The following is a 57,671-nucleotide window of genomic DNA, read 5'->3' as shown; positions in this document are numbered from 1 at the left end:
CAGCGGCAAGCAGTTCGGCGTCGGAAGCTGATTCGGGCACGTTCGGACAGCATAATGTGCAACGGCTCTGTCACGACCGGTGAGTGCGGCCGGGGCGAAACTCTGTGGCAGCTACTATCGCTTGGGTGTCGGACGGCGAACAGGCCAAACCTCGACGGCGCCGCGGGCGACGTCGGGGCCGTCGTGCTGCCGGCCCGCCGGACGCCGCATCCCCGGCCCCCGACGCTGCCCAGCTGCGCACCAACAACGCCGGCAACGGACAACGCAAGGCTCAGAAGTCGCGTCCGCGCCGGCCTCCGGACCGGCTGCGCACCGTGCACGAGACGTCCGCCGGTGGCCTGGTCATCGACGGTATCGACGGTCCGAAGGACCGGCAGGTCGCAGCGCTGATCGGGCGCATCGACCGGCGCGGCCGGATGCTGTGGTCGCTGCCCAAGGGCCACATCGAACTCGGCGAGACCGCCGAACAGACCGCGATCCGTGAGGTCGCCGAGGAGACCGGAATTCAGGGCAGCGTGCTGGCCGCGCTCGGCAGCATCGACTACTGGTTCGTCACCGAGGGCCGCCGGGTGCACAAGACCGTGCACCACTATTTGATGCGGTTCCTCGACGGCGAACTGTCCGACGAGGACGTCGAGGTCACCGAGGTGGCGTGGGTGCCGTTCAAGGAACTGCCGGCGCGGCTGGCCTACGCCGACGAACGCCGGCTGGCCGAGGTGGCCGGCGAGTTGATCGACCGGCTGCATACCGACGGCCCCGCCGCGTTGCCACCGCTGCCGCGGATGGCGCCGCGACGACGGCCGCAGACACATTCGCACACCCGCAACCGTCGTCCTGACGAGCGCGCGCAACCTCAGCCCGGCCGGCGGACGAACGGCTGCGGACAGGGTCCGTGACGCGCACCGCGGCGGTGCCACGTGAGCGCACCCCGGCGGTGCTCCGCCTGTGCAGTGCCGTCCTGCTGCTGGTGCTGGTGGCCGCCCCAGTCGCGTTGCCCCGCGCCGCCGCCGCCGAGCCCGGCTCGACGCAGTTCTTGTCGGTGCAGATCGACCGGGTCACCCCGGAGGTGGTGACCACCACCAGCGAACCCACGGTCACCGTCACCGGAACGGTGCGCAACGTCGGTGACCGCCCGGTGCGCGACGTGGTGGTGCGCCTCGAGGACGCCGCCGCGGTGACGTCGTCGCCCGGGTTGCGCACCAACCTCGCCGGCAACGTCGACCAGTTCGATCCCGTCGGGGATTTCGTCACGCTGACCCCGGAACTGCAACGCGGCGAACAGGTTCCGTTCGAGCTGTCCTATCCCCTGCGGTCGTCGCAGCAGCCGTCGCTGGGCATCGACGAGCCCGGGGTGTACCCGGTGATGGTCAACGTCAACGGCACCCCGGACTACGGTGCCCCGGCGCGGCTCGACGACTCGAGGTTCCTGCTGCCGGTGCTGGGGGTGCCGCCCGATACGACGGCCGACTCGGTGGCCGACACGTTGACCTCGGTGGTGGCGCCCGACACCTCCAACCCGGTGCGGCTGACTCTGCTGTGGCCGATCGCCGACGAACCACGGCTGGCCGCGGGAGCCCCGGGCGGCACCACCCCGGTCCGGTTGATCGACGACGACCTGGCCACGTCGTTGGCCCCGGGCGGACGGTTGGACACCATGCTGTCGGCGATCGAATTCGCCACCAGCCCCGAGGTCGACCCCGACGGGCAGATGCGCGCCACGGCCTGCCTGGCCGTTGACCCCGACTTGCTGGTCACCGTCAACGCGATGACGGGCGGCTACGTCGTCAACACCGGCCCCGACGCCGGCCCGGGCACCCCTACCCGGCCCGGCACCGGCCAGGAGGCGGCGGTGGCCTGGCTCAACCGGCTTAAGGCGCTGGCGCAGCGGCTGTGTGTCGCACCGACGACCTACGCCCAGGCGGATCTGGACGCGCTGCACCGCGTCGGCGATCCCGGGCTCACTGCGATCGCCACCCGCACCGCCGCCGACATCGTCGACCAGTTGCTCGGCATCACCTCGCTACGGGGTGTGGCCCTGTTCGCCGACGGACCGCTGACCGGCCCGGCGGTGCGACTGCTGTCGGCCCTGGGCCCACACCCGGAGGGTAGGGGAGGCCGCACGGTCGCCGTCGCGGCGGCCGACCGCGACGACGGGTCGGGCACCGGTACGGCGGCGCCGCCGGAACTGACGCCGCAGCGCTACACGCCGCAGCTGGTCTCCGCGCCGTTCGACCCGGCCGTCGGCGCCGCGCTGGCGGGCGCGGGTACCGACCCGGTGTCGCCGGCGTATCTCGATCCGTCGCTGGAGATCGCGGTGCAGGACGAGTCGGCGGTGGCGCGGCGGCTGTCCGCGCTGGGGGCGCTGTTGTGGCGGGGTTTGACCCCGGAGACCACGCCGCGCACCGAGATCTTGATGCCCCCGCTGAACTGGAGCCTGCAACCGGCCGACGCGCAGGCCATGCTCACCACGGTGGCCACCGCGATCAACGCCGGGCTGGCCGAACCGCGGCCGCTGCCCGCGGTGATCGGCGACGGCGACGCGATCCCGCCGCAACCGCACGCCGGCCTGCCCGACGACGACCTCGGCAACCCGCGCGCCCGCTTCGACGACGCGGTGGTGTCGGGCATCGCCGCGGTCACCGGACGGTTGTGGGGGCTGACGGCGGCGCTGACCGCCGATATGCGCACCGGTCTCACCGGGCTGGGCTACACCGCGCCGCTGCGCGAGGACATGCTGCGCGCGCTGAGCCAGTCGGTCCCGCCGGCCGCGCGCAACGGGTTGGCGCAGCAGCGGTTGACGACGGTTGGGCGCACGGTCGAGGACATGTTCCACGCCGTCACCATCGTCAACCCCGGCGGCTCCTACACCTTGGCGACCGAGCGCAGCCCGCTGCCGCTGGCCCTGCGCAACGATCTGCCGGTGCCGATCCGGGTGCGGCTCGACATCGACCCGCCGCCCGGGATGACGGTCACCGATATGGGGGTGATCGAGCTGCCGCCCGGCTACCTGCCGGTGCGGGTGCCGATCGAGGTGCACTTCACCCAGCGCGTGGCCGTCGACGTCGCGCTGCGCACCGCCGACGGGCTTCCGCTCGGTGAGCAGGTGCGGCTGTCGGTGCACTCCAACGCCTACGGTCAGGTGCTGTTCATCATCACGCTGTCGGCGGCCGCCGTGCTGGTGTTGTTGGCCGGGCGCCGGCTGTGGCACCGATTCCGCGGCCAGCCCGACCGTGCTGATTTGGATGCCGACCCCCACCGCCCGGATCCGCTCGACGTCGCGCTGCACTACGACGACGCCCGCAGCCGCGCAAGCGAGGAGAGGTGAACAACCCGGGGGCGCCGCCGTCGCGCAGAGCGGTGCGCCAACCCCCGCCCCGGCTGCCCCGCGGGCCCGCCCCCAGCCGAGGTGCGGGCCGACCTGAGCTCACCGACGCCGCGGTGGTGTCGCGGTCGTGGGGTATGGCGGTGGCGACGCTGGTCAGCCGGCTCACCGGGTTCGCCCGCATCGTGTTGCTGGCCACGATCCTGGGTGCCGCGCTGTCGAGTGCGTTCTCGGTGGCCTACCAGCTGCCCAACCTGATCGCCGCGCTGGTGCTGGAGGCGACGTTCACCGCGATCTTCGTGCCGGTGCTGGCGCGCGCCGAGCGCGACGACCCCGACGGCGGAACGGCTTTCGTGCGCCGCCTGGTCACGTTGGCGACCATCCTGTTGTTGATCACGACGGTCATCTCGGTGACGGCCGCACCGCTGCTGGTCGACCTGATGCTGGGCAGCCAACCCGAGGTGAACCGTGATCTGACAACGGCTTTCGCCTATCTCCTGCTGCCTCAGGTGCTGTTCTACGGGTTGTCTTCGGTGTTCATGGCGATCCTCAACACCCGCAACGTGTTCGGGCCGCCTGCCTGGGCGCCGGTCTGCAACAACCTGGTGGCGCTGGCCACGCTCGGCCTGTATGTAGCTGTGCCGGGCGAACTTTCGCTTGACCCGGTGCGGATGGGTAACCCGAAGCTGCTGGTGCTGGGCATCGGTATGACGTTGGGCACGGTCACCCAGGTGGTGGTCCTGCTGTTGGCGATCCGCCGCGAACGGATCAGCCTGCGCCCGCTGCTGGGCATCGACGACCGGATGAAGCAGTTCGGCGCGATGGCGGCGGCGATGCTGCTCTACGTGATGATCAGCCAGATCGGATTGATAGTCGGAAACCGGATCGCCGCCGGCGCAGCGGCTTCCGGGCCCGCCATCTACAACTACACATGGCTGGTGCTGCAGCTGCCGTTCGGCATCATCGGGGTGACGGTGCTGACCGTGGTGATGCCGCGGTTGAGCCGCAACGCCGCCGCCAACGACGGCCCCGCGGTGCTGGCCGACCTGTCGCTGGCCACCCGGTTGACGATGGTGACGCTGATCCCCATCGTCGCGATGACCACGGTCGGTGGCCCGGCGATCGGCAGCGCGTTGTTCGCGTACGGCAATTTCGGTGACGTCGACGCCGGCTACCTCGGGATGGCGCTGACCCTCTCGGCATTCACCCTGATCCCGTATGCCCTTGTGTTGCTGCAACTTCGGGTGTTCTACGCCCGTCAGCAGCCGTGGATACCGATCGTGTTGATCGTGGTCATCACCACGGTCAAGATCATCGGCTCCTTGCTTGCCCCGTACGTGACCGACGACCCCGACCTGGTCGCCGGCTATCTCGGCACGGCGAACGGGTTGGGTTTCCTGGCCGGCGCCACCGTCGGCTACTTCCTGTTGCGCGCCGCCCTGGACCCGCCCGGCGGGCGGCTGATCAGCCTGCAGGTCGTGCGCAGCATCCTGGTGACGATCGCGGCGTCCCTGCTGGCCGGGCTGATCGCACACGTCGCCGACCAACTGCTCGGCCTCGAAGACCTCACCCGCAACTGGGGTGGGGCGGGATCGTTGCTGCGGCTGCTGGCGCTGGGGCTGATCATGGTGCCGATCATCGTGGCCGTCCTGCTGGCCGCGCGGGTTCCCGACGCGCTGGCCGCGTTGGCGTTCGTCCGCCGCCGCCTCGGCGGGCGCACCCCGGCACCGCCGGTGCCCGACAAGCCACCGACACGTGGACCACTCACGTACCCTCAACAGAGGAATTCGTTCGCGTCGGGGGGCCGACCCAACCGGTCTGACGTCCGCCGCGAACCCCCGGATGCGTTTGCCGGGGACGGAATGCCGAAAGGACCAGCGGTGAGCGACGAACCCGCAGGCGGCACCACGCCCATTCCCGACACCTCCGCCACCACCAAGATTCCGCGGTCGCGGCCGGAGGATTTCCAGCCCGACGTGGCCGCCGACGACTTCCAGCCCGACGTCGCGGCCCAGGAGGAGACCACAGAGCTCGCCGCCGAGCGCACCGCGGGCCCGGCGCGCGCACCGGTGTCGGGTCGGCCCCCGGCCGACTACGGCGGCGACCCGACCCGTGAGCCGGTCGCCTTCGACCCGCCGCGGGAGCCCCCGATCGAGGCGGCCACCTCCGACGAGGACGTACATCTGGTTCCCGGCGCCCTGATCGCCGGCGGCCGTTACCGGCTGCTGGTGTTCCACGGCGGTCCGCCCAACCTGCAGTTCTGGCAGGCGCTGGACACCGCGCTGGACCGGCAGGTCGCGCTGACCTTCGTCGACCCCGACGCGACGCTGCCCGACGAGCAGTTGCGGGAGATCCTGTCGCGCACGCTCAAGCTCAGCCGGCTGGAGATGCCCGGGGTGGCCCGGGTGCTGGACGTGGCCAACACCGGCTCGGGCGGGTTGGTGGTCTCGGAGTGGATCCGCGGCGGCTCGCTGGCGGAGGTGGCCGACACGTCACCGTCGCCGATCGGCGGCGCTCGGGCCATCCAGTCGCTGGCGGCGGCCGCCGAGGCGGCGCACCGTTCCGGTGTGGCGCTGTCGATCGACCATCCCAACCGGGTGCGGGTGAGCATCGAGGGCGATGTGGCGCTGGCCTTCCCCGCGACGCTGCCCGACGCCAACCCCGAAGACGACATTCGCGGTATCGGCGCGGCGCTGTATGCGCTGCTGATCAACCGGTGGCCGCTGCCCGAGTCTGGGGTCCGCAGCGGCCTGGCGCCCGCCGACCTCGACCCCGCCGGCCAGCCCGTCGAACCGCGTGCGGTCGACCGCCAGATCCCGTTCCAGATTTCGGCGGCCGCGGCGCGGGCCGTGCAGGAAGGCGGCGGCATCCGCAGCGCCCCGACCCTGCTGAACCTGTTGCAGCAGGCCACCGCCATCGCCGACCGCACCGAGGTCATCTCCCCCGTCGAGGAAACCGCGCCGCCGTCGGCGTCGGCCACCGCGGCCGGGTCCACCGACGATCCGGAGATCGTGGCGCGCCGGCGTAAGGGGTTGATGGTCGGTCTGGCCGTCGGCGCCGTGATCATCGTAGTGGCGCTGGTGGTGCTGGGCTCGGTGCTGAGCAGCATCTTCGGTGACGTCGGAGGCGGCCTCGGCGGTGACCGGTTGGGGCTCAACGCGCCGACCACCGCCCAGGACGAAGAGAGCCCCGCGGCCAGCGGAGGGACGGTGAAACCCGTTTCGGCGACCGTCTTTTCACCCGAGGGCGAGGCCGACGCGCCGGCGCTGGCCGGTCTCGCCATCGACGGCGACCCCAGCACGGTGTGGCCCATCGACACCTACACCGACGCGGTGCCGTTCCCGAACTTCAAGAACGGTGTCGGGTTGATCCTGCGGTTGCCGCAGCCCACCACGGTCGGCGCGGTCACCGTCGACCTGAACAGCACCGGCACCGAGATCGAGATCCGCTCGGCGTCCACGTCGACACCGTCGTCGCTGGCCGACACCACGGTGCTGACCCCGGCGACCCCGGTCAAGCCGGGCGAGAACACCATCGAGGTGGACGACGCGTCACCGACGTCGAACCTGCTCATCTGGGTGTCCAAGCTGGGTCAGGTCAACGGGGAGAGCCGCTCGGACATCGCCGAGATCACCGTCAAGGCGGCCGAGTAGCGGCTATCCCCAGCCGGGCAAAGATGTGTCATCCGGTGCCCCCGGCGCCGTTTAGTGTTCGGCTGTGGGGAGCTTCGACGGGCCGGCCGGACACCATCGCAGCGACGCGGACCTGCTGGCCGCCCACGTCGCCGGTGACCGCTACGCCTTCGAGGAGTTGTTCTACCGCCACCACCGTCAGCTGTACCGGCTCGCCCACCTCACCAGCCGCAACCCCGACGACGCCGCCGACGCGTTGCAGGATGCGATGCTGTCCGCGCACCGCAGGGCACGCACGTTTCGTTACGACTGCGCGGTGAGCAGCTGGCTGTATCGCATCGTCGTCAACGCGTGTCTGGACCGGTTGCGCCGCAACAAGTCTCACGACACCACTGCGCTGCCCGACGACGAGTTCGCCATCGGCGATCCGACGTCGTTGGTGGACACCACCATCGTGGTGGAGCGCGCGCTGATGCGGCTGCCGGTCGAGCAGCGCGCCGCGGTGGTCGCCGTCGACATGCAGGGCTATTCGGTGGCCGAGACCGCCGGTCTCCTCGGTGTGCCCGAGGGCACGGTGAAGAGCCGCTGCGCCCGCGCGCGCACCAAGCTGGCCGAGGCGCTCGACTGCTTCGACAGCAGCGCGGGCGCACGCTGACCCCACGCTCGCGCCCGGTGGTACAGACTGACAGCGATGGACCACGACGACGAGCTCGACCCGGCGTCGGCGCGGGTGCGCGCGGAACTCGCCCGGCTGGGCGCGGACGACGCGTCGGCTCCCGAGGTGCCCGGCGCGGTCACCGCCCGCATCGGCGCCGCGCTGCGGGCCGCCAGCCCCGCCCAGTCCCAAAGCCCGGCGCACTCGGTGCGCCGACCGCGGTTCGGGCGGTGGCAACTACTCGGCCTGATCGCCGGGGTCGGCGCCGCGTTGGCAGGCGGCGTCATCGGCGTCGTGATGCTCTCGGCTGACGGTCCCCCGCCCCGGCCCGATACCGGGCCGACGGCGCGCAGCATTACGGTGACCCAGCACGTCGTACCGCTGCCCGACGCCGAGATCCTGGCGTTGCTCGACGGGGCGCCGGACTACGGCCCGCTGACCGATGCGCCGCGGCGCACCTGGTGTCTGGACCGGCTGGGCTATTCAGGGGTGACGCCGCTGGGCGCGCGGCCCGTCGACATCGCGGGCCGGTCCGGGGTGCTGCTGCTGGTGCCCGGCCACACCGACGACGCGCTGGTCGCGCTGGTGGCGCCACCCGACTGCACCGGCCTGTTGGCTCACACCGTGCTTCGGCGTCCGTAACCTGTGCGGCAGGCCTGGCGAGCCACGTTGGGAACACCTGGGCTTAGGCTGGTGTTTGTACTCGTGCCGTCCCTTTTCCGGCAGAAAGGCGCTCATGACCTCGACATCCCCGGTGCATGACGTAATCGTCATCGGATCCGGCCCGGCCGGCTACACCGCCGCCGTCTACGCGGCGCGTGCGCAGCTGTCCCCGCTGGTGTTCGAAGGCAGCCAGTTCGGCGGCGCCCTGATGACCACGACCGAGGTGGAGAACTATCCCGGCTTCCGTGACGGCATCACCGGCCCGGAACTGATGGACGAGATGCGGGAACAGGCCCTGCGCTTCGGCGCCGACCTGCGCATGGAGGACGTGGACGCGGTGTCGCTGGACGGTGCGATCAAGACGGTCACCGTCGGCGACGAAACCCACCGGGCGCGCGCGGTGATCCTCGCGATGGGCGCGGCAGCACGCCACCTCGGCGTTCCCGGTGAGGAGGCGCTGATCGGGATGGGGGTGAGCACCTGCGCGACCTGCGACGGCTTCTTCTTCCGCGACGAGGACATCGTGGTCGTCGGCGGCGGCGACTCGGCCATGGAGGAGGCCACCTTCCTCACCCGGTTCGCGCGCAGCGTGACCATCGTGCACCGCCGCGACGAGTTCCGCGCCTCGCGAATCATGCTCGAGCGGGCCAGGGCCAACGAGAAGATCACCTTTGTCACCAACACCGAGGTCCTCGAGGTCGAGGGCAACCCCAAGGTCAGCGGCGTGCGGCTACGCAACACCGGCACCGGCGAGGAGTCCAAGCTCGCGGTGACGGGTGTGTTCGTCGCGATCGGCCACGATCCGCGCTCGGAACTGGTGCGGGGCCAGGTGCACCTCGACGAGGACGGCTACGTGCTGACCCAGGGCCGCACCACCCATACCTCCGTTGACGGCGTGTTCGCCGCGGGCGACCTCGTCGACCGCGTCTACCGGCAAGCCATCACCGCGGCGGGCAGCGGCTGTTCGGCCGCCATCGACGCCGAGCGTTGGCTGGCCGAAATCGGTTCTGCCCCAGCCGATGAAGAGACATCCACCCCTGCTTGATTGGAGTACGTTGCGATGGCTGGAAGCACCGTCGAAGTGACCGACAACTCGTTTTCCACCGATGTGCTGTCCAGCAGCACCCCGGTGCTGGTCGACTTCTGGGCAACGTGGTGCGGCCCGTGCAAGATGGTCGCGCCGGTGCTCGAGGAGATCGCCGCCGAGAAGGCCGGTCAACTCACCGTCGCCAAGCTCGACGTCGACGCCAACCCGGCAACCGCCCGTGACTTTCAGGTGGTGTCGATCCCCACCTTGATCCTGTTCAAGGATGGCGCACCGGTGAAACGCATCGTCGGGGCAAAAGGCAAGGCAGCGCTGTTGCGCGAGCTCGCCGACGTGGTCTGACGCCGGATTGCCTGGCGGACACCCGCCTGGCGTTTTCTCGAATCCCGCCGGTGTCTGAGACAATGCTGGCTAAGTCCCTGATGCCTCGTCAGCGCGGGTGTCACCCCCTGACGACCGTGATCGAAAGGTCGCCCATGTCGAGTCTGCGTCGCGGTGACCGTGGAGGCCCGGTCACCGAGATCCGGGCTGCACTGGCAGCGCTGGGCATGCTCGACAACCCCGATGAAGAGATCACCACGGGCCGCCACGTCGTCGCCGACTTTTTCGACGACGAACTCGACCGCGCGGTGCGTGCCTTCCAACAGCACCGTGGTCTGCTGGTCGACGGCATCGTCGGTGAAGCGACGTACCGGGCGCTGAAAGAAGCTTCGTACCGGCTCGGCGCCCGGACGCTGAACCACCAGTTCGGCGCGCCGATGTACGGCGACGACGTGGCCACCCTACAAGCCCGACTACAGGACCTGGGGTTCTACACCGGCATGGTGGACGGCCACTTCGGTCTCGGTACGCACAACGCGCTGATGTCCTACCAGCGCGAGTACGGCCTGTACCCCGACGGCATCTGCGGTCCGGAAACGTTGCGGTCCTTGTATTTTCTGGGATCACGCGTCACGGGCGGTTCCCCGCACGCGATCCGCGAGGAAGAGCAGGTCCGCCGGTCGGGGCCGCGGCTCTCGGGCAAGCGGATCATCATCGACCCGGGCCGCGGCGGTGCCGAGCACGGGCTGATCATGCACAGTCCGGAAGGGCCGATCAGCGAGGCAGATATCCTGTGGGACTTGGCCAGTCGGCTCGAAGGCCGGATGACCGCAATCGGCATGGAGACGTTCTTGTCGCGACCGGCCAACGGCGCACCCTCCGACGCTGAACGGGCCGCGACCGCCAACACCGTGGGCGCCGACCTGATGATCAGCTTGCGCTGCGCCACCCAGCCCAGCCCGGCCGCCAACGGGGTCGCCTCCTTCCACTTCGGTAACTCACACGGCTCGGTGTCCACCATCGGGCGCAACCTGGCCGACTTCATTCAACGAGAAGTAGTGGCCCGCACCGGATTACGCGACTGCCGCACCCACGGGCGGACGTGGGATCTGCTGCGGTTGACGCGGATGCCCACCGTGCAGGTCGACGTCGGTTACGTCACCAACCCGCGCGACCGCGACATGCTGGTGTCGACCCAGAACCGCGATTCGATCGCCGAAGGCATCCTCGCCGCCGTCAAACGCCTCTACCTGCTCGGCAAGAACGACCGTCCGACAGGGACATTCACGTTCGCCGAACTGTTGGCGCACGAACTGTCCGTCGACAACGCCGGCCGGGTCAGCCGGTCCTGACCGGTTCACCCGGACGAGCGCGCACCCGCCCCGACCGGTTCCTTCAGCTCAACGGTTTCCAGCAGCCGTTCCAACGCGGCTTCCACGTCCGCCTTCCAGCCCAGACCCTGCTCGAGTTCCAGCCGCAGCCGCGGAAAGTACGGGTGCTGGGCGACGACGACGAACCCGGCATCGCGCAACATGTCGACGCCCAGCACGCACTGGTCCACCGCACAGTCCCCGAGTACTTCCACCACGCCGCGCAACGACGGCGACACCGTGTCCGGGTCGGCGAGTTCGCCGACGTCGGCGGTGTGCCCGAAGGCCTCCAATGCGCGCGCCCCGCGACGCACCAGATCCCCGACGACCGCGGCAATCAGGCTGCGCGGCAACGTGTCAGCGTCGTCGCACGGTTCCACCCCCAGCGAGGTGAGCAGCACGGCGTCGGCGCTGACTGGCCCGGTCGGAAAGTGACGCGCGCGGGGCACCGCGGTCGGCGGCGCGTAGAAGGCGTAGCCCAGGCATGGTTCGTCGCCGCGCAGCGGCACCGGGTCGTCGTCGGCCCCGTCGCGGCACTGCACCGCGATCTGCGCGCACGACCCCCACTCGAGCATGACCATCGACAGCCACGCTTCCTTCTCGAATTCGGGGTCCGACAGCGGAGCGTTTCGACCGGGCGCAGCGCCGGCACCGGTCTCCAGCGTCGACGGATCGACCTCCCAGTACACGCACCGGCGGGCGTGCTTGGGTAACTGCTCGAAGCCATCGAGCCGAAGAGGCGCGATTCGTGCTGACACTAAACTCTCCGGGTTCCACGCGGTACCGAGATGCTCGGGTGCCACTCCAGGATAGAAGGCTCCGGCGCCGACGGCCCGGTTTCTTCACTGCATCGCGCGACGCACCGCCGGTGAGCCGAAACCGATTGCACCCCAGCGGAATTCATCTGCACGAGCTGCCCGTGCGGTTCGCTACCGGATGCCAGTGTCACAGTGACGTAATTACCGCGGGTGGTAGTTCAGCGCTCGGCCGCGGTCATCAGGTCGACAATGCGTTGCAGATCGTCGACCGACCCGAACTCGACGACAATCTTGCCCTTGCGTTTGCCCAGGCTGACCGTGACGCGGGTGTCGAACGATGTGGAGAGCCGTTCAGCAACGTCCTGCAGGCCGGGCATCTGGATCGGCTTACGTCGTGGCGCGCTCGGGGCCGCATCGTCGGAGCGATTGGCCAGCGTGACCGCTTCCTCGGTGGCGCGCACGGACAACCCTTCGGCGACGATTCGCGCCGCCAACTCCTCCTGCTTTTCCGGGCCGCCCTCCAGTGACAGCAGCGCGCGGGCGTGGCCGGCCGACAGCACGCCGGCGGCGACTCGGCGCTGTACCGCGATCGGCAACCGCAGCAGCCGGATCATGTTGGTGATCAACGGCCGCGACCGGCCGATGCGGGCCGCCAGTTCATCGTGGGTGACACCGAACTCATCGAGCAGCTGCTGATAGGCGGCCGCCTCCTCGAGCGGGTTCAGCTGCACGCGGTGGATATTCTCCAACAACGCGTCGCGCAGCATGCTGTCGTCGGTGGTCTCCCGGACGATCGCGGGAATGGTGTCGAGGCCGGCCTGCTGCACGGCCCGCCACCGGCGCTCGCCCATGACGAGTTGATAGCGCGGACTTTCCCCCCGCTCGCCGGGCAGGCTGCGCACGACGATCGGCTGCATGAGACCGAACTCGCGGATGGAGTGGATGAGCTCGGAGAGCGATTCCTCGTCGAAGACCTGGCGGGGCTGGCGCGGGTTGGGTTCGATGGCGGCCGGGTCGATCTCGCAGTAGACCGCACCGACGTCGTTGGTGGTGGTGTTCGCGCCGTCGATCGAGCCGCCGATGACCACGTCGGCGGCCGCGTCGCCCATCCGCGGTCCGTACGACGACGTGTCATCGTCGGCCGGCCCGGTAGGGATCAGCGAAGCCAGCCCGCGACCAAGACCGCTGCGCCTGCGTGACGATTGGGTCATTGCACTTTCTCCCCTACTCCTCGAACCTGCGCCCGCTCATCGGCCGTGGCTCCGTTCGGCGATCTGGCCCCGTTCGGCGATCTCCCGGCTCGCGTCCAGATAGCTCATCGCGCCCCGCGAGCCCGGGTCGTAATCGAGGATCGTCATCCCGTAGCCGGGCGCCTCGGAAACCTTGACGCTGCGCGGGATGACGGTCCGCAATACCTTATCGCCGAAGTGTGACCGAACATCGGCAGCAACCTGGTCGGCGAGTTTGGTGCGCCCGTCGTACATCGTCAACACCACGGTGGTGACATCGAGTTGAGGGTTCAGGTGCGCCTTGACCATCTCGATGTTGCGCAACAACTGCCCCACCCCTTCAAGCGCGTAGTACTCGCACTGGATCGGGATGAGCACCTCGGGTGCGGCCACCAGGGCGTTGATCGTCAACAGCCCCAGCGACGGTGGGCAGTCGATGAAAACGTAGTCGAAGTCGTGGTCCTTGAGCCCGGCGAGCGCACTGCGCAGCCGGCCTTCCCGGGCCACCATGCTGACCAATTCGATCTCGGCACCGGCGAGGTCGATGGTCGCCGGCACGCAGTAGAGCCGTTCACTGTGCGGGCTGCGTTGCAGTGCGTCCTGCAGTGGTATCTCGCCGATCAACACCTCATAAGAGGACGGCGTGCCGGGTCGGTGCTCGATCCCCAACGCGGTGCTGGCATTGCCCTGGGGGTCGAGGTCGATGACCAACGTGTTGAGGCCCTGCAGTGCGAGCGCCGCCGCGACATTGACCGCGGTGGTCGTCTTGCCGACCCCGCCCTTCTGGTTGGCGATCGTGAAGACGCGTTGGCGGGGCGGGCGCGGCAGCCGGCCCTTCGCCGCGGCGTGCAAGAGGCGCACGGCCCGCTCGGCCTCCGCGCCGATCGGGGTGTCCGCCGCCGCCGGGTCCGACCAGTCCTCGGTCGGCGGCGCTGAGGTGTCCCATGTTTCACGTGAAACGTCCTCGCGCGGAGTCGATGTTTCACGTGAAACCTCGGGGCCCTGGGCCGCGGCGGCGTCTGCACCGGAGCCCTCGGGCCCACGCCCGCCGCGCTCAGGAACCGAACTCATCCTCTTCTCCTGCCCGTTGAGCGGTGTGCCCTCGGAGTGCGTAGCCGCGCCACCACGACGGTCGCGGGTGGATCCACGAAATCCGCGCCACATTTGATCACCCTCACATCAGCGGCACCCTGTGCCGTCATCGCACGCCGGTGGTCCCGGACCTCTTCCTCGGCCCGCTCCCCCTTGATCGCCAGCATTCGCCCGTCGACACGCAACAGCGGCATGCTCCACTTCGTCAGCTTGTCCAACGACGCCACCGCGCGCGACACCACAACATCCATTTCCGCCACTTGGCGCCGAACCGTCGCCTCCTCGGCCCGGCCTCGAACAACCCTCACGTCGAGTGCCAACTCCACGATCATCTCCGCCAGAAATTCGCTGCGGCGCAGGAGTGGTTCGACAAGCGTCACACGGAGGTCCGGGCGAGCCAACGCCAACGGTATCCCGGGCAGCCCGGCCCCGCTCCCGATGTCGGCGACATTGGCATCCGGTTCGATGAGCTCGCCGACGGCGGCGCTATTGAGAAGGTGGCGCTCCCATAGCCGGTCCACCTCCCGCGGTCCGATCAGCCCCCGTTCCACGCCTGCGCCGGCAAGAGCTTCGGCGTACCGCTGGGCTGTTTCGACCGCCCCTCCGAACAAGGCCTCCGCGGCCGCCGGCGCTGCCGATACCTCGCCATGTTTCACGTGAAACATCCTCCGGATCTCGCGCGCCGGCCTAGCCGTCAAAACTACATCGATGTAACTCGCTCGCGATCAGTCGATCAGCACGACCACGCGCCGCGACGGCTCGACGCCCTCGCTCTCGCTGTGCACCCCATCGATTCCGGCGACCGCGTCGTGCACGATCTTGCGCTCGAACGGCGTCATCGGCGAGAGCTCCTCGCGCTCCCCCGTCTCGAGCACCCGCCGCGCCACCTTCTCGCCCAGAGCGGTCAACTCGTCACGACGCCGGCGGCGCCACCGCGCGATGTCGAGCATCAGCCGGCTGCGCTCACCGGTCTTCTGGTGGACCGCCAGCCGGGTCAGCTCCTGCAGCGCGTCGAGTACCTCGCCTTTACGCCCGACCAACTTGCTGAGGTCCCCGCCGCCGTCGATGCTGACGACCGCGCGGTCCCCCTCCACATCCAGATCGATGTCGCCGTCGAAGTCGAGCAGATCCAAGAGCTCCTCGAGATAGTCGCCGGCGATCTCGCCTTCGGCGACCAGACGCTCCTCCAGGTCGTCCTCGACGGTCGGCGCGGCGGCCTCGCCGTCGTCCGGTCCGCCGGTCAACTCCTCGTCGCGCTCGGTCGTCTCAGCGTCCGTCATGACTGTGTCTCTCCTCATTCCACCGGTGAGAACCGGTCAACGTTTCTTCTTCTTGGGTCGCGCGCCCGGCCGCGGTGTGGCTCCCGGCCGCGGCGCGCGGTTGTTCGTCGCCGATGCGGACTTGCGCGGACCGGAGGCTGGCTTCGTCTTCGGCGCGCTCTCACCGTCCGTTGTGGTGTCCTCACCCCCGTCGTCGGCGGCGCTGTCGGCGTTGGCCGTCGTGGTCACCTGCGCGGTCGCGGCCTGACCCTTGCCGGCCCGTTTCGGCTTGGCCCCCGGCGGCGGCGCGTTCTGTGCGCGCCGCTCCAGCGCTTCCTGCTTCTTGGCTTCTTCTTCCTTTTCGATCTTGCCGAACACGTAGTGCTGCTGACCGAAGGTCCAGATGTTGTTGGCGAGCCAGTACATGATGATGGCCAGCGGTAGGAACGGTCCACCGACCACGACGCCGAGCGGGAACACGTACAGCGCCAACTTGTTCATCAACGCGGTCTGCGGATTGGCCGCAGCCTCGGGGCTCTGCCGCGCGACCGACGCCCGGCTGTTGAAGTAGGTGGCGACGCCGGCCAGGATCATGATCGGCACACCGACCGCGATCACCGCCGCGCGATTGAATTCGGTGAACGCGTCCAGACCCGTGGTCTGGATCATCCACGCCCCGATCGGAGCGCCGAACAGGTTGGCGTCCAGGAAGTGCCCAACGTCAGTGGCGCTGAAGACGTAGTTGGGCAACGTGCGGTTCACCGCGGGATCGAGGTGCTGTGCGCCGATGCCGTAACCGCCGGTGCGGTTGAAGGACCGCAACACGTGAAACAGCCCGATGAAAACCGGGATCTGCGCCAGCATCGGCAGGCAGCCGAGGATCGGGTTGAAGCCGTGTTCCTTCTGGAGCTTCTGCATCTCCAGCGCCATGCGCTGACGGTCTTTGCCGTACTTCTTCTGCAGCGCCTTGATCTGAGGCTGCAACTCCTGCATCTGGCGGGTGGTACGGATCTGTTTGACGAACGGCTTGTAGAGGATCGCGCGCAAGGTGAACACGAGGAACATCACCGCCAGCGCCCAGGCGAAGAAGTTCGACGGCCCCAGCACAAAACCGAACAGCTTGTACCAGACCCACATGATCGCCGACACCGGGTAGTAGATGATGTCGAGGCTGAACCAGTTAAACACGCGTCTCGCTTCCTGATCGCAATGCCGGGGTTTGCCCGCTGCGGGCGGAACTCTCCCGATCGGTGCGGTACTCGCTTGCCTGCGCACAGCTTTGGTGCGCCTCGCCCCCGCGCTCCGGGATCGGGTCCCATCCTCCCTTATGCCATGGTCCGCATTTCAGCAGCCGTACGGTTGCCAACCAGCCGCCCTTCATGAGCCCGTACTCGCCCAGCGCATCCACCGCGTACTGACTGCAGGTCGGCATGAAGCGGCACGTCGGCAACCGCAGCGGCGAAACCATGTTGCGGTACAGCTGGATCACGAAGATGACCCCGCGCGCGACGACACCCGCCTTCATCGACGCGCCTCGCTCTTGGGTCTGCTCCGCCGCAACGCCGAACGCAGTTCTTGTTCCAGCCGAGCCGAGATCGCGTGCCGGGAGCTGGGCATCGCGCGGATCACCACCCGGTCAGCCGGGTCGAGTTCGTCGATCACCGCGCGGGCCACGTGCCGTAGCCGGCGCGCCACCCGATGTCGTTGCACTGCGGTACCAACCGATTTCGAAACCACCAGCCCGATCTTCGGGCCGTCTTCGGCCCCATTGTCCGCACGCAGCGCGTGCACCACCAGATCGGGCCGTGCCGTGCGCACACCGCGGCTGACCGTCGTCCCGAAATCGGTCGACCGCGTCATCCGGTACCGCGCCGGAAGCACCGCGCTAGTCCTGCGTCGCGTTACGCAGACAGCGCGCGACGGCCCTTGCGCCGCCGGTTGGACACGATCGCCCGACCGGCCCGAGTCCGCATCCGCAGCCGGAACCCATGCACGCGTGCGCGGCGCCGGTTGTTGGGCTGAAAAGTCCGCTTGCCCTTGGCCACGGCTCTATCTCCTTGTTGCGTCTTGCACCCGCAGCCCACAGCAAGCGAATATCGCTGTCGTGGACCCGGTTGCCGTTGGTAAGCTCATCCGTCCCGCTTAACCGGCGCGTTCACCAGGCGTGCCTGCTCGCAGCCGTGTCACCACGTTCGGGCGACTGTTCGAGGGTACTGACGAGTATTGCCTGGGTCAAACCTCGTTCGGGGCCCCCACAAATCGTCACAGCCGTCACAGCTGTCGCGCCTTTACGCACCCCGAAAATCCGCCCCCGTCAATGTCGCAGAACGGTTGGCACCCGGCCCGAAACCTGTTAGCTTCTGCCAAGGCCGATTCGATAACGAAACGGCGACAGACAACGAAATGAGGATGGCCGAACAGCCGCGAGCCCACGGCCCGCACGACTGCGACGAGCCCCGGCCACTGCCCTCCTCACCGGTAGAGAACCGAGCGGCGGCGACTGTCCGTTATCCACAACCTGTGGATAACTTTGTGGACAGTTCGTCATCGTTCATTTGGTCGTCTCAAACACGGCCTAAAGGGGGTTACTAGTCATTGACAGCCGACCCCGATCCGCCGTTCGTGTCGGTGTGGAACACCGTCGTCGCTGAACTCAACGCCACCTCTCGGCCCACCGAGGCCCCCAACGGGGAATCGACCCTCCCCGTCCTCACCCCGCAGCAAAGGGCGTGGCTGAAGCTCGTCAAGCCACTCGTCATCACCGAAGGATTTGCCCTCCTGTCGGTACCGACGCCGTTTGTGCAAAACGAGATCGAACGGCACCTGCGTGAACCGATCATCAGCGCGCTCAGCCGCCAGCTCGGCCAGCGCGTCGAACTCGGTGTTCGCATCGCCGCGTCCTCCGAAAGCGAGGCCGACGACGGCTCCAGCGCCTCCGCCCCCCTCGAACCCGACGAAGTCGACGAGGTCTCCGAAGCCCTGGCCAGCGCCGAGGAAAGTTGGCCGACCTACTTCGCCAACCGACAGCTCAACGCCCCCGACGATGAAGACACCGCGGTCAACCTGAACCGGCGCTACACCTTCGAGACCTTCGTCATCGGCGCGTCCAACAGGTTCGCCCATGCCGCGACGCTCGCGATCGCCGAGGCTCCGGCCCGGGCCTACAACCCCTTGTTCATCTGGGGTGAATCCGGGCTCGGCAAGACCCATCTGCTCCATGCCGCCGGCAACTACGCCCAGCGCTTGTTTCCGGGCATGCGGGTCAAGTACGTCTCCACCGAGGAATTCACCAACGACTTCATCAACTCGCTGCGCGACGACCGCAAAGCGTCCTTCAAACGCAGCTACCGCGATATCGACGTCCTGCTGGTCGACGACATCCAGTTCATCGAGGGCAAGGAAGGTATCCAGGAAGAGTTCTTCCACACCTTCAACACGCTGCACAACGCCAACAAGCAAATCGTGATCTCGTCGGATCGGCCCCCGAAACAGCTGGCCACCCTCGAGGACCGGCTGCGGACCCGGTTCGAATGGGGCTTGATCACCGACGTTCAACCGCCCGAACTGGAGACCCGCATCGCGATCCTGCGCAAGAAGGCGCAGATGGACCGCCTCGACGTACCCGGCGACGTGCTCGAGCTCATCGCCAGCAGCATCGAGCGCAACATCCGCGAACTCGAGGGTGCGCTGATCCGGGTCACCGCGTTCGCCTCACTGAACAAGACCCCGATCGACAGGTCGCTGGCCGAGATCGTGTTACGCGACCTGATCTCGGATGCCAGCACCATGCAGATCAGCGCGGCCGCGATCATGGCCGCCACCGCCGAGTACTTCGAAACCACCGTCGAGGAACTCCGCGGACCCGGTAAGACCCGGGCGCTGGCGCAGTCCCGCCAGATCGCGATGTACCTCTGCCGCGAGCTCACCGACCTCTCCCTGCCCAAGATCGGGCAGGCGTTCGGGCGCGATCACACTACAGTGATGTACGCGGAGAAGAAGATTCGCGCCGAGATGGCCGAACGCCGTGAGGTCTTCGATCACGTCAAGGAACTGACCACCCGGATCCGTCAGCGCTCCAAGCGCTGACGTCCACCCCACCTGAATCACCGCATCGGCGGTGGTTTTCGCGCGTCCGTACGACGGGGAGAATCCGAAAAATCTTTGGCACCGCCAGCATCACTGGTCACAGACCGGCCCTGTGCACACCATGTGCACAACCTGGGAACCAGCGCTGGAGCCGGTCGGCGCGTCGTCCACAGGCCGGCCGGACTCCCCAGCGTTTGTCATTCGGTCAACGCATCATCCACAAATCATTCACAGCGGGAAATCACGCTGGGCTGGGCAGACCGGTGTTCATCCCCAATGTGCACAGGCCCTAATACTGTTGCTTGTATATCTATCGGAACTCTTCTTTGAAGTAGGCGCCTGGGGACACCACCCGGACACCCGAAGTCGAAACCCCTTCCCAACCTGCATGTCAGCCCCATCGTTTAGCTTTCAAGTTGAGGCGGAAAGCTCTACGGTGGTTCAGCGGCAGCCGTTACGGTCGTTCCGACGCAAATCGGTTCGAATGCGAGTGAGACACCGGGGAACCGCTGCGTAGTGCTTGTTGTGTCATTGATCGAAGGGACCCAATGGACGTGGCGACGACAACGGTCGGTCTCACCGATTTGAAGTTCCGGTTGGTGCGCGAAGATTTCGCCGACGCGGTCGCCTGGGTGGCCCGAAACCTTCCCACCCGGCCGACGGTTCCGGTGCTTGCCGGGGTGTTGCTCACCGGCACCGACGAGGGGCTGACCATCTCCGGCTTCGACTACGAAGTGTCGGCAGAGGTGCAAGTTCCAGCCGAAATCGCCTCCCCGGGAAGCGTTTTGGTATCCGGGCGGTTGCTGTCCGACATCACCAGAGCGTTGCCCGCCAAGCCGATCGACGTCAGTGTCGAAGGCACCAGGGTGTCATTGACCTGCGGTAGCGCCAGGTTCTCGTTGCCGACGATGGCGGTGGAGGACTACCCCACCCTGCCCACGCTGCCCGAGGAGACCGGGGTGGTGTCATCGGACTTGTTCGCCGAGGCCATCGGTCAGGTGGCCGTCGCCGCCGGTCGTGATGACACGTTGCCAATGCTCACCGGTATCCGGGTGGAAATCGCCGGGGAGAAGGTCGTTTTGGCGGCCACCGACCGGTTCCGGCTCGCGGTTCGCGAACTGACCTGGTCCACCTCGTCGGCCGATCTGGAAGCCGCGGTGCTGGTTCCGGCCAAGACGCTGGCCGAAGCGGCGAAGGCGGCCACCGACGGTGGTGAAGTCCACCTGTCGCTGGGTGCGGGCGCCGAGGTCGGTCAGGAGGGGCTGCTGGGTATCCGCAGTCAAGGTAAACGCAGCACTACCCGACTGCTGGACGCCGAGTTCCCGAAGTTTCGCCAGCTGCTGCCCGCCGAGCACACCTCGGTGGCCACCGTCGGCGTCGCCGAACTCACCGAAGCCATCAAACGCGTCGCGCTGGTCGCTGACCGGGGCGCGCAGGTGCGGATGGAGTTCGCCGATGACGTGCTGCGGTTGTCCGCCGGCGCCGACGATGTCGGCCGGGCCGAAGAGGACCTACCCGTGACATTCGCGGGCGACCCGTTGACCATCGCGTTCAACCCGACGTATCTGACCGACGGGCTGGGGTCGTTGCATTCGGAGCGGGTGACGTTCGGGTTCACCACGCCCAGCCGGCCCGCGGTGCTGCGCCCGGCGGGCGACGATGCGGCCGAGGCCGGCGCGACCGGTCCGTTCCCCGCCGCGCAGACTGATTACGTCTACCTGCTGATGCCGGTGCGGCTTCCCGGCTGACCGGCCCGATCCCGGGAAAGGGGCGCATATGCAACTGGGTCTGGTCGGCTTGGGCAAGATGGGCTTCAACATGCGTCAGCGCCTGCGCGAGAACGGCCATGAGGTCATCGGCTACGACCCACGACCCGAGGTCAGCGACGTGCCCTCGCTGGCGGCGCTGGCCGACGCTCTGGATACGCCACGGGTGGTGTGGGTGATGGTGCCGTCGGGACCGATCACCCGGGAGACGATCACCAGCCTCGCTGACGAACTCAGCGCCGGCGACTTGGTCATCGACGGCGGAAACTCCCGTTACACCGAAGACGCGCCACACGCAAAGTTGTTGGGCGACAAAGGAGTAGCGTTCATCGACGCGGGGGTGTCCGGTGGGATCTGGGGGCTGGAAGAAGGCTACGGGCTGATGGTGGGCGGCGCGGACGCCGACGTCGAACGCGCGATGCCGATCTTCGACACCCTGCGCCCGCCCGGGCCGCGCGAAGACGGGTTTGTCCACGCCGGGCCGGTCGGTGCGGGGCATTTCGCGAAGATGGTGCACAACGGGGTGGAGTACGCGCTGATGACTGCGTACGCCGAGGGCTACGAAATGCTGTCCGCAGAGGAGTTGATCGAGAGCCCGCAGGCGGTGTATCAGGCGTGGAGCAACGGCACCGTGGTGCGGTCGTGGCTGCAGCAACTGCTGGCGAAGGCGTTGAAAGAGGATCCGGGATTCGCCAAGATCAGCGGCTACACCGAGGATTCCGGGGAAGGTCGGTGGACCGTGGAGGAGGCGATCCGGCTGCGGGTTCCGGTGCCGAGCATCGCCGCGGCACTGTTCGCCCGCTTCCTGTCCCGGCAGGACGAGTCGCCGACCATGAAGGCCGTCGCGGCGTTGCGCAACCAGTTCGGTGGCCATGCGGTCAAGCGGATCAGCGAGTCAGGCTAGGTGCCTGCGTACGCGAGGAGCGGTTAGGGTGCACGTCCGTCGTCTCGGATTGACCGACTTCCGGTCATGGCCGCGGGTCGACCTGGAGTTGGCGCCGGGGCGCACCGTGTTCGTCGGTCCGAACGGCTTCGGTAAGACCAATATCATTGAAGCGCTGTGGTATTCGGCGACGCTGGGTTCGCATCGAGTGGCCACCGATGCGCCGCTGATCAGAACGGGCGCCCCACGCGCGGTGGTGTCGACCATCGTGGTCAACGAGGGCCGTGAGCTGGCGGTAGACGTGGAGATCACCGCGGGCCGGGCCAACAAGGCCCGGCTGAACCGGTCGCCGGTGCGTGCGGCCCGCGAGATCCTCGGGGTATTGCGTGCGGTGTTGTTCGCACCGGAGGATCTGGCGCTGGTCCGCGGCGATCCCGGCGAGCGTCGTCGCTACCTCGACGAGTTGGCCACCACCCGGCGCCCGCAGGTCAGCGCGGTGCGCGCGGACTACGACAAGGTGCTTCGGCAACGCACCGCGCTGTTGAAGACCGCCGCGGCCGCCCGGTATCGCGGTGACCGCGGGGTGCTCGACACCCTCGACGTCTGGGATGGGCATCTGGCTGAGAAAGGCGCGCGGCTGATCGCGGCCCGCGTCGACCTCGTCAACCAACTGGCACCCGAGGTCGAGAAGGCCTATCAGCTGTTGGCGCCGGCGTCGCGCCCGGCGTCGATCCGGTACCGCAGCGGCGTGGAAGTCGTGGAGGAAGAAAGCGCCGCGGGCACCGGCAATGCGGAGGTGTTCGAGGCCGCGCTGCTGGACGCGCTGGCGCGCCGCCGTGACGCCGAACTCGAGCGCGGTGTCTGTCTGGTCGGGCCGCACCGCGATGATCTGGAGCTGCGGCTGGGCGATCATGTCGCGAAAGGCTTTGCCAGCCACGGAGAGTCGTGGTCGATGGCGCTGGCGCTGCGGTTGGCGGCTTACGAGTTGTTGCGCGCCGAGGGCGGGGATCCTGTGCTGTTGCTCGACGACGTGTTCGCCGAACTCGACACCGCGCGACGACAAGCGCTGGCCAATGTCGCCGCCGACGCCGAGCAGGTGCTGGTCACCGCGGCCGTCGCCGACGACATCCCCGCGGACTGGGATGCCCGCCGAATCGAGGTGTCGATGCGCGACGGCGACGACGGTCGGGTCTCCGATGTGGCTGGTGTGGACCATGACTGATGGCAGCGGCGACGGCGACGTGCGGCCACCCGAGCGTCTGGCGAACCTGGCGGGGATGGATCTGGTCCGTCGCACGTTGGAAGAAGCACGTGGCGCGGCACGCAGCCAAGGTAAGGACATCGGCCGGGGCCGGCGGCCGCAACCGCGCCGGGTGGCGGGAAACAGCCGCCGACGCTGGTCAGGGCCGGGACCGGACGCGCGTGATCCACAACCGCTCGGGTCGGCGGCGCGTGACGTTGCCAAAACCCGCGGCTGGTCCGGCCGCGTCGCGCAGGGCGCGGTGTTCGGACGCTGGGCCGGCGTCGTCGGCGAGCAGATTGCGGCGCATGCGACGCCGACCACGCTGCACGATGGGGTGCTGACGGTTTCCGCGGAATCCACCGCGTGGGCCACCCAGCTGCGGATGGTTCAGGCCCAACTGCTGGCCAAGATCGCCGCGGAGGTCGGCGACGGGGTGGTGACGTCGCTGAAGATCGTCGGACCGGTGGCGCCGTCATGGCGAAAAGGCCCGTACCACATCGCAGGCCGGGGACCCCGTGACACCTACGGCTGACCGCCGCCGCGGCTGGTTCCTGAAACGCACTAGAACGCTTCGATCGGTGTTCTGAAGCGTCATGAGGCACCTCAAGGCAAAAAATTCCACAGGCGACGCAAATAGGTGTGTAGAAACGCCCCCTCAGAGTCGGTCCTGACGGTCATTCCCGGTAGACTGTTCCACAGAATCGGTGGGCGGTGCTCGACCGCCCGCATTTGAACCCCAAGGAGACCCGTCCAACGTGGCTGCCCAGAAGAAGAGTGCTCCCAACGAGTACGGCGCCGATGCGATCACCATTCTCGAAGGGCTCGAGGCCGTCCGCAAACGTCCGGGTATGTACATCGGCTCGACCGGTGAACGCGGCCTGCACCACCTTATCTGGGAGGTCGTGGACAACTCCATCGACGAGGCGATGGCCGGCTACGCCACCAAAGTCGACGTCAAGATCCTGGCCGACGGCAGCGTCGAGGTCACCGACGACGGTCGTGGCATCCCGGTGGCCAAGCACAAACAAGCTGGCATCCCCACCGTCGACGTGGTGATGACCCAGCTGCACGCCGGCGGCAAGTTCGGCGGCGAGAACAGCGGCTACGCGGTCAGCGGCGGCCTGCACGGTGTCGGGGTCTCGGTGGTCAACGCGCTGTCCTCCCGGGTGGAGGTGACGATCTTCCGCGACGGCTACGAGTGGTTCCAGTACTACGACCGGTCGGTACCCGGCGAGCTCAAGCAGGGCGGCAAGACCAACAAGACCGGGACGACGGTGCGGTTCTGGGCCGACCCGGACATCTTCGAAACCACCGAGTACGACTTCGAGACCGTCGCGCGCCGCCTGCAGGAGCAGGCGTTCTTGAACAAGGGGCTGACGATCTCGCTGGTCGACGAGCGGGTGCGGGCAGAAGAGGTCACCGACGAGGTGGTCAGCGACGTCGCCGAGGCGCCCAAGTCCGCCGAGGAGAAGGCGGCCGAGGCGGCCGAGCCGTTCAAGGTCAAGCATCGGACGTTTCACTACCCCGGCGGGCTGGTCGACTTCGTCAAACACATCAATCGGACCAAATCGCCGATCCACCAGAGCATCATCGACTTCGGCGGCAAGGGTGAAGGCCACGAGGTCGAGATCGCCATGCAGTGGAACGGCGGCTACTCCGAGTCGGTGCACACCTTCGCCAACACCATCAACACCCACGAAGGCGGCACCCACGAAGAGGGTTTCCGCGCCGCGCTGACCACCGTGGTCAACAGGTACGCCAAAGACAAGAAGCTGCTCAAGGACAAAGATCCCAACCTCACCGGCGACGACATTCGCGAAGGCCTGGCCGCGGTCATCTCGGTCAAGGTGGCTGAGCCGCAGTTCGAGGGTCAGACCAAGACCAAGCTCGGCAACACCGAGGTGAAGTCGTTTGTGCAGAAGATCTGCAACGAGCAGATGAGCCACTGGTTCGAAGCCAACCCATCTGAAGCCAAAACCGTTGTCAACAAGGCGGTCTCGTCTGCGCAGGCGCGCATCGCGGCGCGTAAGGCACGCGAGCTGGTGCGTCGCAAGAGCGCCACCGACCTCGGCGGGCTGCCCGGCAAGCTGGCCGACTGCCGATCCACCGATCCGAGCAAGTCCGAACTCTATGTGGTGGAGGGTGATTCGGCAGGCGGCTCGGCCAAGAGCGGCCGCGACTCGATGTTCCAGGCGATTCTGCCGCTGCGCGGCAAGATCATCAACGTCGAGAAGGCACGTATCGACCGGGTGCTGAAGAACACCGAGGTGCAGGCGATCATCACCGCGCTGGGCACCGGTATCCACGACGAGTTCGACCTCGCCAAGCTGCGCTACCACAAGATCGTGTTGATGGCCGACGCCGACGTCGACGGCCAGCACATCGCCACGCTGCTACTGACGCTGCTGTTCCGGTTCATGAAACCGCTCATCGAAAACGGCCATGTGTACCTGGCGCAGCCGCCGCTGTACAAGCTGAAGTGGCAGCGCAGCGAGCCGGAGTTCGCGTACTCCGACCGTGAACGCGACGCCCTGCTCGAGGCGGGCCGCCAAGCGGGTAAGAAGATCAACGTCGACGACGGCATCCAGCGGTACAAGGGTCTTGGCGAGATGGACGCCAAGGAACTGTGGGAGACCACGATGGATCCCTCCACGCGAATCCTGCGCCAGGTCACCCTGGACGACGCGGCAGCCGCTGATGAGCTGTTCTCGGTGCTGATGGGCGAGGACGTGGAAGCGCGCCGAAGTTTCATCACCCGCAACGCCAAAGACGTTCGTTTCCTTGACGTTTAACTAGCCATAGGACTCATTTCATGACTGACACCACGTTGCCTCCCGGCGACGAAGCAGGCGACCGCATCGAACCGGTCGACATCCAGCAGGAAATGCAGCGCAGCTACATCGATTATGCAATGAGCGTGATCGTGGGCCGCGCGCTGCCCGAGGTGCGTGACGGGCTCAAGCCGGTGCACCGCCGGGTGCTCTACGCGATGTACGACTCGGGTTTTCGCCCGGACCGCAGCCACGCGAAATCCGCGCGCTCCGTTGCCGAGACGATGGGTAACTACCACCCCCACGGCGACGCGTCGATCTACGACACCCTGGTTAGGCTGGCTCAGCCGTGGTCGCTGCGCTATCCGCTGGTCGACGGCCAGGGCAACTTCGGTTCGCCAGGCAACGACCCGCCGGCCGCGATGAGATACTGCGTGACCGGAGATGCGTTGGTGCGGCTGCCCTTTGGACAGTCGGTCCGGATTGCGGAGATCGTTCCCGGTGTTCGGCCGAACTCCGACAATGTGGTCGACGCCAAGGTGCTGGACCGCCACGGTAACCCAGTCCTGGCCGACCGCCTTTTCCACTCCGGGGAGCATCAGACCTACACCGTTCGGACCGCCGAGGGCTACGAGGTCACCGGGACTGCCAACCATCCGATTCTGTGCTTGGTGGATGTGGCAGGCGTTCCGACTCTGCTGTGGAAGCTCATCGAAGAAGTGCGTGCAGACGACCGGGTGGTCATCCAGAGAACGCCGCCGGCGGAGTTCGGACCGCCGGGTGACTGGCACGACACCCTGGAGGCACTCCTGTTCGGCGCCTTCATCAGCGAGGGTTTCGTCTCGGAGAAGCGTGCTGGGTTCAACAACCTGGACCGCGACTACTTCAACATGGTGGTGGGTGCCTATGACGCCGTCGTGGGCGGCCCCCGGTATGTCTCCGAGCGGACAATTGCTTCCGGAGCAAATCTGTTCGAACTCGATGTCCAGAACACGGATGCGCTCCGGCACAGCCGCCTGGGCGAGCTCATGGGTCAGCGGTCGACGGAGAAAGCCGTCCCCGAGTGGCTCTGGCATAGCCCGGCGGCGGTCAAACGCGCATTCCTTGGCGCACTGTTCGAAGGCGATGGATCATGTTCGGCCCTGCCGCGCAACATAATCCAGGTCTCGTACTCAACCCGAAGTGGGCGGCTTGCCAAGGATATCCAGCAGATGCTGTTGGAGTTCGGAGTGATCTCACGGCGCTATCTGCATGCGACGGGTGAGCACAAAGTCGTCATCACGAACCGTGCACACGCTGAAATGTTCGCGGCCCAGGTCGGTTTCGGTGGAGCGAAACAGTCCAAGCTGCAAGGGCTCCTTGCGGCGCTGCCGGCGAACGCCGCAGGGCTGGATGGCGATCATGTCCCAGGCCTCGCCAAGTTCATCCGCACACACTGCCGCAGCCGGTGGATAGACAAGGACTGGCTCAACAGGCACAACATCGACCGGCAGTCCCGCTGGCAGCGCGACCGCGCCGAGATACTCGGCCGTATCGCGGACACCGACGTGAAAGCGATCGCCTCGGAACTCACCGACGGCCGGTTCTACTACGCTCGCGTGGCCTCGGTGACGGACGCCGGAGTGCAGCCGGTCTACAGCCTGCGTGTTGACACCGATGACCATTCATTCATCACCAACGGGTTCGTCAGCCACAACACCGAGGCGCGGCTGACCCCGCTGGCGATGGAGATGCTCCGGGAAATCGACGAGGAGACCGTCGATTTCGTTCCGAACTACGACGGCCGGGTGCAAGAACCGACGGTGCTGCCGAGCCGGTTCCCCAACCTGTTGGCCAACGGGTCCGGCGGCATCGCGGTGGGTATGGCCACCAACATTCCGCCGCACAACCTGCGTGAGCTCGCCGACGCGGTGTACTGGTGCCTGGACAACTTCGACGCCGACGAGGAAGCCACGTTGGCGGCCGTCTGCGAACGTGTCAAGGGTCCGGACTTCCCCACCTCCGGTTTGATCGTTGGCTCCCAAGGCATTACGGACGCCTACACCACCGGGCGCGGGTCGATCCGGATGCGCGGCGTCGTGGAGATCGAAGAGGACAGCCGCGGCCGCACCGGCATCGTCATCACCGAGCTGCCGTACCAGGTCAACCACGACAACTTCATCACCTCGATCGCCGAGCAGGTCCGCGACGGCAAGCTCGCCGGCATCGCCAACATCGAGGACCAGTCCAGCGACCGGGTGGGTCTGCGCATCGTCATCGAGATCAAGCGCGACGCCGTGGCCAAGGTGGTGCTGAACAACCTCTACAAGCACACCCAGCTGCAGACCAGCTTCGGCGCCAACATGCTGTCGATCGTCGACGGGGTGCCGCGCACGTTGCGCCTGGATCAGATGATCCGGTACTACGTCGACCATCAACTCGACGTCATCGTGCGGCGCACCACCTACCGGCTGCGTAAGGCCAACGAACGGGCGCACATTCTGCGTGGCCTGGTCAAGGCGCTCGACGCCCTCGACGAGGTGATCGCGTTGATCCGGGCCTCGGAAACCGTCGACATCGCGCGCCAAGGCCTGATCGAGCTCCTGGACATCGACGACATCCAGGCCCAGGCCATCCTGGACATGCAGCTGCGCCGGCTGGCCGCCCTGGAGCGCCAGCGCATCGTCGACGATCTGGCCAAGATCGAAGCCGAGATCGCCGATCTGGAAGACATCCTGGCCAAGCCCGAGCGGCAACGGGCCATCGTGCGCGATGAGCTCAAGGAACTCGTCGACAAGTACGGCGATGACCGCCGCAGCCGCATCGTGCCTGCCGACGGTGAGGTCAGCGACGAAGACCTGATCGCCCGCGAGGACGTCGTCGTCACGATCACCGAGACCGGCTATGCCAAGCGCACCAAGACCGACCTGTACCGCAGCCAGAAGCGCGGCGGTAAGGGAGTGCAGGGCGCCGGCCTCAAACAGGACGACATCGTCAACCACTTCTTCGTCTGCTCCACGCACGACTGGATCCTGTTCTTCACCACCCAGGGCCGCGTATACCGCGCGAAGGCCTACGACCTGCCGGAGACGTCGCGCACCGCGCGCGGCCAGCACGTCGCCAACCTGCTGGCATTCCAGCCCGAGGAACGCATCGCGCAGGTCATCCAGATCAAGACCTACGAGGATGCGCCCTACTTGGTGCTGGCCACCCGCAACGGGCTGGTGAAGAAGTCCCGGCTCACCGAGTTCGACTCCAACCGGTCGGGCGGCATCGTGGCGGTCAACCTGCGCGACGGCGACGAGTTGGTGGGCGCCGTGTTGTGCTCGGCCGACGACGACCTGCTGCTGGTATCGGCCAAGGGCCAGTCGATCCGGTTCTCGGCCACCGATGAGGCGCTGCGGCCGATGGGCCGCGCCACCTCCGGTGTGCAGGGCATGCGGTTCAACACCGACGACCAGCTGCTGTCGCTCAACGTGGTGCGCCCGGATACGTATTTGCTGGTCGCGACGTCGGGCGGGTACGCCAAACGCACGGCGATCGAGGAGTACCCAGTGCAGGGCCGCGGTGGCAAAGGGGTGCTGACGATCCAGTACGACAAACGTCGTGGCACCCTTGTCGGTGCGTTGATCGTCGATGACGACACAGAGCTGTACGCCATCACCTCGGGTGGAGGCGTCATCCGGACGGCGGCTCGCCAGGTTCGCAAGGCCGGGCGGCAAACCAAGGGCGTTCGGTTGATGAACCTGGGTGAGGGCGACACACTGGTTGCCATCGCGCGCAACGCCGAGGAAGGTGACAGCACCGATGAGGTCAACACCGACCCCGGAGCTTGAGCGCCCGTCACCAGTGAGGAGCCGTAGGTGAGTTCACCGAACGAGCCGGGACACCCGCGCGCGGTCGATGGTCCCGGTGGCCCCAACGGCTCAGCCGGCGGCCCCGGCCACGACGGCGGGGCGCTGGGCGCGGCAGCGTCGCGGCCAGGCGTTTCCGACCGCGGTGACGCACCGCCGTGGCAGCGAGGCCAGGGTGCGGCTCGCGGCGCGAATACGTCGCAACGGCCGCCGGAGGGTCCGCCGCGTCGACGTCCGGTGGCTGGCCGGGGACCCAACGCCCGCGGTGACGCACCGGAGGGTGCTGGCGAGGATGGCCGGCAGGGGCCCGAGGCCCGGCAACCCGGGCCCGAAACCCGGCCGGGCGGCCCCGAGACGCGGCAGCCGACCCCGGAGGCCTATAGCAGCGAGTTGCCCGACCTGTCCGGTCCGGTGCCGCGTCCGACACCGCGGAAACCGGCCGCGGAGCGGTCCACGGCAGAACCGGCCCACCGGCCGGCGGGTCCCACCAGCCGCATCCAGGTCGGCACCCGCCACCACGGACCGGTGCGGGCCAGCATGCAGATCCGGCGCATCGACCCGTGGAGCACGCTGAAGGTGTCGCTGGTGCTGTCGGTCGCGCTGTTCTTCGTGTGGATGATCGCCGTCGCGTTCCTGTACCTGGCGCTCGGCGGCATGGGCGTGTGGAGCAAACTCAACAGCAACGTCGGCGACCTGCTCACCAGCGCCAGCGGGACCTCCGGCGGCGAGTTGGTGTCCAGCGGAACGATCTTCGGCGGCGCGACGTTGATCGGTTTGGTGAACATCGTGTTGCTGACCGCGATGGCCACGGTGGGTGCGTTCGTCTACAACCTGACGACCGACTTGGTCGGCGGTGTCGAGGTCACCCTCGCCGATCGGGATTGAGTTTGGGTAGCGGCTTAGGGTTGCGGTAATCTCGTCGCTCGGCCAGACGGCATACGGGGCTATAGCTCAGGCGGTTAGAGCGCTTCGCTGATAACGAAGAGGTCGGAGGTTCGAGTCCTCCTAGCCCCACGGAAAGGTTCACACCATGAGGCTGGCGCTGTTGGCCGCCACCGGGATCGTCGCGGCGGTGGCCGTCACGTTGTGGCGATCGCGGCACGGCGTCGAGGTATGGCACGTGGCAGCCGACGCGCCCGCCGAACCGATCACGGGGCCTTAGCTCAGTTGGTAGAGCGCTACCTTTGCAAGGTAGATGTCAGGAGTTCGATTCTCCTAGGCTCCACGCAAATGTCCTGCGCCGACTACGGTTTCGGCGCCACTTCGACGCTGGGCGGCAACGGTGAGGGCTCGGGCCGGCTCGACCGGCGAACGATCGAAAAGGCCACCGCTCCCCCGGCCAGCACCACCGCGCCCGCCGCAGCCAACAGCAGCGGTCGACGTCGGCGCCGCGCCCGGGCCTTGTTCAACGCCTCCGGCAGCCCCGACACCACCTCCTGGGCGGCGGCCAACTCAGCGCTTATCGTCTCTTGAGCGGCGGCCAGGTCCTTGCTCAACTGATCCTTGAGACGGCCCTGGCGGTAGCGCTCCCCCACCCAGTGCGCCGACGATTGCGCGCCGCTGATCCCCAGGCCCACCGCACCGCGGGTGACGTCGACCGGGCCGACCGCCGAATACATCAGTCCGCGGTTCAACCGCTCGCGGGGAGTCAACCGGTCTTGTGTCTTCGCGCGCATCTTCGGCCTCTCTCATCACCCGTCGGCAGGTCCATACCAGCCTGCCATCCCCGGCTATCCAGCGGTGCCCGGTTGGCCGCCGGACCGCGCGTGGCAGACTGATTTCTCGTGACGAGCCCCATTCAGACAGCCACCGCGACGCTGCACACCAACCGCGGTGACATCAAGATCGCACTCTTCGGTAACCACGCCCCCAAGACGGTCGCCAACTTCGTCGGCCTGGCGCAGGGCACCAGGGATTACAGCGGCGAGAACGCATCGGGCGGCACGTCCGGGCCCTTCTACGACGGCGTGGTCTTTCACCGCGTCATCTCCGGCTTCATGATCCAGGGCGGCGACCCCACCGGCACCGGCCGCGGCGGACCAGGCTACAAGTTCGAGGACGAGTTCCACCCCGAGCTGCAGTTCGACAAGCCCTACCTGCTGGCCATGGCCAACGCCGGCCCGGGCACCAACGGATCGCAGTTCTTCATCACGGTCGGCAAGACCCCGCACCTCAACCGCAAGCACACCATCTTCGGTGAGGTCGTCGACCCCGAGTCGCAGAAGGTGGTCGATGCGATCGCCACGACCTCGACCGACCGCAACGACCGACCGACCGACCCGGTCGTCATCGACTCGATCACCATCAGCTAGGGCGATTTCGGCGCGCTCATGCCCCGTAGCGGTCCGTCAGCGCGCCGAAATCACGCGGGGCCGCCCGCATAGCCGGCCTCGGTCAGCGCGTCGAGCACGTCCAGCGGGTCGGTGCCCAGATCCCATCGGGTGAACACGAGCAGCCGATCGTCGGTGGTGTCGATCTCGAGCAACCGCTGCTTTCGGGCGAGGCGGCGGAACTCGGTGATCCGGATGCGCCGGATGTCACCGCGCTGCAGGTGCCGGGTGCCGGTCCAGCCGCGAAACACCAGACCGTCGCTGGTAATTGCCAGCTTGGGCCGGGCACGCCACGACATCGTTGCGAACACCAACAATCCGACGGCGGCTACGCCCCCGAGAAGCCGCCCCGGCGGGTCTGTGACCACGGTCACAACGCTGATAGCCAAGATAAGCCCGGCTATGCCGCACGCTGCGATTCCAAGCGGCGGCGGACTCCATTCAGTTTGCTGCACGGGTAATTAACACCCTCTCACCGCCGGGAATGAGGTTATCCACAAGTGCTATCCCCAATGGGGATGAATCACATCAGTGTGATCCGGTGACAGCGAAGTTGCTGGCGGGCGAACCCCAAATGACCAAGATGAATTCATTTGACGGCGACGCGCCTCAGCGCCACCGCATCGTGAGCAAAAGACCGGTGATCATGAAGGCGAAGGCGATCGCATAGTTCCACGGGCCGAGGTCGGCCATGAACGGGATAGCGGACGCGGCGAGCTGGAAGACGAGCAGCCAGACGAGGCCGATCAGCATCAAGCTGATGAACAACACCACGAACCAGGTGCTCGACGGGCCGGCCTTGACCTTGACCGGGGTCCGGCTCACCGGATTGATGGTGAAATCGTTCTTCTTTCGAACCTTGGACTTGGGCATGGGTACCTTCGCGAGAAATCGGGGTCACACGGTGCGACGATGTAGCTAGCCTATCGCAGCGACGATCCGGAGGAGACCAGCCGATGGAGCCCACCGCTCCCCCGCCAGCGCGCACGCGCAGCGCGTGGCGCTTCGGCGTCCCAGTGATCTGCCTGCTGGCCGGGATACTCCTCGCCGCCACCCACGGCGTATCCGGCGGCGACGAGATCCGGCGCAGCGACGCCCCACGGCTCGTCGACCTCGTCCGCGAAACCCAGCACTCGGTGGACCGCCTCAGCGCCGAACGGGACACTTTGGCGGAGACGCTCGACAGCCACCACGGCGGCAGCCCGGGCACCGATGCGGCCCTGGCCGCCATCACCGCCAGAACCGAGCGCCTCGGCGTCGGCGCCGGGCTGGAACCGATGCGCGGTCCGGGTCTGGTCGTCACCCTCAACGATGCCCAGCGCGACGCCGAAGGCCGCTTCCCGCGCGACGCCTCCCCCGACGACCTCGTCGTGCACCAGCAGGACATCGACGCCGTGCTCAACGCGCTGTGGAGTGCAGGCGCCGAGGGCATCCAGATGCAGGACCAGCGCATCATCGGCACGTCGGCGCCGCGCTGTGTGGGAAACACGTTGCTGCTCAACGGACGTACCTACAGCCCGCCGTACGTCATCACCGCGATCGGCGACTCCGGCGCGATGCAGGCCGCCCTGGCCGCGTCGCCGTTGGTCAAGCTGTACCGGCAGTACGTCGTGCGCTTCGGGTTGGGCTACTCCGAGGAGCCCCGCAGTTCGGTCGAGGTGGTCGGCCACAAGCAACCGGTGCGGATGCAGTACGCCAAACCGTTGGGACCCGTCGGCTACTGATCCGTACTAGGTAGCCTTGGCTGATGCAGGTGTTGGTCGTCGACAACTACGACAGCTTCGTGTTCAACCTGGTGCAGTATCTGGGCCAGCTTGGTGTGGACGTGCAAGTCTGGCGCAACGACGACGAGCGCCTGGGCACTGACGCCGACGTCGCGCGCGCCGCCGAGACCTTCGACGGTGTGCTGCTGAGCCCCGGACCCGGCACCCCGCAGCGGGCTGGCGCCTCGATTCCGTTGGTGACGGCCTGCGCGACGGCGAAGACCCCGCTGCTCGGTGTGTGCCTGGGCCACCAGGCCATCGGGGTGGCGTTCGGCGCTACGGTCGACCGCGCACCCGAACTGCTGCACGGCAAGACCAGTGTGGTACACCACACCAACACCGGTGTGCTGCAAGGACTTCCGAATCCGTTCACCGCGACGCGGTATCACTCGCTGACGATCCTGCCCGAGACCATGCCCGCTGAACTCGAGGTGATCGCGCGTACCGACGGCGGTGTCGTGATGGCGGTGCGCCATGTCGCGCTGCCGATCCACGGGGTGCAGTTCCATCCCGAGTCGATCCTCACCGAGGGCGGTCACCGGATGCTCGCCAACTGGCTCGGCTGCTGCGGCGCGGCACCGGCAGAAGGACTGGTGCGCCGGCTCGAGTTGGAAGTAGCCGCCGCCGGAGCCGCTGGGGCGGCGACATCAGGGTCCGTGGCGGCGGCTACGACGCGAAGCTCAGCGTGATAGTCGCGCCGAAGTTGACCCCGGTGCCCGGCGCGGGGCTCTGACGCACGACGGCGTTGGTCCGCTGGCCGCTGTTGGGGATGTCGGCGCCCTTGTCGAGCACGCCAGTCCAGCCCAGTGCGCGCAGCCGCGGTTCGACGTCGGTCCAGAACTGGCCGGCCAGGTCCGGCATGACGAACTGGTTGCCTCGCGAGACCTGCAACTGGATCACCGAGTCCACCGGAACCGTCTGGCCGGCCGAGGGCACGGTGCCCACCAGCTGACCCTGCGGCTCGGTGCTGTCGACCTCGACGGGCACCGTGTTGGTGAAGCCCGCTGCGTTGAGGATCTGGTTGGCGCTCGCCGTCGTGCGGCCGACCACGTCGGGGACGGACCTGCTCTCCGGACCCGACCCGAGCACGATCGTGATCTCGTTGGTGATCGCCGACGTCTGGTTGGCGGGCGGGTTGGTGCCCAGCACCTTGTCCTTCATCTCCGGCGTGGACGGCGATGTGGACGATTTGAAACTCTCGAAGCCCGCATCGGTGAGCCGTTCCACCGCATCGGCGTAGGACAGGTTCCTGACGTCGGGGATTTCGCGCTGTTCGGGTCCGGTGGAGACGTTGATGGTGATCTCGTCACCGGCGGCCACCGAGCTGTTGGCACCCGGTTCGGTGCTGATCACGTGGTCGGGCGGCACGGTGGAGTCGGGCTGCTGCTGCGTGCGGGTCTTGAAGCCGCGGTTCTGCAGTTCGGCGATCGCGTCGGCGCTGGCCTGCCCACTCACATCGGGCACCTGCACCGCGCGGGTCTCGCCGCCGAACATGTTGATCGCCACCGTCACGACGACGGTGAGCACCGCAAGCACGGCGACGGCGACCAGCCAGCGGCCCACCGATCCGCGTCGTTCACGCTCCTCGTAGTCCGGTAGCGGACGCGCCACGTCGTCGATGGGTTCGGTGCGGTCGTGTCCCGAGGACGCCGCCAACAGCGAGGTGCGTTCGGCGTCGGTCAGCACCTTCGGGGCGTCGGGCTGTTCGCCGCTGTGCACCCGAACCAGATCCGCGCGCATCTCCGCGGCGGTCTGGTAGCGGTTGTCGGGGTTTTTGGCCAGCGCTTTGAGCACCACCGCATCCAGTTCCGGCGGCACGTTGGGGTTGCGTTCCGAGGGCGGGACCGGATCCTCCCGCACATGCTGATAAGCCACCGCAACCGGCGAGTCACCCACGAAAGGTGGCTCCCCGGTGAGGATTTCGTAAAGCACACAACCCAACGAGTAGACGTCGGAGCGGGCGTCGACCGAGTTGCCGCTGGCCTGCTCGGGGGACAGGTACTGGGCCGTGCCGATCACCGCCGCGGTCTGGGTGACGCTGCTGGAGTCGGCCAGCGCGCGGGCGATACCGAAGTCCATCACCTTCACCGCGCCGGTCTTGCTGATCATGATGTTGGCGGGTTTGACGTCGCGGTGGATGATGCCGTGCTGGTGGCTGAAGTTCAGCGCCTGGCAGGCGTCGGCGATCACCTCGATGGCGCGTTTGGGCTCCATCGGGCCGTCGTTGTGCACGATGTCGCGCAGCGTCACGCCGTCGACGTACTCCATCACGATGTAGGGCAGCGGCCCGGTCGGCGTCTCGGCCTCACCGGTGTCGTAGACCGCGACGATCGCGGGGTGGTTCAGCGCGGCGGCGTTCTGCGCCTCCCGACGGAACCGCAGATAGAAGCTGGGATCACGGGCCAGATCGGCGCGCAGCACCTTGATCGCGACGTCCCGGTGCAGCCGCGTGTCACGCGCGAGATGGACTTCGGACATGCCGCCGAAGCCGAGGATGTCGCCGAGTTCATACCGGTCGGACAGGTGCGGAGGGGTGGTCATTGCGGTGTCTGTTCTGAAACGGTCTGTCGCTGGGTCTGCGGCTGCCACGCCTCGGGGGCCGATGCGAGCACATCGTGTCGGGTTACCCGCAATTCCTCGTTGACATGACCGTCGTCTCCCGGCGCAGGTGCCATCGCGGTCGGTGAGAACGGCGTCGTCTCGGTGATCGTGGTGGTGATCGTCGGCGGCGGCTGGTTCTCCCGGTCGCGGCGGTCTTGGGCGTTGAGCACGATCAAGATGGCGATGACGATCGCCAGCGCGCCCAGCACCCCGGCGGCCCACAGCAGCGCCCGCTGCCCGGAGGAGAAGGTGCTTCGCGGCGGGGGAGTGCGGTGGCTGCCGGTGACCGGGCGGGGACGCGCAGCGGTGGCCGGTGCGCGGCCGGTCATATCCGCCGCGGCGCGGGCCTGGGCGGCCGACGGCACCGCCGCGGGTGCGGCCCGGCCGAGCGACGGCGCCTGGTTTGGCCGCGGCGGGCGCCGGCCCGAGCGCACGGCGGCGACGGCATCGGCGAACGCGCCGCCGGAGCGGTACCGCATGCCGGGGTTCTTGACCAGGGTGATCTCGATCAGCTCACGCACGTTGGGCGGCAGATCGGCGGGCAGCGGCGGCGGCGTCTCCTTGATGTGCTTCATCGCCACGGTCAGCGCGCCGTCGCCGGTGAACGGCCGCTTCCCCGACACCGATTCGTAGCCGACGACACCCAACGAGTAGACGTCGCTGGCCGCTGTCGCGTCGTGGCCGAGCGCCTGCTCGGGCGCGATGTACTGGGCGGTGCCCATCACCATGCCGGTCTGGGTGACCGGCGCGGCGTCGACGGCCTTGGCGATGCCGAAGTCGGTGAGCTTCACCTGCCCCGTCGGGGTGATCAGAATGTTGCCCGGTTTGACGTCGCGGTGTACTAGCCCGGCGCTGTGGGCGACCTGCAGCGCGCGGCCGGTCTGCTCGAGCATGTCGAGGGCGTGGCGCAGCGACAGCCGCCCGGTGCGTTTGAGCACGGAGTTCAACGGTTCCCCGTTGACCAGCTCCATCACCAGGTAGGCGGTGCGGCCCTCACCGTCCATCTCCGTCTCGCCGTAGTCGTACACACCGGCGATGCCGGGGTGGTTGAGCATCGCGACGGTGCGCGCCTCGGCCCGGAAACGTTCGACGAATTCGGCGTCGGTGGAGTATTCGGCCTTGAGCACCTTGATCGCCACGCGTCGACCCAGCCGGGAGTCGACGCCTTCCCACACCTGACCCATGCCGCCCGTGGCGATGAGCCGCTGCAACCGGTAGCGACCCGACAGCGTCACCCCTACGCGCGCGCTCATGAGCCACCTCGCAGCGCCGCAGCGATCGCCGCACGCCCGATCGGGGCGGCCAGCGCGCCACCGGTGGCCGACAGCCGGTTGCCACCGTTCTCGACCAGCACCGCGACCGCCACCTTGGGATCCTGCGCCGGGGCGAAGGCGATGTACCAGGCATGCGGCGGGGTGTTGCGCGGATCGGTTCCGTGCTCCGCTGTGCCGGTCTTCGATGCGATCTGCACGCCGGCGATGGCTCCCTTCTGCTGCGTCACCTGCTCGGCGGCGACCATCAGATCCGTTAGTGTATCGGCGACCTGCTGCGACACCGCCCGCCGCTCTTCGGTAGGCGCCGTGGTGGCGATGTTGGACAGGTCGGGTCCCTTCAGGCTATCGACCAGATACGGCCGCATCGGCACGCCTTTATTGGCGATCGTGGCGGCGACCACCGCGTTCTGCAGCGGGGTGAGGGCGACGTCTTTCTGCCCGATGCTCGACATGCCCAGCGCGGCGTCGTCAACGATCGGACCGACCGTCGATTCGGCGACCTGAAGCGGGATCAGCGGGGGAGGGGCGCCGATGCCGAAGCCCAATGCGGTTGAACGCAGCGCGTCGGCGCCGGTGTCGACGCCCAGTTCGACGAACGACGTGTTGCACGACCGCGCGAACGCCTCGCGCAGGGTAACGGTCCCGCCCGACCCGCACGCCGAGCCGCCGTAGTTCTCCAAAGTGGCGGTGCTGTCCGGGAGTTGGATCTGGGCCTGGCCGGTGAGCCGGGTGTCCTCGGAGGCGCCGTGTGCGAGCGCCGCGGCCGTGGTGACGACCTTGAACGTCGAACCGGGTGGATACGTCTCCGAGATCGCGCGGTTCAGCATTGGGGAGTCGGGGTCGTCGCGCAGCCGCTGCCAGGCCGCCGCCTGCTTGTCCATGTCGTGGGTGGCCAGCAGGTTGGGGTCGTAGGACGGCGACGACACCATCGCGAGGATCTTTCCGGTCGACGGTTCGATCGCGACGACCGAACCCTTGCACGGGCCGGCGCAGCCGTCTTCCATCGCGTTCCACGCGGCTTGTTGCACTTGCGGGTTGATGGTGGTGTCGACGTTTCCGCCGCGCGGGTCCCGGCCGGTGAAGAAGTCGGCCAGCCGACGGGCGAACAGCCGCTGGTCTGAGCCGTTGAGAACCGAGTCCGCGGCGCGTTCCAGGCCGGTGCTGGAGTAGCGCAGCGAGTAGAAGCCGGTGACCGGCGCGTACACCAACGGTTCGGGATACACCCGCAGGAACCGGAACCGGCCGTTGGTCGACACCGAGTAGGCGAGCAGTTGGCCGCTTGCCGAGATCTGACCCCGCTGCCGGGAGTACTCGTCGAGCAGCACCCGCTGGTTGCGCGGATCCGAGCGCAGGCCCTCGGCCGTGAAAACCTGGGTGACGGTGGCGTTGGCCAGCAGCAACACCACCAGCGCCATGACGGCGACGGCGATGCGGCGCAGTGAGGTGTTCATACCTTCTCGATCACCTCGGTACCGGCCGCGGCGATCGGAGTCGCGCTGTGCGGGCTGTTGACCAGCGGGCGGCGCGCGGAGTGGCTGATCCGCACCAGGATCGCCAGCAGCACGTAGTTGGCTACCAGCGACGAACCGCCGTAGGACATCCACGGTGTCGTCAGGCCGGTCAGCGGAATCAGTTTGGTGACCCCGCCGACCACGATGAACAACTGGATCGCCAGCGTGGAGGCCAGCCCGGCGGCCAGCAGCTTGCCGAAGCTGTCCCGCACGGCGATCGCGGTGCGCAGCCCGCGGATGATGGCGATCGTGTAGAGCATCAGCACGGCGGCCAGGCCCACCAGCCCGAGTTCTTCGCCGACGGCAGCGATGATGAAGTCGGTCGACGCGGCGGGCACGGTGCCGGGTTGCCCGTTGCCCAGACCGGTGCCGAAGATGCCGCCGGTGGCGAAGCTGAACATCGACTGCACCATCTGATAGCCGGCGCCCTCGGGATCGGAGAACGGGTCGAGCCAGTTGTGCACCCGCACCTGTACGTGGTCGAAAAGGTAATAGGCCGCAACGCTTCCCGCGGCGAACAGGGCCAACCCGATAACCATCCAGCTGAGCCGGTCCGTGGCGATGTAGACCAGCACCAGAAACGATGCGTACAGCAAAAGTGAAGTGCCCAGGTCTTTTTCGAAGATCATCACGCCGACCGAGGCGATCCACGCGGCCAGCAGTGGCGCCAGATCCCGCGGTCGGGGCAGGTCCATGCCCAGGAAGTGCTTGCCCGCGCTGGTGAACACGCTGCGCTTGTTGACCAGCACCGCGGCGAAGAACACCAGCAGCAGAATCTTGGAGAATTCGGCGGGCTGAATTGAGAAGCCCGGCAACTCAATCCAGATCTTCGCGCCGTTCTGCTCGGATATCGAGCGGGGCAGCACCGCGGGGATGGCCAGCAGGATCAGCCCGGTGACCCCGCAGAGATAGCCGTAGCGCGCCAGTAGACGGTGGTCGCGCAGGAACACGACGACGAACGAGAAGCCCAGCACCCCGACCAGCGTCCACAGCATCTGCTGGTTGGCCGTGCCGCCCAGCCCATTTCGGATGGTCTCGCCCTCGCTGAGGTCGAGCCGGTGAATCATCACTAGCCCCAGGCCATTCAGCAATGCCACGACGGGAAGCAGCAGCGGGTCGGCGTACGGGGCGAACCGCCGCACCGCCAGATGAGCACCGGTGAACAAGGCGAGATAGGCGACGGAGTACTGCGCCAACTCCCACCGCAGGCGCTGTTCCTGGTTGGCTTCGACCAGCAGCAGCGCGATCGTCGTGATGAGCGCGGCGAACCCGAGGAGGAACAGTTCCGCGTTGCGCCGGTTGGGCAGCGGCGGCACCACGGAGACGGCGGACTGCGGCTGTGTGGTCATGCCGCTTCCCGGCAGGTTACGCCCGGTTCCGGCGGCGGAGGTGGCAGCGCGGTGACGGTCGGAGGCGCCGGCGGGGGAGGCGGCGGCGGTGTGTCGGTCGCCGGCGGCGCGGGTGACGGCTTCGGAGACTCGGGCGCTGGCTGGGGTGAAGCTTCGGTCGGGGACGGCGGGGGCGGTGGCGGGGCTGTGCGCGGGGTCTCTGGAGTCGGCTGGCGCGGAACATTGGGCAGCCCAGGGGAATTCGTCGCCTCAGGGGAGTGTGGCACGGTGGTGGTCGGTCGCGGCGGGGCTGGCGTCGGGCAGACCGGCAGCAGCGAGTCGCGGGCCAGTTGGCTGATCTGGTTGATGGCCTCGTCTTCAGACCCCGTCGGGAGACCCGACATGACCTGCTGTTGCTCAGAGGGCTTCAGGTCCGAGACCCGGAACAGTTCGCAGTCCCGCGGATCCTGGCCGGGGCTGATGAGGGTGAGTTGGTTGAACGGGGTCAGACAACCCTGCCGATACGGTTCATGCAGCGAGTAGCCGAGAAACGAGGTCGGCACCCCGCGCATGATCGACACGACGCCGTCGTGGTCGCTGACGTAGAAATTGCTGCGCACGATTTCGCGGCCGATGGCCAGACCGGCCACCACCACCAGCACCACCAGCGTCGCGGCGATGAAGATTCGGCGCCGTGACCGCGGCGGGCGCGTCGGCTCCTCTTCTTGGGGCAGAACGCGTTTAGCCTCGTTGCGACGCGGGTTGAACGCCGACGCGCGGCCCGCGGAGGTGTTGGGCGGGGCAACCTGGTCGTCGTGGCCGGACACCGCGCCGGCCAGAATCGGCTGGGTCTGGCCGTAGTCGTAGTCGACGACGTCGGCGACCACGACGGTGACGTTGTCCGGGCCGCCGCCGCGCAGCGCCAATTCGATCAGCCGGTCGGCGCTTTCGCCGACGTCGGCAATCTGCAGCGCTTCCAGGATGGTGTCGTGGCTGACCGGGTCGGACAGCCCGTCGGAGCACAGCAGGTAACGGTCGCCGGCGCGGGCTTCGCGCATGATCAGCGTCGGCTCGACCTCGTGGCCGGTCAGCGCGCGCATGATCAGCGACCGCTGCGGATGGCTGTGCGCCTCCTCGGCGGTGATGCGACCCTCGTCGACCAGCGTCTGAACGAAAGTGTCGTCCTTGGTGATCTGGGTGAGTTCCCCGTCGCGCAGCAGGTAGCCGCGCGAGTCGCCGATGTGCACGAGACCAAGTCGGTTGCCCGCGAACAAGATTGCGGTCAGCGTGGTGCCCATGCCCTCGAGTTCGGGGTCGGCCTCGACATGAGCGGCGATGGCTGCGTTGCCTTCCCGGACCGCATCGTCGAGCTGAGAGAGCAGGTCGCCGCCGGGCTCGTCGTCGTCGAGATGGGCCAGCGCGGCGATCACCAGTTGGGAGGCCACCTCGCCGGCCGCGTGCCCACCCATGCCGTCGGCCAGCGCGAGCAGACGCGCGCCGGCGTAGACCGAGTCTTCGTTGTTCGCCCGGACCAGGCCGCGGTCGCTGCGCGCGGCGTATCGAAGCACCAGTGTCACGGGCGCAGCTCGATTACCGTCTTGCCGATCCGAACCGGTGTGCCCATCGGAACCCGTACCGCCGTCGTCACCTTCGCCCTGTCAAGGTATGTGCCGTTGGTCGATCCTAGGTCTTCGACGTACCAGTCCGAACCTCGAGGCGACAGCCGGGCATGCCGGGTCGAGGCGTAGTCGTCGGTCAACACCAGGGTGGAGTCGTCGGCGCGCCCGATGAGCACCGGTTGGCTGCCCAGGGTGATCCGGGTGCCGGCCAGCGCGCCCTCGGTGACGATCAGGTGGCGGGCGACATTTCGACGGCCCCGGCTGGGCAGCAGCGACCTGCGCAGCGGCAGCCCGCGGCGCACCATGACCGTGCCCGGGGGCGCGTAGATGTCGGTGCGCAGAATCCGTAGCACCGACCAGATGAACAGCCACAGCAGCAGCAGAAAGCCGACGCGCGTCAGCTGCAGCACTAACCCCTGCATCTGACGTCCTCTCCGTCCGTCCCCATCCCGTTCTGGCCGTCCCGGCGCAACGTCACGATACTTGGACACCCCTCTACGTGAGGGTGAAGCGCGCAGCTTCGCCCTCAGTTGACGGACGTTCTCTAGTGCACGCGGACGATGATCTCGGAGTGGCCCAGGCGGATCACGTCACCGTCGGCCAGCTGCCATTCCTGCACCGGTGCGTTGTTCACGGTGGTGCCGTTGGTGGAGTTGAGGTCCGACAGCAGGGCCACCTGACCGTCCCAGCGGATCTCCAGGTGACGACGGGACACCCCGGTGTCCGGCAGCCGGAACTGCGCGTCCTGGCCGCGGCCGATGACGTTGGAGCCTTCACGCAGCTGGTACGTGCGGCCGCTGCCGTCGTCGAGCTGCAACGTGACGGCGGTCGCGGCGGGGTAATCGGGCTGTCCGTAGCCGGCGCCGTACCCGGGTTGACCGTAGTCGTAGCCGCCGCCCGCGGGCTCGCCGTAACCGGGTTCGGCGTAGCCGCCGGCGGGCTCGCCGTAGCGGCCGTAGTCGGGCGGAGCGTAGCCCTGGTCCTGGCGTCCGTAACCGCCGCGGTAGCCGCCCTGGTCCGGGTAGCCGCCCTGCTCGGGGTAGCCCTGGTCCGGATAGCCGGGACGCGGTTCGGGCCGGCCGTAGCCCTCGTCGGGGCGGGCGGGTCCGCGGCCGTAGTCATAGTCGGCGGGCGGCGGGCCGTAGCCGGGCTGACCGCCGGGCGGCGGGCCGTAATTCGGGGGCGGCTGACGGTAGCCCTGATCGGGGTAGCCGCCGGCGGCGGGCGGCGCGTAGCCGGCGGGCGGGCGCTGCTCGTAGGCCGACGGCGGATAACCCTGGTCGGGATAGCCGCCCTGTTCGGGGTAGCCGCCGTGGTCCGGGTAGCCGCCCTGGTCGGGGTAGCCGCCACCGTGGCGTGGGGGATAGCCTTGATCGCCCGGGGGAGGCGGGGGCGGCGGGTAGGCGCCCTGGTCCGGCGGCACGTACTGGCCCCGCGGATCCTGCGGCCGGTCGTCCGGCTGCCGGCTGTACCGGTCGTCGTAGGGTTCGTCGGCGGCCCGCCCCGGTCCCTGACCGCCGCGGTAGCTCGGGTTGTCGCTCATCGGTGGTACTCCTGATTCTGCGTTAGACGAAAGGTCTCGAGGTGGTGGGGCGGGCTCGCCAGCGGTTGCGTCAGGATTGACCGCACCACGCGCGCGAAACTGTCCGGTGTGCAGGTTGGAAGACTGTTCGAACCTGACGACGACGTCAGCATATGTTTGCCATCCTTGCTCATGGATGTAGCCCTCCAAGTGCTTGGCGAAAGTCGCTGAGGTCAGGTCGGGGTCGGCGCTCACCTTCTGGTAGTCAGGCACACTGAGCGTAATGACGTAGTCGTTCGGAGCCAAAACCCGGCCTCCGAGCACTTCACGAGCACCGGCGTCGGCCTCGCGGCGCAGCATCGCCTCGACTTCCTGCGGGACGATCGCCCCGCCGAACACCCGGGCGAACGCGTCGCCGACGGTCGACTCGAGCTTGCGCTCGATGCGGTCGACCAGACCCATGTCACCGCCCGCCTCACTCGTTGGTACCCGTCGATCCTGCACACGACCATGTACACCAGCGTGTCGCCGGGCACATCGCTCAGTTGCATGGTATCGGCCAAGCGCAGGCCTGCGGGACCACCAGAACTCTGAGAATCGCGTTTGTGCAGCTCAGCGGGCCGGGCGGGGGTGGCTTTGGTGTAGGTGGCGGGCCGGATGAGACCATCGGTACGGTTGAAGGGCCGGGGCGCCTGCGTGATAGGCTCCCCCGGTTGTTGGGGCGAGTGGCGGAATGGCAGACGCGCTGGCTTCAGGTGCCAGTGTCCTTCGGGACGTGGGGGTTCAAGTCCCCCTTCGCCCACACATGAGCGGTTCTTTTGAACTGCGACGCAAAGGTCACGAACTCTATAGAGGGCGTGGCCTTTTTGCTTGGGGGCGTGTCCGTGAGTGCCGGAGTCAGCCTCGTGGGGAGTTGGCGGCGTAAGTCCCTGACGACCTTGCGGGCCGGCAGTATGGACAGGCCTTATGCGCGACGGCACTCAAAGAATGATGTCGGCCGGGGCGCAGTGTCTATGGCCCCGACGACAAAAGGCGCTCAGACTGCCCCCGGCTACCTTGCGTTTGGGCGAAGATGCTGAGGACCGCTCCGGACCGTGGTGCGCGAGTGCAACTCGGATAACTCAATGGGGGCTGAAGTTTGAGCAAGCTTGGCAACTTCGTGTGGGGGATCGCCGATCAGCTGCGCGGTGTGTACAAGCCGCACCAGTACGGCGGGGTGATCCTGCCGTTCACGATCCTGCGGCGGCTGGACTGTGTACTGGAACCCACCCGCGACGAGGTCCGCGCGCTCGCTGAGAAGTATTCGGGCGGTGCGCTGGACCTACAGGTCAAGCGCAAGACCGGGCTGGGTTTCTATAACACCAGCCCGTTCGACTTCAAGCTCCTACTCGACGACCCCGAGGGGCTGCGGGCGAACCTGATGGACTACATCACCGGGTTCTCGGCCAACATCGACGTGTTCGAGCGATTCAAGTTCGAAAACGAACTCGCCACCCTAGACGAGAAGAACCGGCTGTATCTGGTCACCTCCCAGTTCGCGGAGGTGGACCTGCACCCCGACACGGTGTCCAACGCCGAGATGGGTGACCTGTTCGAGCACCTGATCTACAAGTTCGCCGAAGCTTCCAATGAGGAAGCAGGCGAGCACTACACCCCGCGTGACGCGATTCGGCTGATGGTCGACTTGCTGTTCGCTGAGGAGAACAAGGCGCTGATGGAACCTGGCACCGTGCGCTCCATCTACGACCCGACCGCCGGCACCGGCGGCATGCTCTCAGTCGCCGAAGAACGGCTGCTGGAAAAAAATCCCGATGCGCGGCTGCGACTGTACGGCCAGGAGATCAACGACCAGTCCTATGGGATCTGCAAGTCCGACATGATCGTCAAAGGCCAAGACGCCGACAACATTCGCCTCGGCGATACCTTGTCCGACGACCTGTTCTGGGACCGAACCTTCGACTTCTGCATGTCCAATCCCCCTATGGGGTGGATTGGAAAGCCGCAGCCGACGCGGTGAAAAAGGAAGCCCTGGCGCAGAACTCGCGGTTCTCCCACGGCCTGCCCGGCATTGGCGATGGCCAGATGCTGTTCCTGTGTCACCTGGCATCGAAGATGCGGCCCGCTCACGAAGGTGGCGGCCGTGCCGGGATCGTCCTGAATGGCTCGCCACTGTTCACTGGCGCCGCGGAATCCGGGCCGTCGAAAATTCGGCAGTGGCTGCTGGAATCCGATCTGGTGGAGGCGATCATCGCGCTACCTACCAACATGTTTTTCAACACCGGTATCGCCACCTACATCTGGATCCTCGACAACACCAAACGCCCCGAACGGCAGGGCACGATCCAGCTGATCGACGCGACATCGTTCTGGATGAAGATGCGCAAGAGTCTCGGCTCCAAGAACCGCGAGGTCGATGAAAAAGCCCGTGACCGCATTCTGGCGTTGTATGACGCCTTCGACGAAGCCGATCCGGATTTCTCGAAGGTGTTCACTGCCAACGACTTCGGCTACTGGACCATCACCGTCGAACGCGCCTTGCTCACGGACTGCGGCAAGGTTTCGACCGATCGCAAGGGCAATCCGAAACCGGATCCGAAGAAGCGGGACGCCGAGAACGTACCCTTTACCTACGGTGGCAACACCGAGGGGCAAGCTGGCCGCGATGCGACGATCAAGGCATACATGGACGCCGAAGTGCTACCGCATGTGCCCGACGCCTGGGTCGACACCGCGAAAACTAAAGTCGGCTATGAGATCCCGTTCACCCGCCACTTCTACAAGTACGTGCCGCCCCGCCCCCTCGCGGAGATCGATGCCGACCTGGAGAAGCAGGTCGCCAAGATCCTGGAAATGCTGCGGGAGGTGGAGGGGTGAGCAGCGTCCTTCCTCCCGGATGGCGCCGCGGAAACATCAGACGCTACGCCTCGATGAAAACGGGCCACACTCCTAGTCGGTCGAATCCGGAGTACTGGGAGAACACCACAATTCCCTGGTTCACACTCGCGGACGTCTGGCAGCTTAGGGATGGCCAGCAGCACCTATCTCGGAGACACAACGAACCGCATCTCCGAGCTTGGGCTTGTGAACTCCGCCGCGGAGTTGCTACCCGAGGGCACAGTCGTACTGTCGCGGACTGCCTCCGTGGGGTTCTCCGGCGTGATGCCAAAACCGATGGCAACCAGCCAAGATTTCTGGAATTGGGTGTGCGGACCCGACCTGATCCCGGAGTATCTCAACTACCAGTTCAAAGCGATCGCACCAGCACTGCGGGCAATGAACATGGGTTCAACCCACCAAACGATCTATCAAAAGGATGCGGCAAGTATCAGAATTCTTGTGCCGCCGCTATCCGAGCAGCAAGCTATCTCTGACTTTCTGGATCGGGAGACGGCACGCATCGACATGCTTATCGCCGAGCAGCAGCGACTGATCGAAATGCTCCGGGAACGACGGGACTCGGTGTGGTCACACGGACTTGCAGAAGCAGCCCGCAGCGGTAAACCTGTGAGGGTTCGGCGCATTCTCTCGTCGATCGTAGACGGTCCGTTCGGATCGGCGCTGACGTCAGCTCACTACTCTGACGAGGGAGCGCGAGTGATCCGGCTTGGCAACATCGGTCTCTGCGAGTTTCGTAATGAGGACGCTGCCTACGTCCCGTTGTCGTACGCGGACAAACTGAGGGCCCACGCAGTAAGTCCAGGCGATGTCGTCATTGCCGGACTGGGAGACGACAGGATGCCCTTGGGGCGTGCAGTTGTGGTGCCCCCGATTGGCCCAGCGATAGTAAAGGCGGATTGCTACCGCGCCCGTCCGACTAATGCCGTTACGCCAGATTATCTCGCGTGGGCATTGTCAGCGCCTGAAACTAGGTCACAGGTAATGCTCCTTGCTCGTGGCGCGACGCGTGCACGCCTCAATACTTCGGTTGTACAGCAGGTAGCTATCCCGCTCCCAAACAAAGACGCACAGGTTTCGATAGTTAGGAAGTGGCGAGCGCGGTCCGCCAAGATCGACACCCTCATCGCGGAAACCGAGAAGTTCATCGAGTTGTCCCGGGAGCGACGGTCGGCTTTGATCACCGCGGCGGTGACGGGTCAGATCGATGTGTGCGACAAGGTGGCCTGATTATGGCGCAGCACAACGAGATCGAGTTCGAGAAGGAGCTAACCGAGTATCTAGCTGACCATGGTTGGCTGTACTCGCCGAACGATGCCGGCTACGACAAGGCGCGCGCCCTGTTACCCGAGGACGTGTTCGGTTGGCTGGCGGAGACGCAGCCCGAGCAACTTGAGAAGGTCGTCAAATCGGGCTCCCGGGATATCGTCAAGCAACAGGGCCAGTTGCTTGACCGGATCGTGAAAGTCCTTGATACACCGCTAGACAACGGTGGCGGCACCCTCAATGTGTTGCGCAAAGGGTTTTCGCATCTAGCGGGGAAGTTCCAGATGTGTGTCTTCAAGCCCGAGACCACTCTGAACGAGAAGCGCAACGCTGACTATGCGGCGGTGCGGTTGCGGGTGATGCGGCAGGTGCACTTTTCCACCGCGGATCAGCGTTCGGTGGATCTGGTGTTCTTCGTCAACGGTTTACCAGTCGCGACTGCGGAGTTGAAGACCGACTTCACCCAGACGATCGCCGATGCGATCAACCAGTACAAGACATCCCGGTTGCCGAAAGATCCGAGTACTGGCTCGGTTCAGCCGTTGTTCGTGTCGGGCGCGCGGGCGTTGGTGCATTTCGCGGTCACCAACGACGAGGTGTGGATGACCACCAAACTCGCCGGCGACAAGTCCCATTTCTTGCCGTTCAACCGCGGGACCGAAGGAGGCGGCGCCGGAAACCCACTCAACGCAGAGGGGTCGAAGACCTCCTACTTGTGGGAGCGGGCGTTGCAGCGTGATGCGTGGCTGAACATTCTGGGTCGGTTGATGTACATCAAGCACGAGTCGCGCACCGACCCGATCACCGGCAAGACCAGCAAGTCGGCCACATTGCGGTTCCCGCGGTTTCACCAGTGGGAGGCCGTCACCGAGCTGACGGCCGCGGTCACCGCCGAAGGCGTCGGCAAGCGGTATCTGATCCAGCATTCCGCGGGCTCCGGAAAGACTGATTCGATTGCCTGGACGGCGCACCGGATGGCCAGGCTGCAGGTCGACAACCAGAAGGTGTTCGACTCGGTCATCGTGGTGACCGACCGCAACGTGCTCGATGCCCAGCTGCAGGACGCGATCAAGCAGATCGACAACGATCAAGGCATCGTCGTCGCCATCGACCGCGACGAAGCCGCCAAGACTGGCGGGTCGAAGTCGGGGCTGCTGGCCAAGGCGTTGACCGACGGCAAGCTGATCATCGTTGTGACCATCCAAACCTTTCCGTTCGCGATGGCCGAGATCCGCAAGAACAAGGGCCTCAGGGACAAGACGTTCGCAGTCATCGCCGACGAAGCCCACTCCTCTCAGTCCGGGCAGGTCGCCGCCAATCTGAAAGCGGTATTGACCGCTGAGGAGCTTCAGGAACTCGCCGAAGGCGCAGAAATCGACGTCGAAGCCGTCCCGGCGGCCGAGGCCACCGAGCGGGCCGAATCGGCCAACATCTCCTACTTCGCGTTCACCGCGACGCCGAAGGCCAAGACGCTGGAATTGTTCGGCCGCCGACCCGGCCCGGATGAACCGCCGGCACCGTTCCACGTGTACACGATGAAGCAGGCTATCGAGGAGGGCTATATCCTCGACGTGCTCACCGGCTATCACTCGTTCAAGCTGGCATTCCAGGTCGGCCAGAACGCCACCAACGGCGAGGACGTGGATCAGGCCGAGGCCACCAAAGCCGTCATGCGCTGGGTGAAACTCAACCCGCAGACCATCGCGCAGAAAGCCGCGATCATCGTCGAACACTTTCGCGCCAACGTCGCCGACCTGCTCGACGGCCACGCCAAGGCCATGGTCGTCACCGACTCCCGCAAAGCCGCGGTCCGCTACAAAGGGGCGATCGATGACTACATCGCCAAGAAGGGCTACGGCTACGGCACCCTGGTTGCGTTCTCCGGCACGGTGCACGACCCCGAATCTGGACCCGAGGATTTCACCGAAGCCACCATGAACCCCGGCGTGCGGGATCTCCGCACCTCGTTCCGTGGCGATGAGTACAAGGTGATGATCGTCGCCAACAAATTCCAGACCGGCTTCGACCAACCGCTGCTGTGCGCGATGTACGTTGACAAACTCTTGTCCGGAGTCACCGCGGTCCAAACGCTGTCGCGGCTCAACCGCACCTACCGCACCCCCTCCGGCGTGCAGAAGACTGCGGCGATGACCCAGATCGTGGACTTCGTCAACGAACCCGAAGAGATCCGCAAGGCATTCGAGCCGTACTACACCGACGCGTTCCTGGAAACCGAAACCGACCCCAACCTGGTCCACGATCTGGCCGCCAAACTCGACACCGCCGGGATCTACACGCAAGCAGAGATTGACCACTGCGCGGAGGTTGTCGTGAAAGGCAAGGGCCACAACGCGCTGAGAGCGGCGATCGGCCCCGGCAAGAAGCGTTTCGCCGAGCGGTATCAGGCCGCGCTACGCGATAACGGCGGGGAGGGCGACAAGGCCGCACTCGCCGAGTTGGACATGTTCCGTAAGGATGTCGGCTCGTTTGTGCGCCTGTATGACTTCATGTCGCAGATCATCTACTACGGCGACCCCGCTTTGGAGAAGAAACACATCTACCTGCGGCATCTTGAGCGGGAGATTCAGCCGGAGAACTACACCGCACCCATCGACCTTTCGGATGTGGTGCTGAAGAAGGTCAAACAGATCGACCGCGGTCGAATCGACATCGGTCTCGGCGTTCGCGTCGGGCTGACCGGTATCACCGCCGCCGGCTCTGGGGAGAAGCGTGACCCGAAAATGGTTGCCTTCCAACAAGTCCTCGACCGGCTCAACGACCTGTTCGGATCCGAGGACTTCACCGAGTCGCAGAAGGTCTCGTTTCTCGAAGCCTTGCTGCGCAACCTGCTCGACGACCAGGCCCTTGTTCAGCAGGCCAAAGTCAACTCCATCAAACAATTCGTCGAATCACCCGACTTCGACGACGCCGTCACCGGTGCGGTCGCCGACAACCACGGCGCGCACGAAAAGATGAGCGACTACTTCTTCACCAACGCCCCTGGCCGTAGCCACCTAATCTCCGATATCGCGAAATGGTTCCACCGGGTGGTGGCATCAGAGTATGCAGAACTCGCACCAGATGGGATGCGTCAGGCATAAAAACGCGATTGTGATGGAGTTCGCCAGCCCAAGAGGAGCACCACCTAACCAGAGGCGCAGACTCCGCTGCGCGCGTTGTGCGCGCCCGTCGGCTCGAAACGCTCGCGCCATCAGCCGTATGGCACCGAAGATCCAGCGGACGCCGCTGATTGCGCGGCACGCTGGCAGCGCCAGCGGAAATACAAGGAGGCGAAGTGCATAAAGAACAGCATCGTCGGCCCGCATTGAATCCCATACCGGTGCGGCACCTGTTCGGTGGCCTCGATGCCACAGCGTTCAAACTCCACTGCGCAGTGGTCAACGAACAGCAGATCCAGCCGATCGACGTACTCGCCAACGATTGGGACGAGTGGGTCGGCTGGAGCAGGTGGCGTGGAGCCACCGACCATTTCAACCGGGATTTCATCTTCACGATGGCAAGAGAGCGGAAGTCCCTGGACCGGTGGCTGTTCGGCGGAGTCTTCAAGGTGGTCGGGCGCCAACCCATCCCCAACTCGCGGTCCTACGACCTTGAGTTGCGCGATGACATCATGGGCGAGTACATCAAGCGCCTGGTTATCGAGTTCAGGCCTCCAGGTCGCAACAAGCGGTTGAACCTGGAATCGCACCTGGACCGCATGGTCGTCGCTGCGATTCATGACCGACCTTACGAGGGCGAAGAGTTCCCCGGTGTTGACAACATCGACCATTCACTGCGGCAGCTACGCACCGTCATCGAACAGAACCGGCCAGATTGGCGCAGTGCCCTCGAAGCGATGAAGGGCGTGTATGTGATCCATGATCAGGCCACCGGTGCACCGTACGTCGGGGCCGCCTACGGTGACACCGGGATATGGCAACGCTTGTGCGCCTATGCGACGACGTTGCATGGCGGCAACGTGGAGTTGAAAGCTCTCATCGAGGCGAAAGGTGAAAACTACGCGCTCGACAACCTGCGCTTTGCGCTGCTGGAGTTCTTAACCCTGCGCACCGACGACCAGCGAGTGATCGACCGAGAGGTCTACTGGAAGAACGTTCTGGCGTCGAGAAGGTTTGGAAACAATCGAAACTAGCTCTGAAGCCCCGGGAACTAACGCACGGTCCGACGTGTCGCGGGGGCCGTGCTACGACTCATCGCAGGCACGGAGCTCAGAGTTCATGTCGCACTCGGGCGCTGAACGAGGTCATCTCCTGCCCGCGCCTCAAGACCCCAATGTTGACGCGAATGTAACTATGCGAGGCCGGTATCGGGCCGGCGGCACGAACTGCCAGAGGGGTGGCGGCGACTGTTGCGGAGGCGTACCGTGGGAGTGATTCAAAATGAATCAGCGAAAGGTGCGACAGCCATGCAACCGCAGGTCATGAACGTTAGAGAGCGGCTGACCATAAAAGCTGCCCGTCAGCGAATTAACGAGCGCGAGCTAGAGCGGGAGATTTACAGGGCCGCCAGCCTGGAGGGTCTATCGCAACGCCAGATCAGCGAAATCGTGGGCATCCACTCACAAGCTACAGTCCAGCGCATCCTTCGTCGCATAACGGAAGACCCTTCGCGCCTTGAGGAGACTCCAGCGGAGATCATCGACCGACGTGCCGCAGGCCTCATTGACACCGATGAAATGATGGACCGTCTCTTGAACTGGGAGTACTCCGTTGGTGGGGCGGTCCGAGTGGACGGCGTCGTCACCGATGCGTACAAGACCGGTGACTGGGATGACATCGAGATGGGCTTCTACCGTGGACTACTCACCGACGACGAGTTCGAACGCCTCGCCCAACGCCACCTGAACACCATGGGTCGTGGAATTCAACCTTGACGTGCGGGCCCAGGTAGCCCGTCAGCTCGCAAGCAAGTCGGCTCCGGGTGGTCCGTTACATCGCGAAGCCCCCGGATGCACCGCCTTCCGCTACGCGACTGATGCCGGGCGCCCAAAGCTACGTAAGCGGCTCATCGAAAGGTATCTCGCGCGAGCGAATCCCCGCCTCGATGGCCGTTCGGCGATCATCACGGCTGGCGCGCCGGGCGCAGGCAAGAGTTCCATCTTGCGGGCCTTGCTTGCCGACCTCGACGAATACCGCGTGATCGATGCTGACGACTTGAAGGACGACCTGATTGAACAGGCACTCAACGACGGCATATACGACGGTCTGCTGGCTGAGATCCTTGCGGATGGACACTCGCTCGCGCCACGTGAACTAGCAGGCTTGGTGCATGTGGAGTCCGTAAAGCTGGCCGACCAGATCCGACGGTTGTGTATAGAACGCGGAGAGAACCTCGTCATTGAGGGCACATTGACGTGGGATGGTCAGGGCCCGAGAATTTTTCGGGAGCTTGCATACGCCCAATACACCGATGTCGAGGTGTATGGGGTTGACACGGAAAAAAGCGATCGCGCATGAGCAGGCTCTGACGCGATGGTGGGAGGGTAGACAACGCTGGGTCCGAGGCGAAGATCGCCTGGGCGGGCGGTTCACTCCAGCGGATGCCATCGATGTCTGTTACCCGTCGAGCGGGCCATCGATATGTATTGCGCACGCGCTGAGGTTCATTGAATCAGCGCAGACTGGAGAGATTCCCAGGGTCCGCGTCAGTATCGTGCGCAGGCAAGCTACTGGGGCGGTGGAGATCTCGGATGAGCGCTTCTATCGTCAGTAGCGGACAGCTGGCTGAGGTGGGCGGGCGGGTACCGCCACGGCTTGGATGTACCTGGCGACGCCGACAGCGTTATCGAAGACGAAATTGGCGGCCGCTCTAGGTGCGGCAGGCATCGGATACGTCCACCATCGGTGCATGTCTTCCTCTTACTGGTTGCGGTACCGTGCATCTCGCATGCGTCGCTCGCGACGAGATGACAGGAAGGGAGTCGGTCATGCGTCCCGGCCTCTCCATCGGGGCATTCGCCACGGTGACGAGGTTGAGCGTGCGGACGCTGCGCCGCTATCACGAAGCAGGCCTCCTGGAGCCGGCCACGATCGACCCGGCCACGGGCTACCGCTACTACAGTGCCGAACAGATCCCCACCGCCCAGGTGATCTGGCAACTGCGCCAGCTGGACATGCCCCTCGCCGAGGTGAAAACGATTCTGGCAACGGGCAATCCAGAACAGCGAGCCGAGGTCGTCGCCAGCCACCTCAGGCGCCTGGAGGCCGCGCTCGACCGGACCCGAGCCGCCGTTGTCTCGCTGCGCCGGTTGCTGCACCCCGAACCCGCGGACCTCCCCGTGGAAGTCCGCTCCGTTCCGGCGCGCACCGTGGTGGCGGTCACGGCGTCTGTCTCCCTTGATGATTCGCTGGAGTGGTATGACGGCGCGATGGCCGAACTCGACGATGCGTTCCCACCAGCCGAACGCACCGGACCGCCCGGCGGACACTATGCCAACGAACTGTTCACCGAGGGCGACGGCCCCATGACCGTCTTCCGTCCGGTGCGAACCCCGCGCGCCTCCGGGCGGATCGAGGTCCTTGACCTGCAGCCTGCCGACCTCGCCGTCGTCGTGCACCCTGGACCGCACGACGACATCGACGTCACCTACGGCAGGCTCGGCGCCTGGGTCGTCGAACACGCGCTGGCCGTCGACGGACCAGTCAGGGAGGTGTACTTGGTCGGGCCGCGTGACACCGCGGACTCAACGGCATGGCGTACGGAGATCGGCTGGCCAGTCTTCCCGCTCGCACCGGTGACCCCGGCGGTAGGCGCCGACTGAGTCACGGCTCGATCACCAGACGACTGATCCGGCCGCCTTCGAGGGTGAACCGGAAATGCAAGTCGGCGACGCCGCCGGGGAAGTTGCCCTCCAGATGCTGCACCACATCGACATGGTTGGCACCAGCCATGGTGGCGTGGTCGAACTCGGTGGTGTAGGTGTACTCGCTTCCCGCGCGCCTCAACCAGGCTGCGATCTCGCGGCCTCCGCGGTAGGTCTGCTCCTCATCGGTCACCTTTGCGTCGGAGGTGAAGGCGGCAGCCGCCGCATCCGGATCCGAATCAGACTGTGCGCTTAGAAAGGTACGGACGATATCGGGAAGCTCGTCCCACGACGTATTGGTGTTCTCGTTGATGGTCATGATCCCAGCGTGGAGTCTCCCCCAACGGGAGAGTCAAGACGCAATCCGAGCCGCACTCAGGTAGTCGAGCGCCGCGGCTAGGTCGCACTCTTTCGTGAAGTGCTCGATCAGCACGCGGCGGATCGTTTCGCCTCGGCTCATCCCATCGCGGGCGTTCACGCCCACGCCCGACTGCGTGCACTCGGGGAGCCTCCAGCTATGGATCCCTCCCGGTAGGCTCTGCCTGGGGCGCGCCGGGAAGTCTGGTCGGCATCATCAAGCTGCTTCGATCGAAAGGCTGCGCTAGGGCGCAATAACTATGGACACTTTCCCTCTCGCCGCGGTGTTTCTGGTGGTTTGGTTCGTCACCGGGGCGATCACCGGCATCTGGCTGGCTCGGCGCGGCCACGATCTGCGCTGGATTCCGATCGCACTGATGCTCGGCCCCATCTTCGTGCCGATTGCGCTGGAACTCGCCGATCGCGGTGGACCACGGCGGGCGTCGGCCGGCGACTCCAGTGATTCGGCGCCGACGTCTGGTGCGCCTCGAGTCCTCGTCGGCTTGGACGGATCGACTCAGTCGACCGCAGCCCTCGACGCCGCGAAGCGCCTCTTCGGTGAGACGGCCGAACTGGTCCTGGCCGAGGTCGTTCCGTACGAGGCCGCAGAAGATCCCGAACGAACGGTAATCACCTCGGCCAAGGAAAGGCTGGCCGCTCGCGCGGCCGACGCACCGGCCGCCACCCCGCCGCGCCACGAAGTGCTCGTCGGCGCCCCCGCAGAAGCGTTGGCCCACTTCGCCCAACAGCTCGGAGCCGACGTCGTTGTCGTCGGCCGGCGCGGGCGGGGTCTGAGCCGGGCGCTGCTCGGCAGCGTTTCCTCCGATCTGCTCGAGCGATCCCCGGTCCCGGTGCTCGTCGTCGACTAGATCCGGCAGTCGGTATGGCTACGTCACCGGCTGCAGGCTGCGCAGGGTGCTCTTGACGAACTTCTCCAGCGCCACCTCACGTTCGGAGCGAAACTCTCGGACAGTGGTCAGCAGGGCGTGGACGCCGAGGAAGAAGAACGCTGCGCTGTGGTAGGCGTCGACGTCGTCGTAGAGGTCGCCGCGGATACGAGCGCGTTCGATCTCCGCGGCCAACAGCACGAACACCGGGTGGTTGGTCCACTGTTCTCGCTCCGGCAGCGTGGGTGAGAAGTAGAGGCTGATGACGTCGTGGAACAGTGATGTGCCCCAACGGCTTTCCAAATCCAGCACCAGCTCGATGATCGTCTTCAACACCGCAGGCAGGCCAGGGCGGGTGTCGAGGAACCGGCCCAGTTCGTTCGCCAATTGGGCCTCGTCGCGCCGGATCAGCTCGAGCAGCACATGTTCCTTGGTCGGGAAGTGGAAGTAGAAGGTGCTGCGCGCCACCCCTGCGGCCTTGACGATGGCGTTGATGTCGGCCGAGTGGGCGCCGGCGCGCTGAAACTCCACGATGGCGGCATCCAGCAGCCGCGCGCGGGTGTTCTCGCGCTGGGTTTCCCGCCGGGTCGCAGTCTCGGCCACGCACCCATTGTGCCGCACCAAGCCCATTCATCGACAGATGTCACTGAATTCTCAGGAACGCTGTCTTCGGGGTGAACGGTGCCGGCCGCTATCCAGGCTGGTCATGTGGTATCACAGCAATTCGAGCAGACGATCCAGCGTAATAGTTCGTTGTCATTTGTCAGTGAGTGTGCTAGACCTATGGCGTCGGCGATAGCGCCCGGCTTCCGGGCCAGCAGATCCAGACAGACGGGACCAGCCATGACGACAACGACGGCGATGAACACCAGGGGCCAGCGCGTCCTGTTGTGGACAGTGCCGCCGGCGGCGGCGCTGTTCGTGCTGGCCTACTTCGCGTTCCCGGTGTTCGCCGGGCCGATGCCCCCGACCATGACGCCCGAGCAGGTCGCTGCGTTCTTCGCCGCGAACAACACCGGCATCCTCGGCGTGGTGATTCTGTGCAACCTCATCGCGTGTTCACTGGTTCCGCTGTTCGCCGTGACCGCCGTGCAGATGTCGCGCATCCGCACGTCGAGCAACGTCCTCACCTACGCCTACATCCTGGCCGCCGGCGTGGGACTCACCGCGTTCATCCTCGCCGACTACTGCTGGGGCATCGCCGCATTTCGACCCGAGCGCGATCCGCAACTGATCAGCCTGCTCAACGACATGGCGTGGTTCTTCTTCATCGCGCCGGTCGGCACGCTCGTCGTGCAGAACCTCTGTCTGGCCGTCAGCATCTACCTCGATGATCGGGCTGAGCCGGTCTTCGGGCGCTGGGTCGCGCATTTCAACATCGCCACTGCCGCGCTGCTGGTTCCGGGTGCATTCTCGGTCTTGCACAAGACCGGGCCGCTCGCATGGGACGGCGTGCTGTCGTTTCACCTGCGTCTCGCGGTCTTGGCGGGCTACATCGCCGTGATGTTCGTCGTGCTCGTGGGAGTGGTCAATCGCCAAGGCGATGAGCGGGAGGCGCTCATATGAC

At 66.5% G+C, this 57,671-nt stretch carries 51 protein-coding genes, 3 tRNA genes and 1 pseudogene (2 of these 55 running past the window's edge); 33 read left to right on the top strand and 22 right to left on the bottom strand.

Going from position 1 to position 57,671, the window contains the following annotated elements:
• On the bottom strand, positions 1–40 hold the beginning of the coding sequence (locus ABQE44_RS11825) for a CCA tRNA nucleotidyltransferase (RefSeq protein ID WP_448391541.1). Its footprint begins 1,400 nt before the window's first position; the window shows 40 of its 1,440 coding nt (coding positions 1–40); it begins with the start codon at positions 38–40; the stop codon falls past the left edge of the window.
• 85 nt (positions 41–125) lie between these two features.
• Between ABQE44_RS11825 and ABQE44_RS11820 the strand changes: the two genes are divergently transcribed.
• The 8 genes from ABQE44_RS11820 to ABQE44_RS11785 all read left to right on the top strand — a co-directional run bounded on the left by ABQE44_RS11820 (position 126) and on the right by ABQE44_RS11785 (position 10,990).
• Positions 126–896 carry an NUDIX hydrolase gene (locus tag ABQE44_RS11820; RefSeq protein ID WP_448429904.1) on the top strand — a complete coding sequence of 257 codons (771 nt, stop codon included), beginning with the start codon at positions 126–128 and terminating at the stop codon, positions 894–896.
• Positions 893–3,325 (top strand): DUF6049 family protein, encoded by a 2,433-nt coding sequence (locus ABQE44_RS11815; protein ID WP_448391539.1) that lies wholly within the window; start codon positions 893–895, stop codon positions 3,323–3,325. Before ABQE44_RS11820 ends, ABQE44_RS11815 begins: the two co-directional genes overlap by 4 nt.
• The gene (gene murJ / locus ABQE44_RS11810; RefSeq protein WP_448429902.1) at positions 3,322–6,975 is read left to right on the top strand and encodes a murein biosynthesis integral membrane protein MurJ; all 3,654 of its coding nucleotides are present in this window, start codon (positions 3,322–3,324) and stop codon (positions 6,973–6,975) included. The genes ABQE44_RS11815 and murJ overlap by 4 nt, the downstream gene beginning before the upstream one ends.
• Positions 6,976–7,039: 64 nt before the next feature.
• Positions 7,040–7,609 (top strand): RNA polymerase sigma factor SigM, encoded by a 570-nt coding sequence (gene sigM / locus ABQE44_RS11805; protein ID WP_448391537.1) that lies wholly within the window; start codon positions 7,040–7,042, stop codon positions 7,607–7,609.
• Between the two features lie 36 nt (positions 7,610–7,645).
• The gene (locus ABQE44_RS11800) at positions 7,646–8,251 is read left to right on the top strand and encodes an RsmA family anti-sigma factor (RefSeq protein WP_448391536.1); all 606 of its coding nucleotides are present in this window, start codon (positions 7,646–7,648) and stop codon (positions 8,249–8,251) included.
• Between the two features lie 94 nt (positions 8,252–8,345).
• Complete coding sequence (gene trxB, locus ABQE44_RS11795; RefSeq protein ID WP_448391535.1) at positions 8,346–9,317, top strand: thioredoxin-disulfide reductase; 972 nt, start codon at positions 8,346–8,348, stop codon at positions 9,315–9,317.
• 15 nt (positions 9,318–9,332) lie between these two features.
• The gene (trxA, locus tag ABQE44_RS11790) at positions 9,333–9,659 is read left to right on the top strand and encodes a thioredoxin (RefSeq protein ID WP_448391534.1); all 327 of its coding nucleotides are present in this window, start codon (positions 9,333–9,335) and stop codon (positions 9,657–9,659) included.
• A 134-nt stretch (positions 9,660–9,793) separates the two neighbouring features.
• Positions 9,794–10,990, top strand: coding sequence for an N-acetylmuramoyl-L-alanine amidase (locus ABQE44_RS11785; protein ID WP_448429900.1), 1,197 nt, complete (start codon positions 9,794–9,796; stop codon positions 10,988–10,990).
• Positions 10,991–10,995: 5 nt separating this feature from the next.
• Here the strand turns inward: ABQE44_RS11785 and ABQE44_RS11780 are convergent, their stop codons facing one another.
• The 9 genes from ABQE44_RS11780 to rpmH form a co-directional block, all read right to left on the bottom strand.
• On the bottom strand, positions 10,996–11,766 hold the full coding sequence (locus ABQE44_RS11780; RefSeq protein WP_448391532.1) for an acetyltransferase: 771 nt from the start codon (positions 11,764–11,766) through the stop codon (positions 10,996–10,998).
• A gap of 218 nt (positions 11,767–11,984) precedes the next feature.
• Entirely contained in the window at positions 11,985–12,977 is a 993-nt protein-coding gene (locus ABQE44_RS11775) for a ParB/RepB/Spo0J family partition protein (protein ID WP_448391531.1), read from the bottom strand.
• A 36-nt stretch (positions 12,978–13,013) separates the two neighbouring features.
• Positions 13,014–14,066 (bottom strand): ParA family protein, encoded by a 1,053-nt coding sequence (locus ABQE44_RS11770; RefSeq protein ID WP_448391530.1) that lies wholly within the window; start codon positions 14,064–14,066, stop codon positions 13,014–13,016.
• Positions 14,063–14,743, bottom strand: coding sequence for a 16S rRNA (guanine(527)-N(7))-methyltransferase RsmG (rsmG, locus tag ABQE44_RS11765; RefSeq protein ID WP_448429898.1), 681 nt, complete (start codon positions 14,741–14,743; stop codon positions 14,063–14,065). Before rsmG ends, ABQE44_RS11770 begins: the two co-directional genes overlap by 4 nt.
• Before the next feature lie 69 nt (positions 14,744–14,812).
• Positions 14,813–15,367, bottom strand: a complete 555-nt coding sequence (locus tag ABQE44_RS11760; RefSeq protein WP_448391528.1) for a Jag family protein — start codon at positions 15,365–15,367, stop codon at positions 14,813–14,815.
• Positions 15,368–15,403: 36 nt separating this feature from the next.
• Positions 15,404–16,534 carry a membrane protein insertase YidC gene (yidC, locus tag ABQE44_RS11755; protein ID WP_448391527.1) on the bottom strand — a complete coding sequence of 377 codons (1,131 nt, stop codon included), beginning with the start codon at positions 16,532–16,534 and terminating at the stop codon, positions 15,404–15,406.
• Positions 16,527–16,871: a membrane protein insertion efficiency factor YidD gene (gene yidD / locus ABQE44_RS11750; protein ID WP_448391526.1), complete on the bottom strand. Its 345-nt coding sequence runs from the start codon at positions 16,869–16,871 to the stop codon at positions 16,527–16,529. The genes yidC and yidD overlap by 8 nt, the downstream gene beginning before the upstream one ends.
• Entirely contained in the window at positions 16,868–17,227 is a 360-nt protein-coding gene (gene rnpA, locus ABQE44_RS11745) for a ribonuclease P protein component (RefSeq protein WP_448391525.1), read from the bottom strand. The genes yidD and rnpA overlap by 4 nt, the downstream gene beginning before the upstream one ends.
• A 20-nt stretch (positions 17,228–17,247) precedes the next feature.
• Positions 17,248–17,391 carry a 50S ribosomal protein L34 gene (gene rpmH / locus ABQE44_RS11740; RefSeq protein WP_082933415.1) on the bottom strand — a complete coding sequence of 48 codons (144 nt, stop codon included), beginning with the start codon at positions 17,389–17,391 and terminating at the stop codon, positions 17,248–17,250.
• Positions 17,392–17,941: 550 nt separating this feature from the next.
• Here rpmH and dnaA point away from each other — a divergent pair.
• From dnaA to ABQE44_RS11685, 11 genes are all read left to right on the top strand, one after another.
• Positions 17,942–19,432: a chromosomal replication initiator protein DnaA gene (gene dnaA, locus ABQE44_RS11735; RefSeq protein WP_448391524.1), complete on the top strand. Its 1,491-nt coding sequence runs from the start codon at positions 17,942–17,944 to the stop codon at positions 19,430–19,432.
• Between the two features lie 554 nt (positions 19,433–19,986).
• A complete protein-coding gene (dnaN, locus tag ABQE44_RS11730; protein WP_448391523.1) occupies positions 19,987–21,180 on the top strand; it encodes a DNA polymerase III subunit beta in 1,194 nt (397 codons plus the stop codon).
• Positions 21,181–21,208: 28 nt separating this feature from the next.
• Positions 21,209–22,102, top strand: a complete 894-nt coding sequence (gnd, locus tag ABQE44_RS11725; protein WP_448391522.1) for a phosphogluconate dehydrogenase (NAD(+)-dependent, decarboxylating) — start codon at positions 21,209–21,211, stop codon at positions 22,100–22,102.
• A 28-nt stretch (positions 22,103–22,130) separates the two neighbouring features.
• Positions 22,131–23,303 (top strand): DNA replication/repair protein RecF, encoded by a 1,173-nt coding sequence (gene recF / locus ABQE44_RS11720; RefSeq protein ID WP_448391521.1) that lies wholly within the window; start codon positions 22,131–22,133, stop codon positions 23,301–23,303.
• A complete protein-coding gene (locus ABQE44_RS11715) occupies positions 23,296–23,856 on the top strand; it encodes a DUF721 family protein (RefSeq protein ID WP_448391520.1) in 561 nt (186 codons plus the stop codon). The genes recF and ABQE44_RS11715 overlap by 8 nt, the downstream gene beginning before the upstream one ends.
• Positions 23,857–24,079: 223 nt before the next feature.
• The gene (gene gyrB / locus ABQE44_RS11710; RefSeq protein WP_448391519.1) at positions 24,080–26,116 is read left to right on the top strand and encodes a DNA topoisomerase (ATP-hydrolyzing) subunit B; all 2,037 of its coding nucleotides are present in this window, start codon (positions 24,080–24,082) and stop codon (positions 26,114–26,116) included.
• Positions 26,117–26,136: 20 nt separating this feature from the next.
• Positions 26,137–29,910, top strand: a complete 3,774-nt coding sequence (gene gyrA / locus ABQE44_RS11705) for an intein-containing DNA gyrase subunit A (protein WP_448429896.1) — start codon at positions 26,137–26,139, stop codon at positions 29,908–29,910.
• A 27-nt stretch (positions 29,911–29,937) separates the two neighbouring features.
• On the top strand, positions 29,938–30,813 hold the full coding sequence (locus ABQE44_RS11700) for a DUF3566 domain-containing protein (protein ID WP_448391517.1): 876 nt from the start codon (positions 29,938–29,940) through the stop codon (positions 30,811–30,813).
• Positions 30,814–30,868: 55 nt separating this feature from the next.
• Positions 30,869–30,942 (top strand) — tRNA-Ile (locus tag ABQE44_RS11695).
• Between the two features lie 16 nt (positions 30,943–30,958).
• A complete protein-coding gene (locus ABQE44_RS11690; RefSeq protein WP_448391516.1) occupies positions 30,959–31,090 on the top strand; it encodes a hypothetical protein in 132 nt (43 codons plus the stop codon).
• A tRNA-Ala gene (locus ABQE44_RS11685) sits at positions 31,081–31,153 on the top strand. The genes ABQE44_RS11690 and ABQE44_RS11685 overlap by 10 nt, the downstream gene beginning before the upstream one ends.
• A 19-nt stretch (positions 31,154–31,172) precedes the next feature.
• Here ABQE44_RS11685 and cwsA read toward each other — a convergent pair.
• Positions 31,173–31,604 (bottom strand): cell wall synthesis protein CwsA, encoded by a 432-nt coding sequence (cwsA, locus tag ABQE44_RS11680; RefSeq protein WP_448391515.1) that lies wholly within the window; start codon positions 31,602–31,604, stop codon positions 31,173–31,175.
• Between the two features lie 108 nt (positions 31,605–31,712).
• On the opposite strand from cwsA, the gene ABQE44_RS11675 reads away from it, so the two are divergent.
• Positions 31,713–32,240, top strand: coding sequence for a peptidylprolyl isomerase (locus tag ABQE44_RS11675; RefSeq protein ID WP_448391514.1), 528 nt, complete (start codon positions 31,713–31,715; stop codon positions 32,238–32,240).
• 50 nt (positions 32,241–32,290) lie between these two features.
• Here ABQE44_RS11675 and ABQE44_RS11670 read toward each other — a convergent pair whose 3' ends face one another.
• Both ABQE44_RS11670 and crgA read right to left on the bottom strand, forming a co-directional pair.
• Complete coding sequence (locus ABQE44_RS11670) at positions 32,291–32,713, bottom strand: PH domain-containing protein (RefSeq protein WP_448391513.1); 423 nt, start codon at positions 32,711–32,713, stop codon at positions 32,291–32,293.
• Positions 32,714–32,867: 154 nt separating this feature from the next.
• Positions 32,868–33,131, bottom strand: a complete 264-nt coding sequence (crgA, locus tag ABQE44_RS11665) for a cell division protein CrgA (protein WP_448391512.1) — start codon at positions 33,129–33,131, stop codon at positions 32,868–32,870.
• Positions 33,132–33,214: 83 nt separating this feature from the next.
• Here crgA and ABQE44_RS11660 point away from each other — a divergent pair, with 83 nt between their 5' ends.
• Together ABQE44_RS11660 and ABQE44_RS11655 are read left to right on the top strand one after the other, a co-directional pair.
• Positions 33,215–33,982: a DUF881 domain-containing protein gene (locus tag ABQE44_RS11660; protein WP_448391511.1), complete on the top strand. Its 768-nt coding sequence runs from the start codon at positions 33,215–33,217 to the stop codon at positions 33,980–33,982.
• A 23-nt stretch (positions 33,983–34,005) separates the two neighbouring features.
• Positions 34,006–34,710, top strand: coding sequence for an aminodeoxychorismate/anthranilate synthase component II (locus tag ABQE44_RS11655; RefSeq protein WP_448391510.1), 705 nt, complete (start codon positions 34,006–34,008; stop codon positions 34,708–34,710).
• Here the strand turns inward: ABQE44_RS11655 and pknB are convergent.
• The 7 genes from pknB to ABQE44_RS11620 all read right to left on the bottom strand — a co-directional run bounded on the left by pknB (position 34,688) and on the right by ABQE44_RS11620 (position 44,338).
• On the bottom strand, positions 34,688–36,562 hold the full coding sequence (gene pknB / locus ABQE44_RS11650; RefSeq protein ID WP_448391509.1) for a Stk1 family PASTA domain-containing Ser/Thr kinase: 1,875 nt from the start codon (positions 36,560–36,562) through the stop codon (positions 34,688–34,690). The two genes, ABQE44_RS11655 and pknB, sit on opposite strands and share 23 nt — an antisense overlap.
• On the bottom strand, positions 36,559–37,875 hold the full coding sequence (locus ABQE44_RS11645) for a protein kinase domain-containing protein (RefSeq protein ID WP_448391508.1): 1,317 nt from the start codon (positions 37,873–37,875) through the stop codon (positions 36,559–36,561). The genes pknB and ABQE44_RS11645 overlap by 4 nt, the downstream gene beginning before the upstream one ends.
• Positions 37,872–39,347: a D,D-transpeptidase PbpA gene (gene pbpA, locus ABQE44_RS11640; protein ID WP_448391507.1), complete on the bottom strand. Its 1,476-nt coding sequence runs from the start codon at positions 39,345–39,347 to the stop codon at positions 37,872–37,874. The genes ABQE44_RS11645 and pbpA overlap by 4 nt, the downstream gene beginning before the upstream one ends.
• On the bottom strand, positions 39,344–40,756 hold the full coding sequence (locus ABQE44_RS11635) for a peptidoglycan glycosyltransferase RodA (protein ID WP_448429894.1): 1,413 nt from the start codon (positions 40,754–40,756) through the stop codon (positions 39,344–39,346). Before ABQE44_RS11635 ends, pbpA begins: the two co-directional genes overlap by 4 nt.
• The gene (locus ABQE44_RS11630) at positions 40,753–42,312 is read right to left on the bottom strand and encodes a PP2C family protein-serine/threonine phosphatase (RefSeq protein WP_448391505.1); all 1,560 of its coding nucleotides are present in this window, start codon (positions 42,310–42,312) and stop codon (positions 40,753–40,755) included. Before ABQE44_RS11630 ends, ABQE44_RS11635 begins: the two co-directional genes overlap by 4 nt.
• Positions 42,309–42,776, bottom strand: coding sequence for an FHA domain-containing protein FhaB/FipA (locus ABQE44_RS11625; RefSeq protein ID WP_448391504.1), 468 nt, complete (start codon positions 42,774–42,776; stop codon positions 42,309–42,311). Before ABQE44_RS11625 ends, ABQE44_RS11630 begins: the two co-directional genes overlap by 4 nt.
• Positions 42,777–42,898: 122 nt before the next feature.
• Positions 42,899–44,338, bottom strand: a complete 1,440-nt coding sequence (locus ABQE44_RS11620; RefSeq protein ID WP_448429892.1) for an FHA domain-containing protein — start codon at positions 44,336–44,338, stop codon at positions 42,899–42,901.
• Between the two features lie 257 nt (positions 44,339–44,595).
• On the opposite strand from ABQE44_RS11620, the gene ABQE44_RS11615 reads away from it, so the two are divergent.
• The 8 genes and pseudogenes from ABQE44_RS11615 to ABQE44_RS11580 all read left to right on the top strand — a co-directional run bounded on the left by ABQE44_RS11615 (position 44,596) and on the right by ABQE44_RS11580 (position 54,818).
• Positions 44,596–44,678: transfer RNA gene (locus ABQE44_RS11615), tRNA-Leu, on the top strand.
• A gap of 336 nt (positions 44,679–45,014) precedes the next feature.
• Positions 45,015–46,750: pseudogene (locus ABQE44_RS11610) on the top strand (type I restriction-modification system subunit M).
• Between the two features lie 150 nt (positions 46,751–46,900).
• Entirely contained in the window at positions 46,901–48,001 is a 1,101-nt protein-coding gene (locus ABQE44_RS11605) for a restriction endonuclease subunit S (protein WP_448429890.1), read from the top strand.
• A 2-nt stretch (positions 48,002–48,003) separates the two neighbouring features.
• Positions 48,004–51,138 carry a type I restriction endonuclease subunit R gene (locus ABQE44_RS11600; RefSeq protein ID WP_448429888.1) on the top strand — a complete coding sequence of 1,045 codons (3,135 nt, stop codon included), beginning with the start codon at positions 48,004–48,006 and terminating at the stop codon, positions 51,136–51,138.
• Between the two features lie 149 nt (positions 51,139–51,287).
• Positions 51,288–52,190 carry a GIY-YIG nuclease family protein gene (locus ABQE44_RS11595; RefSeq protein ID WP_448429885.1) on the top strand — a complete coding sequence of 301 codons (903 nt, stop codon included), beginning with the start codon at positions 51,288–51,290 and terminating at the stop codon, positions 52,188–52,190.
• A 273-nt stretch (positions 52,191–52,463) separates the two neighbouring features.
• Positions 52,464–52,931 carry a sigma-70 RNA polymerase sigma factor region 4 domain-containing protein gene (locus tag ABQE44_RS11590; RefSeq protein WP_448391499.1) on the top strand — a complete coding sequence of 156 codons (468 nt, stop codon included), beginning with the start codon at positions 52,464–52,466 and terminating at the stop codon, positions 52,929–52,931.
• Positions 52,915–53,514, top strand: coding sequence for a zeta toxin family protein (locus tag ABQE44_RS11585; RefSeq protein WP_448429883.1), 600 nt, complete (start codon positions 52,915–52,917; stop codon positions 53,512–53,514). The genes ABQE44_RS11590 and ABQE44_RS11585 overlap by 17 nt, the downstream gene beginning before the upstream one ends.
• A gap of 470 nt (positions 53,515–53,984) precedes the next feature.
• Positions 53,985–54,818: a MerR family transcriptional regulator gene (locus ABQE44_RS11580; protein ID WP_448429881.1), complete on the top strand. Its 834-nt coding sequence runs from the start codon at positions 53,985–53,987 to the stop codon at positions 54,816–54,818.
• A gap of 1 nt (position 54,819) precedes the next feature.
• On the opposite strand, the gene ABQE44_RS11575 is transcribed toward ABQE44_RS11580, so the two are convergent.
• A complete protein-coding gene (locus tag ABQE44_RS11575) occupies positions 54,820–55,179 on the bottom strand; it encodes a nuclear transport factor 2 family protein (protein WP_448391496.1) in 360 nt (119 codons plus the stop codon).
• A 298-nt stretch (positions 55,180–55,477) separates the two neighbouring features.
• Here ABQE44_RS11575 and ABQE44_RS11570 point away from each other — a divergent pair, with 298 nt between their 5' ends.
• On the top strand, positions 55,478–56,086 hold the full coding sequence (locus ABQE44_RS11570; protein ID WP_448391495.1) for a universal stress protein: 609 nt from the start codon (positions 55,478–55,480) through the stop codon (positions 56,084–56,086).
• Between the two features lie 18 nt (positions 56,087–56,104).
• Here the strand turns inward: ABQE44_RS11570 and ABQE44_RS11565 are convergent, their stop codons facing one another.
• A complete protein-coding gene (locus ABQE44_RS11565) occupies positions 56,105–56,725 on the bottom strand; it encodes a TetR/AcrR family transcriptional regulator (protein WP_448392001.1) in 621 nt (206 codons plus the stop codon).
• 222 nt (positions 56,726–56,947) lie between these two features.
• Here ABQE44_RS11565 and ABQE44_RS11560 point away from each other — a divergent pair, with 222 nt between their 5' ends.
• Positions 56,948–57,670, top strand: coding sequence for a hypothetical protein (locus ABQE44_RS11560; RefSeq protein WP_448391494.1), 723 nt, complete (start codon positions 56,948–56,950; stop codon positions 57,668–57,670).
• On the top strand, positions 57,667–57,671 hold the 5' end (the start) of the coding sequence (locus ABQE44_RS11555; RefSeq protein ID WP_448429880.1) for a hypothetical protein. Its footprint extends 754 nt past the window's final position; 5 of the gene's 759 nt are visible here — the first part of the coding sequence; its start codon is at positions 57,667–57,669; the stop codon falls past the right edge of the window. Before ABQE44_RS11560 ends, ABQE44_RS11555 begins: the two co-directional genes overlap by 4 nt.

The organism is Mycolicibacterium sp. XJ2546 (assembly GCF_053483195.1).
This window is presented reverse-complemented; position numbering and strand designations above follow the sequence as displayed.

What these genes read in the sequence shown, in the direction of transcription:
- ABQE44_RS11580 (WP_448429881.1), top strand. Translation starts at nt 53,985, where the DNA reads ATGCGTCCCGGCCTCTCCATCGGGGCATTCGCCACGGTGACGAGGTTG.
- ABQE44_RS11775 (WP_448391531.1), bottom strand. Translation starts at nt 12,977, where the DNA reads ATGACCCAATCGTCACGCAGGCGCAGCGGTCTTGGTCGCGGGCTGGCT.
- ABQE44_RS11800 (WP_448391536.1), top strand. Translation starts at nt 7,646, where the DNA reads ATGGACCACGACGACGAGCTCGACCCGGCGTCGGCGCGGGTGCGCGCG.
- ABQE44_RS11715 (WP_448391520.1), top strand. Translation starts at nt 23,296, where the DNA reads ATGACTGATGGCAGCGGCGACGGCGACGTGCGGCCACCCGAGCGTCTG.
- ABQE44_RS11575 (WP_448391496.1), bottom strand. Translation starts at nt 55,179, where the DNA reads ATGACCATCAACGAGAACACCAATACGTCGTGGGACGAGCTTCCCGAT.
- ABQE44_RS11760 (WP_448391528.1), bottom strand. Translation starts at nt 15,367, where the DNA reads ATGACGGACGCTGAGACGACCGAGCGCGACGAGGAGTTGACCGGCGGA.
- trxB (WP_448391535.1), top strand. Translation starts at nt 8,346, where the DNA reads ATGACCTCGACATCCCCGGTGCATGACGTAATCGTCATCGGATCCGGC.
- crgA (WP_448391512.1), bottom strand. Translation starts at nt 33,131, where the DNA reads ATGCCCAAGTCCAAGGTTCGAAAGAAGAACGATTTCACCATCAATCCG.
- yidD (WP_448391526.1), bottom strand. Translation starts at nt 16,871, where the DNA reads ATGAAGGCGGGTGTCGTCGCGCGCGGGGTCATCTTCGTGATCCAGCTG.
- pbpA (WP_448391507.1), bottom strand. Translation starts at nt 39,347, where the DNA reads ATGAACACCTCACTGCGCCGCATCGCCGTCGCCGTCATGGCGCTGGTG.
- ABQE44_RS11620 (WP_448429892.1), bottom strand. Translation starts at nt 44,338, where the DNA reads ATGGGTCTGGTCGACCGCATCGAGCGCAAGCTCGAGTCGACCGTCGGC.
- trxA (WP_448391534.1), top strand. Translation starts at nt 9,333, where the DNA reads ATGGCTGGAAGCACCGTCGAAGTGACCGACAACTCGTTTTCCACCGAT.
- ABQE44_RS11690 (WP_448391516.1), top strand. Translation starts at nt 30,959, where the DNA reads ATGAGGCTGGCGCTGTTGGCCGCCACCGGGATCGTCGCGGCGGTGGCC.
- ABQE44_RS11605 (WP_448429890.1), top strand. Translation starts at nt 46,901, where the DNA reads ATGGCCAGCAGCACCTATCTCGGAGACACAACGAACCGCATCTCCGAG.
- ABQE44_RS11645 (WP_448391508.1), bottom strand. Translation starts at nt 37,875, where the DNA reads ATGAGCGCGCGCGTAGGGGTGACGCTGTCGGGTCGCTACCGGTTGCAG.
- ABQE44_RS11590 (WP_448391499.1), top strand. Translation starts at nt 52,464, where the DNA reads ATGCAACCGCAGGTCATGAACGTTAGAGAGCGGCTGACCATAAAAGCT.
- ABQE44_RS11785 (WP_448429900.1), top strand. Translation starts at nt 9,794, where the DNA reads ATGTCGAGTCTGCGTCGCGGTGACCGTGGAGGCCCGGTCACCGAGATC.
- pknB (WP_448391509.1), bottom strand. Translation starts at nt 36,562, where the DNA reads ATGACCACCCCTCCGCACCTGTCCGACCGGTATGAACTCGGCGACATC.
- ABQE44_RS11770 (WP_448391530.1), bottom strand. Translation starts at nt 14,066, where the DNA reads ATGAGTTCGGTTCCTGAGCGCGGCGGGCGTGGGCCCGAGGGCTCCGGT.
- ABQE44_RS11560 (WP_448391494.1), top strand. Translation starts at nt 56,948, where the DNA reads ATGACGACAACGACGGCGATGAACACCAGGGGCCAGCGCGTCCTGTTG.
- ABQE44_RS11635 (WP_448429894.1), bottom strand. Translation starts at nt 40,756, where the DNA reads ATGACCACACAGCCGCAGTCCGCCGTCTCCGTGGTGCCGCCGCTGCCC.
- ABQE44_RS11655 (WP_448391510.1), top strand. Translation starts at nt 34,006, where the DNA reads ATGCAGGTGTTGGTCGTCGACAACTACGACAGCTTCGTGTTCAACCTG.
- ABQE44_RS11570 (WP_448391495.1), top strand. Translation starts at nt 55,478, where the DNA reads ATGGACACTTTCCCTCTCGCCGCGGTGTTTCTGGTGGTTTGGTTCGTC.
- ABQE44_RS11660 (WP_448391511.1), top strand. Translation starts at nt 33,215, where the DNA reads ATGGAGCCCACCGCTCCCCCGCCAGCGCGCACGCGCAGCGCGTGGCGC.
- gyrA (WP_448429896.1), top strand. Translation starts at nt 26,137, where the DNA reads ATGACTGACACCACGTTGCCTCCCGGCGACGAAGCAGGCGACCGCATC.
- gnd (WP_448391522.1), top strand. Translation starts at nt 21,209, where the DNA reads ATGCAACTGGGTCTGGTCGGCTTGGGCAAGATGGGCTTCAACATGCGT.
- ABQE44_RS11625 (WP_448391504.1), bottom strand. Translation starts at nt 42,776, where the DNA reads ATGCAGGGGTTAGTGCTGCAGCTGACGCGCGTCGGCTTTCTGCTGCTG.
- cwsA (WP_448391515.1), bottom strand. Translation starts at nt 31,604, where the DNA reads ATGCGCGCGAAGACACAAGACCGGTTGACTCCCCGCGAGCGGTTGAAC.
- ABQE44_RS11600 (WP_448429888.1), top strand. Translation starts at nt 48,004, where the DNA reads ATGGCGCAGCACAACGAGATCGAGTTCGAGAAGGAGCTAACCGAGTAT.